45 protein-coding genes, 3 tRNA genes and 1 pseudogene (1 of these 49 running past the window's edge) are annotated in these 57,671 nt (G+C 42.5%); 8 read left to right on the top strand and 41 right to left on the bottom strand.

The annotated features are described in order from the left end of the window. A protein-coding gene (locus HMPREF3216_RS05580) for a DivIVA domain-containing protein (RefSeq protein ID WP_060787308.1) crosses the window boundary here: on the bottom strand, positions 1-551 show its start. Its footprint begins 850 nt before the window's first position; only the first 551 of its 1,401 coding nucleotides appear in the window; it begins with the start codon at positions 549-551; its stop codon lies beyond the left edge, outside the window. A gap of 164 nt (positions 552-715) precedes the next feature. Between HMPREF3216_RS05580 and HMPREF3216_RS05575 the strand changes: the two genes are divergently transcribed. After that, positions 716-789 (top strand) — tRNA-Val (locus tag HMPREF3216_RS05575). On the opposite strand, the gene HMPREF3216_RS05570 is transcribed toward HMPREF3216_RS05575, so the two are convergent. Then, positions 780-1,682, bottom strand: coding sequence for a S16 family serine protease (locus HMPREF3216_RS05570; RefSeq protein ID WP_060787378.1), 903 nt, complete (start codon positions 1,680-1,682; stop codon positions 780-782). The genes HMPREF3216_RS05575 and HMPREF3216_RS05570 overlap by 10 nt on opposite strands. A 251-nt stretch (positions 1,683-1,933) precedes the next feature. On the opposite strand from HMPREF3216_RS05570, the gene HMPREF3216_RS05565 reads away from it, so the two are divergent. Next, the gene (locus HMPREF3216_RS05565; RefSeq protein WP_060787307.1) at positions 1,934-3,544 is read left to right on the top strand and encodes a zinc-dependent metalloprotease; all 1,611 of its coding nucleotides are present in this window, start codon (positions 1,934-1,936) and stop codon (positions 3,542-3,544) included. Positions 3,545-3,623: 79 nt separating this feature from the next. On the opposite strand, the gene HMPREF3216_RS05560 is transcribed toward HMPREF3216_RS05565, so the two are convergent. Further along, positions 3,624-5,276 (bottom strand): ATP-dependent helicase, encoded by a 1,653-nt coding sequence (locus tag HMPREF3216_RS05560; protein WP_060787306.1) that lies wholly within the window; start codon positions 5,274-5,276, stop codon positions 3,624-3,626. Between the two features lie 150 nt (positions 5,277-5,426). On the opposite strand from HMPREF3216_RS05560, the gene HMPREF3216_RS05555 reads away from it, so the two are divergent. Then, positions 5,427-6,989, top strand: coding sequence for a phosphotransferase (locus HMPREF3216_RS05555; protein ID WP_060787305.1), 1,563 nt, complete (start codon positions 5,427-5,429; stop codon positions 6,987-6,989). Positions 6,990-6,998: 9 nt separating this feature from the next. Beyond that, positions 6,999-7,223 carry a DUF3107 domain-containing protein gene (locus tag HMPREF3216_RS05550; protein ID WP_060787304.1) on the top strand — a complete coding sequence of 75 codons (225 nt, stop codon included), beginning with the start codon at positions 6,999-7,001 and terminating at the stop codon, positions 7,221-7,223. 19 nt (positions 7,224-7,242) lie between these two features. On the opposite strand, the gene HMPREF3216_RS05545 is transcribed toward HMPREF3216_RS05550, so the two are convergent. After that, complete coding sequence (locus tag HMPREF3216_RS05545; protein WP_060787303.1) at positions 7,243-8,130, bottom strand: PHP domain-containing protein; 888 nt, start codon at positions 8,128-8,130, stop codon at positions 7,243-7,245. An 80-nt stretch (positions 8,131-8,210) separates the two neighbouring features. On the opposite strand from HMPREF3216_RS05545, the gene HMPREF3216_RS05540 reads away from it, so the two are divergent. Then, the gene (locus HMPREF3216_RS05540; protein ID WP_060787302.1) at positions 8,211-8,846 is read left to right on the top strand and encodes a vitamin K epoxide reductase family protein; all 636 of its coding nucleotides are present in this window, start codon (positions 8,211-8,213) and stop codon (positions 8,844-8,846) included. Between the two features lie 49 nt (positions 8,847-8,895). On the opposite strand, the gene murI is transcribed toward HMPREF3216_RS05540, so the two are convergent. The 11 genes from murI to xseA form a co-directional block, all read right to left on the bottom strand. Beyond that, a complete protein-coding gene (murI, locus tag HMPREF3216_RS05535; protein ID WP_060787301.1) occupies positions 8,896-9,672 on the bottom strand; it encodes a glutamate racemase in 777 nt (258 codons plus the stop codon). A 52-nt stretch (positions 9,673-9,724) separates the two neighbouring features. Next, positions 9,725-11,347: an ATP-binding cassette domain-containing protein gene (locus tag HMPREF3216_RS05530; protein ID WP_060787377.1), complete on the bottom strand. Its 1,623-nt coding sequence runs from the start codon at positions 11,345-11,347 to the stop codon at positions 9,725-9,727. Positions 11,348-11,363: 16 nt separating this feature from the next. Then, positions 11,364-13,112 (bottom strand): ABC transporter substrate-binding protein, encoded by a 1,749-nt coding sequence (locus tag HMPREF3216_RS05525; RefSeq protein WP_060787300.1) that lies wholly within the window; start codon positions 13,110-13,112, stop codon positions 11,364-11,366. Between the two features lie 142 nt (positions 13,113-13,254). Then, positions 13,255-14,262 carry an ABC transporter permease gene (locus HMPREF3216_RS05520; protein ID WP_060787299.1) on the bottom strand — a complete coding sequence of 336 codons (1,008 nt, stop codon included), beginning with the start codon at positions 14,260-14,262 and terminating at the stop codon, positions 13,255-13,257. Next, the gene (locus HMPREF3216_RS05515) at positions 14,259-15,146 is read right to left on the bottom strand and encodes an ABC transporter permease (RefSeq protein WP_060787298.1); all 888 of its coding nucleotides are present in this window, start codon (positions 15,144-15,146) and stop codon (positions 14,259-14,261) included. Before HMPREF3216_RS05515 ends, HMPREF3216_RS05520 begins: the two co-directional genes overlap by 4 nt. A 224-nt stretch (positions 15,147-15,370) precedes the next feature. Continuing rightward, positions 15,371-18,769: a mupirocin-resistant isoleucine--tRNA ligase gene (gene ileS / locus HMPREF3216_RS05510; RefSeq protein ID WP_060787297.1), complete on the bottom strand. Its 3,399-nt coding sequence runs from the start codon at positions 18,767-18,769 to the stop codon at positions 15,371-15,373. A gap of 263 nt (positions 18,770-19,032) precedes the next feature. Beyond that, the gene (locus HMPREF3216_RS05505) at positions 19,033-19,338 is read right to left on the bottom strand and encodes a type II toxin-antitoxin system RelE/ParE family toxin (protein ID WP_060787296.1); all 306 of its coding nucleotides are present in this window, start codon (positions 19,336-19,338) and stop codon (positions 19,033-19,035) included. Beyond that, positions 19,335-19,661, bottom strand: coding sequence for a type II toxin-antitoxin system RelB/DinJ family antitoxin (locus HMPREF3216_RS05500; protein ID WP_196485434.1), 327 nt, complete (start codon positions 19,659-19,661; stop codon positions 19,335-19,337). Before HMPREF3216_RS05500 ends, HMPREF3216_RS05505 begins: the two co-directional genes overlap by 4 nt. Before the next feature lie 65 nt (positions 19,662-19,726). Continuing rightward, positions 19,727-19,799, bottom strand: a tRNA-Arg gene (locus HMPREF3216_RS05495). Positions 19,800-19,848: 49 nt separating this feature from the next. Further along, positions 19,849-20,157 carry an exodeoxyribonuclease VII small subunit gene (locus HMPREF3216_RS05490; protein WP_060787294.1) on the bottom strand — a complete coding sequence of 103 codons (309 nt, stop codon included), beginning with the start codon at positions 20,155-20,157 and terminating at the stop codon, positions 19,849-19,851. A 62-nt stretch (positions 20,158-20,219) separates the two neighbouring features. Continuing rightward, positions 20,220-21,449 carry an exodeoxyribonuclease VII large subunit gene (gene xseA, locus HMPREF3216_RS05485; protein WP_060787293.1) on the bottom strand — a complete coding sequence of 410 codons (1,230 nt, stop codon included), beginning with the start codon at positions 21,447-21,449 and terminating at the stop codon, positions 20,220-20,222. Positions 21,450-21,593: 144 nt separating this feature from the next. Between xseA and HMPREF3216_RS05480 the strand changes: the two genes are divergently transcribed. Continuing rightward, positions 21,594-21,667: transfer RNA gene (locus HMPREF3216_RS05480), tRNA-Lys, on the top strand. Here the strand turns inward: HMPREF3216_RS05480 and HMPREF3216_RS06275 are convergent. The 17 genes from HMPREF3216_RS06275 to mraZ all read right to left on the bottom strand — a co-directional run bounded on the left by HMPREF3216_RS06275 (position 21,633) and on the right by mraZ (position 44,870). Then, positions 21,633-24,194: a leucine-rich repeat domain-containing protein gene (locus HMPREF3216_RS06275; protein WP_081091010.1), complete on the bottom strand. Its 2,562-nt coding sequence runs from the start codon at positions 24,192-24,194 to the stop codon at positions 21,633-21,635. The two genes, HMPREF3216_RS05480 and HMPREF3216_RS06275, sit on opposite strands and share 35 nt — an antisense overlap. Before the next feature lie 212 nt (positions 24,195-24,406). Continuing rightward, complete coding sequence (gene tuf / locus HMPREF3216_RS05460) at positions 24,407-25,606, bottom strand: elongation factor Tu (RefSeq protein WP_060787289.1); 1,200 nt, start codon at positions 25,604-25,606, stop codon at positions 24,407-24,409. Between the two features lie 170 nt (positions 25,607-25,776). Continuing rightward, complete coding sequence (gene fusA / locus HMPREF3216_RS05455) at positions 25,777-27,906, bottom strand: elongation factor G (protein ID WP_060787288.1); 2,130 nt, start codon at positions 27,904-27,906, stop codon at positions 25,777-25,779. 42 nt (positions 27,907-27,948) lie between these two features. Then, positions 27,949-28,419: a 30S ribosomal protein S7 gene (gene rpsG / locus HMPREF3216_RS05450; protein WP_004127577.1), complete on the bottom strand. Its 471-nt coding sequence runs from the start codon at positions 28,417-28,419 to the stop codon at positions 27,949-27,951. A gap of 3 nt (positions 28,420-28,422) precedes the next feature. Continuing rightward, a complete protein-coding gene (rpsL, locus tag HMPREF3216_RS05445; protein ID WP_003813881.1) occupies positions 28,423-28,794 on the bottom strand; it encodes a 30S ribosomal protein S12 in 372 nt (123 codons plus the stop codon). Between the two features lie 260 nt (positions 28,795-29,054). Next, on the bottom strand, positions 29,055-30,161 hold the full coding sequence (locus HMPREF3216_RS05440) for a cell division protein FtsQ/DivIB (RefSeq protein WP_060787287.1): 1,107 nt from the start codon (positions 30,159-30,161) through the stop codon (positions 29,055-29,057). A 98-nt stretch (positions 30,162-30,259) separates the two neighbouring features. Further along, the gene (gene murC, locus HMPREF3216_RS05435) at positions 30,260-31,765 is read right to left on the bottom strand and encodes a UDP-N-acetylmuramate--L-alanine ligase (protein WP_060787286.1); all 1,506 of its coding nucleotides are present in this window, start codon (positions 31,763-31,765) and stop codon (positions 30,260-30,262) included. Continuing rightward, complete coding sequence (locus HMPREF3216_RS05430; RefSeq protein WP_155639686.1) at positions 31,755-32,993, bottom strand: UDP-N-acetylglucosamine--N-acetylmuramyl-(pentapeptide) pyrophosphoryl-undecaprenol N-acetylglucosamine transferase; 1,239 nt, start codon at positions 32,991-32,993, stop codon at positions 31,755-31,757. Before HMPREF3216_RS05430 ends, murC begins: the two co-directional genes overlap by 11 nt. Before the next feature lie 146 nt (positions 32,994-33,139). Further along, entirely contained in the window at positions 33,140-34,516 is a 1,377-nt protein-coding gene (locus HMPREF3216_RS05425; protein WP_060787285.1) for an FtsW/RodA/SpoVE family cell cycle protein, read from the bottom strand. Further along, positions 34,509-36,077 (bottom strand): UDP-N-acetylmuramoyl-L-alanine--D-glutamate ligase, encoded by a 1,569-nt coding sequence (gene murD, locus HMPREF3216_RS05420; RefSeq protein ID WP_060787284.1) that lies wholly within the window; start codon positions 36,075-36,077, stop codon positions 34,509-34,511. Before murD ends, HMPREF3216_RS05425 begins: the two co-directional genes overlap by 8 nt. A gap of 70 nt (positions 36,078-36,147) precedes the next feature. Continuing rightward, complete coding sequence (gene mraY, locus HMPREF3216_RS05415) at positions 36,148-37,251, bottom strand: phospho-N-acetylmuramoyl-pentapeptide-transferase (protein ID WP_060787283.1); 1,104 nt, start codon at positions 37,249-37,251, stop codon at positions 36,148-36,150. Next, the gene (locus tag HMPREF3216_RS05410; protein ID WP_081091009.1) at positions 37,248-39,050 is read right to left on the bottom strand and encodes a UDP-N-acetylmuramoyl-tripeptide--D-alanyl-D-alanine ligase; all 1,803 of its coding nucleotides are present in this window, start codon (positions 39,048-39,050) and stop codon (positions 37,248-37,250) included. Before HMPREF3216_RS05410 ends, mraY begins: the two co-directional genes overlap by 4 nt. Positions 39,051-39,075: 25 nt before the next feature. Then, positions 39,076-40,287, bottom strand: a complete 1,212-nt coding sequence (locus tag HMPREF3216_RS05405) for a hypothetical protein (protein ID WP_060787281.1) — start codon at positions 40,285-40,287, stop codon at positions 39,076-39,078. 26 nt (positions 40,288-40,313) lie between these two features. Further along, positions 40,314-42,365 carry a peptidoglycan D,D-transpeptidase FtsI family protein gene (locus HMPREF3216_RS05400; RefSeq protein WP_081091008.1) on the bottom strand — a complete coding sequence of 684 codons (2,052 nt, stop codon included), beginning with the start codon at positions 42,363-42,365 and terminating at the stop codon, positions 40,314-40,316. Continuing rightward, positions 42,365-43,021 (bottom strand): hypothetical protein, encoded by a 657-nt coding sequence (locus HMPREF3216_RS05395; protein ID WP_060787280.1) that lies wholly within the window; start codon positions 43,019-43,021, stop codon positions 42,365-42,367. The genes HMPREF3216_RS05400 and HMPREF3216_RS05395 overlap by 1 nt, the downstream gene beginning before the upstream one ends. Further along, complete coding sequence (gene rsmH, locus HMPREF3216_RS05390; RefSeq protein ID WP_060787279.1) at positions 43,021-44,091, bottom strand: 16S rRNA (cytosine(1402)-N(4))-methyltransferase RsmH; 1,071 nt, start codon at positions 44,089-44,091, stop codon at positions 43,021-43,023. Before rsmH ends, HMPREF3216_RS05395 begins: the two co-directional genes overlap by 1 nt. Beyond that, entirely contained in the window at positions 44,088-44,870 is a 783-nt protein-coding gene (gene mraZ, locus HMPREF3216_RS05385; RefSeq protein ID WP_060787278.1) for a division/cell wall cluster transcriptional repressor MraZ, read from the bottom strand. The genes rsmH and mraZ overlap by 4 nt, the downstream gene beginning before the upstream one ends. A gap of 198 nt (positions 44,871-45,068) precedes the next feature. On the opposite strand from mraZ, the gene HMPREF3216_RS05380 reads away from it, so the two are divergent. Continuing rightward, positions 45,069-47,345 (top strand): HelD family protein, encoded by a 2,277-nt coding sequence (locus HMPREF3216_RS05380; protein WP_060787277.1) that lies wholly within the window; start codon positions 45,069-45,071, stop codon positions 47,343-47,345. A gap of 227 nt (positions 47,346-47,572) precedes the next feature. Here the strand turns inward: HMPREF3216_RS05380 and nrdR are convergent, their stop codons facing one another. Next, a complete protein-coding gene (gene nrdR / locus HMPREF3216_RS05375) occupies positions 47,573-48,019 on the bottom strand; it encodes a transcriptional regulator NrdR (protein WP_060787276.1) in 447 nt (148 codons plus the stop codon). Between the two features lie 293 nt (positions 48,020-48,312). Continuing rightward, positions 48,313-48,675 (bottom strand): LysM peptidoglycan-binding domain-containing protein, encoded by a 363-nt coding sequence (locus tag HMPREF3216_RS05370; RefSeq protein ID WP_060787275.1) that lies wholly within the window; start codon positions 48,673-48,675, stop codon positions 48,313-48,315. A gap of 159 nt (positions 48,676-48,834) precedes the next feature. Here HMPREF3216_RS05370 and lexA point away from each other — a divergent pair, with 159 nt between their 5' ends. Then, the gene (gene lexA / locus HMPREF3216_RS05365; RefSeq protein ID WP_060787274.1) at positions 48,835-49,557 is read left to right on the top strand and encodes a transcriptional repressor LexA; all 723 of its coding nucleotides are present in this window, start codon (positions 48,835-48,837) and stop codon (positions 49,555-49,557) included. A gap of 192 nt (positions 49,558-49,749) precedes the next feature. Here the strand turns inward: lexA and HMPREF3216_RS05360 are convergent, their stop codons facing one another. The 7 genes and pseudogenes from HMPREF3216_RS05360 to HMPREF3216_RS06635 form a co-directional block, all read right to left on the bottom strand. Continuing rightward, entirely contained in the window at positions 49,750-50,229 is a 480-nt protein-coding gene (locus HMPREF3216_RS05360; RefSeq protein WP_060787273.1) for a GreA/GreB family elongation factor, read from the bottom strand. Between the two features lie 49 nt (positions 50,230-50,278). After that, positions 50,279-50,686, bottom strand: coding sequence for an FKBP-type peptidyl-prolyl cis-trans isomerase (locus HMPREF3216_RS05355; protein ID WP_060787272.1), 408 nt, complete (start codon positions 50,684-50,686; stop codon positions 50,279-50,281). Between the two features lie 269 nt (positions 50,687-50,955). After that, entirely contained in the window at positions 50,956-52,455 is a 1,500-nt protein-coding gene (locus tag HMPREF3216_RS05350; protein ID WP_060787374.1) for an L-serine ammonia-lyase, read from the bottom strand. Positions 52,456-52,516: 61 nt separating this feature from the next. After that, entirely contained in the window at positions 52,517-55,336 is a 2,820-nt protein-coding gene (locus HMPREF3216_RS05345) for an HAD-IC family P-type ATPase (protein ID WP_060787271.1), read from the bottom strand. Then, positions 55,323-56,150 carry a hypothetical protein gene (locus HMPREF3216_RS05340; RefSeq protein ID WP_060787270.1) on the bottom strand — a complete coding sequence of 276 codons (828 nt, stop codon included), beginning with the start codon at positions 56,148-56,150 and terminating at the stop codon, positions 55,323-55,325. Before HMPREF3216_RS05340 ends, HMPREF3216_RS05345 begins: the two co-directional genes overlap by 14 nt. A gap of 37 nt (positions 56,151-56,187) precedes the next feature. Further along, a complete protein-coding gene (locus HMPREF3216_RS05335) occupies positions 56,188-56,994 on the bottom strand; it encodes a DeoR/GlpR family DNA-binding transcription regulator (protein WP_060787269.1) in 807 nt (268 codons plus the stop codon). A 493-nt stretch (positions 56,995-57,487) separates the two neighbouring features. Continuing rightward, a pseudogene (locus HMPREF3216_RS06635) lies at positions 57,488-57,671 on the bottom strand (hypothetical protein); the annotation flags it as partial.

The following is a 57,671-nucleotide window of genomic DNA, read 5'->3' as shown; positions in this document are numbered from 1 at the left end:
CCACGTTTTCCAGAACGCTGAGTAAACAGAACATTAGAAACAAACATTGCGTCAATTTTATCTAAGTCGCTTAAGCTGTTTCCCCAAACTGGATTATATCCAAGAAGAACAGCAATCTTATCTAGCGACTTATCAACAACATTATCTACTTGTTTTTTATCGTAAGAAGGCTTACGCGACTTAGCGCAATCAAAACGCATTTTATAATCGCGCTTAGAATGAGACAGCAAAACGCGATACTCTTCGTCTGCCTGCGCCTTCCAAACAACCTTGCCGCGATTAGAAATCTCGTATTGTGTAGTCTTATCTACAACCGCACGCTCTAATCTAGAAAGAGCAGCATCTACCTGAGGAATAGCGTATCCTTCATCTTCTAAATCGAAAGATACATCTTGAATATCTTTTTGCGTAAGACTAATGTCGTTGGATTCATACAAAGAATGAGCACGCTCAAGAAAATCATTAACTTGCTCTACGCTGTAACCCTTCTTGCGTTTACCTACACGCTCAATACCCGAAGAATTACGCGCGGTATCAGGTTTACTCGCCATAAACAATAGACCTCCTGAACAGATTCTTATTCAATACACTCTACGCGATTGTTAAGACGCATAAGCACAAAGACACGCAAGCATACTAGATAATACAGTCACAAAACACGCCTAAAGTGTAAATCAACTTTCTAGTACACACCATACTGTATCTTGTTTCAAGCGGGCGATTAGCTCAGCTGGCTAGAGCGCCACCTTTACACGGTGGATGTCGGGGGTTCGAGTCCCTCATCGCCCACTTTCCGCTTTACAAGTTTTTAAAGATTCTAAATTCTTTCCAGATTTTATTTTTTCCAACGCTTTGTACGCATCGTCCAACGTTTTTACGCTTACAACTTTTAGACCTTGCGGAATATTTCCAACAACTTCATTGCAATTGCTGTTTGGTGCTAAAAACCAGCTTGCCCCATCTCTTTTTGCAGATATCATCTTTAATCGTATTCCGCCTATTGGGCCAACTTTCCCAGAATTATCAATGGTTCCAGTACCTGCTATTGTTCTTCCGCCAGCCAAATCATTGTTTGTAATCTTGCTTAAAATGCCCAAAGCGTACATCATTCCTGCAGAAGGACCGCCAATATCGTCTATGTGCAGCTTGATTTTTACGTTTTTAACATCTACACCAAGCTTGCTGCTTGCATATTTTAAGGCAGATACTTGAGCAGACGATTGAGAAGAACGCATTTGCATTGTTATTTCTTTTTTATAATCGCTTGCATTTTGATTTACAGGAACAAGAACTTCCCTAGGTAAAACTTGTTTTTTAGAATCAAACCAAGAAGCAATTGCATATAAATTTGGTATCTCGTAGCCTGGTATTCCAGATGTGTTTACTGTGACTAAAAGAAGCTTTCCACTTTTTGAACCAGGCTTATAATGGTGATTTTTAACATCAATAACGTATTTTCCAGATGACTTTGCTAAAACATCTTGAGTTGGCCCTGGCTCTTCAACAACGTACGCACTGGGAAGAAACAGAGTAATAATCGATACAATTACAACAAATAGCCCAATAAAATATCTAAACGACTTAGCGGAGAAATATTCAATAAGACTTCCAGCAACATTTTTAAAAGTAGAGAATATATTTTTATTGATTTTATTAAACACGTACATAATCTTATTAGGCATCTTATTAGGCATAAAAATGATTCTATACGCAAATGTGCATAACTTAGCGCATAAGAAACCCATATAAAACGCGGTTTTTGAAAAAGTTTTAAAAAGTTATACACATTATTAATTTATTAGGCGAAAATTGTCATGTATCGAGTAGAATCTTTTATACATAGTTAAACTACACAATTAAAACTGTGTAAACACACCAAATATATGCAAATATATTTTTAAAACTGTAGTAACGAACTTCATAAGGATTACATATGAGCGAAGAAGAAATTCATCAATGGCTTGTTAGCTGCTTTGGGCCCGAAGAAGGAGAAAGAGCTTGGTCTAACTTTGAAGCTCTTCCTTTTGATGTTCGCGAAGATATTCTTACAAGATGCTCAAATGGAGGTCTTCCATCTCCAGAAGAGGTTCATTCATTAATGAGCGCTTTTGCCAGCGGCGGCTTGAATACGCCTTTTGAGATGAAAGAAACACTTAAAGAAGGGCCAATCAACAAAAAACTCGCTCAATCTCTTGCTCATCAAAAAGCAATTGGAGACGGAGGAACAGTAAACGCACAAGTTGCAGATGCAGCTAGAAGAGCATTAAGCGAAGCAAATTTGTGGCTAGATACAAGCTGCAATCTAAATCCAGTACCTGGAACTCCAGATGTTCTTTCTAGAGCAGACTGGGTTGATGGAACTATAGATTCGTGGGTTAAGTTTGCAAATCCTGTTGCTAAATCAGTTAGCAACGCTTTTTCTAATGTTATAGCCGAAAAATTTGGAGACGACCAAGACTTAGAAGTAGAAGGCCTATACGATGGCGTTATGCCAATACCTATGCCAGATGGCGTAAAAAAACCAGAACAGTTAATGCGGCTTCTTGCAAACACTTCTTTTGCAATGCAACTAGGCTATGCTGCTGGAGATTTATCTCACGAAGTTCACGGAAGCTTTGATCAAGGAATTTCGCTTCTTAAAAATCCTGCAGGTGGGCTCATTCCATACAATTGCATAGATTACGCAAAAAAGTGGGGATTAGATATTAGCGAAGTTATGAATTATCTGGCTTTGCGAGAGCTTGCCCACGCTAGACTGTTTGCTTATGCGCCTTGGCTTATGCCACGTTTTGAAGCGTTGATAATAAAATATGCTGCTGGAATTTCTATAGATTTAAGTGCTATGGAAGATCAGCTTAGAGACATTGAAGGAATGAGCCCAGAATCTATTTCTGGAGCTGTAGATTTATCTAAGATTGCTAGAAACGATACAGAAGGCCAGAAACAAGCATTAAAAGGTCTTGAAACACTTCTTGCTCTTAGCGAAGGCTGGGTTGACTGTGTTATTTGGCGAGCTGGAATGGCACACATTCCGCACATTGATCAACTTAGAGAAATGACTAGGCGCGAGCGCGCAGCTGGCGGTCCTTCGGAAATAACTTTCGAAGCTTTAACTGGATTAAAGCTTAGGCCTAGAGCAATGCGTGAGGCTGCTGCAATGTGGGATTCAATCACAAACGAAAAAGGCATTGAAGAACGCGATGCTATGTGGAGTCACCCTGATCTTTTGCCAGAATTACCAGATTTTAGCGAAGATGCAGAAAGCAATAAAGTTGACGATAAAGTTGACGAGGCTAAAAGTAACGAAAGCAATAAAAACAATCAGATTAGCTCTGTAACAAATAAAGTTGAATCTGAGATAACGGAAGATAATGATTTAGAGCAAAAGCTTAAAGACGTTAATTGGGATGACGAATTAAGCAAATTATTGGAATCTAACAGCAGTAGTAATCCAGACGATGAATCTGATCCAAGCCATGATTCCAATTCAGATTCTGGCTCAGACTCTAACGCAAACTCAGAATCTGATTCAAATTCTGATTGAAAGCGCTAACAATATTGCAAACATTGCAAACATTGCAAACTGCTATTGCTAGAAATAATTGCACATCTTATAAATGCGATTATTCTAAAAAGTGACTTACGGATCTTTGCATTCCACTTCCGTAGTCTTTACAAATAGAATAAGAGATGTGCAATGTTTCTTCCGCTCGAGTTATTGCAACATACATAAGTCTGCGCTCTTCTTCATCTTGATCTTGGCTTCTGTTAACTCCACCAAACGGAAGAAGACCTTCCGAACATCCTATTAAAAACACGTGTTTAAATTCCAGACCTTTAGACGCGTGGATTGTGGAAATGGTTACAGGAAGTAAAGATTTTTTGATTAAATCCACTTTTGCGCGCTCGCTGTTACTGTCTTTTTCAGCACTATCTTTTGCAGCACTGTCTTTTGCATCAACACTATCTATGTCTTTTTCTAAATCACTAAAGCCACTAGCATCAAAATCTTCAACGTTGTTTTCTAAAACATCGAGTTGAAGCCCAGCGTCTTTTCTAACAGAAAAATGTATTCCTAAATCGCCCAAAGTCTTACAAAATATATTCTGTTGAGCATTAGTGCGAGTTAGGATTGCAAAGTCGCTTGGCGAAGCTTTGCTAGTTTTAATAGCATTATGAATTCGCTGAGCAACGTCAACAGCTTCGTCGTAGTCCGTGTTGTAAACAGTTTTAGTAACACGAGCGCCACCCTTGTTTTTTGACACAAGTCTTAAATAATCACATCTAAAAGCAGACTTAGAAAGAACACGATTAGCAAGCCCTACAATACGTTCCGTAGACCTATAATCTGTATTCAAATTAATATCTGCACAAAGTGGAGCAAACTCATTAGGGAATTCAAGCAAATCGTAGCTGCTGGCTCCTGCAAAAGAATAAATCGTTTGTGCAGGGTCTCCAACAACGCAAATATTTCGATTACTCCCCAACCAGCATCTAAGAAGCTCATGCTGAAGAGGCGAAACATCCTGATATTCGTCAACAGTAACCCAACCAATTGAGCTGCGTATTTGCGCAGCAACTTTAGGGAAAGCGCGCAAAATATGGCATGCTAGAAGCAATAAATCGTTAAAATCAACAAGATTCCTGGCGTTCTTTTCTAGCTCATACGCTTTATAAGCTTCTACAAACTGATTAACGTTTAGAGCCGCAGGAAGATCGCGACTAACGCAAGCATATGCGCGCGCGTAATCATCTGGTGCAATAAGACAAACCTTTGCCCAATTGATTTCTGCAATAATGTCTCGTATTTGCACAGAAGTCATATCGGAAAAATCCGTGTAGTGGTTTAATGCTTGTTCCGTAACGGTTTTAGGGTCATCCATTATGTTTGGGAAAGGAGCTTGGCAAACATCTGCCCAAAACCTTCTTAACTGCTGCAAAGCTGCAGAATGAAAAGTTGCAACGGTAGCATTATTTACGCCTAATTTTTTAAGGCGATTTTGCATTTCTTTAGCAGCTTTTACAGAAAATGTAACAGCTAAAACGCGATTTTCATCCCATTCGCCTTTTGCGCACGCATATGCAATTCTTCGCGTAATTGTACGCGTTTTACCAGCACCAGCACATGCGGTAATGCACACTGGTCCTTGCAATGCTGTTGCTGCCTTGCGCTGAGAATCATCTAATCCCTGTAGTAAAGATTGAGCGTAATCTTTACCAGGATTTTCGCCAAATTCTAAGCTTTCGTTTGCTAAAGGCTCTTGGGTAGAAATCATAATTCTATTGTTACAACAAATAAAGAAAAATAAAAGCATAAAACGCTAATGTGGTTAAAGGCTATTTGACTATATCTCGTTGCTTTGTATTACTGTTGAACTGTGACACAAATAAGCAGATTCAAATTGGTAGCGCTGGCCTCGTCGGTCATGCCAGAAGTACAATTCGCTGGAACGCGCCAAAGCGAGCAGGCAAATGCCACCGATGCCGCTGCGGGCATATCTCACGCTGTTATTCAAGACGTTTCAGGCAGCCTTTACGACATTTATGTTAGTTCAAACGCTAAAGGCCAGAAACGCTTGCACGACCGAGCTCGCGCAGCATGGGTGCTGCAAAAAACAAAAGGTCTTGCTGCTCTTGGATTTGCTCACGAAGAAATGCTTAAGTTTGTTCCTGGATCTCTTTCAAGCCAGAACAATCAAAACAACCAGAACAACAATAACAATCTGGAAAATCAGCAAAATCAGCAAAATCAAGGTGCCTCGTATTTTGAGTCAATTGGAGAAGCTGATTTTAACAACCCAACAGTGCTAATTTGCAAGCATTTAAACGGATGTTCTAGGGAATTAAGTCTTCTTACAACAGACGATTGCGTAAATGCTGGAACGGCAATGGGCGCAATTCATAGGTTAAGCCCAAGCTTTTTAACTAAAGGCGGCTATCCTTCTTTTACAACTGGTCAGATTAGAGCGCAGTTAACATCTTGGATTAAAAGATTGCGTCAAGCAGGTCATATTCCTACAGAAATAACAGACAATTGGTCTAGAGTTTTGGAAACTGAAGGATTGTGGTCGTTCGATACTTGCCCTGTTCACGGCGGATTTAAAGATGGAGATTTTCTGTTTTCTGGATCCACTATTACAGCTATAACCAATTGGCAAAGCATGCAAATCAACGATCCTGCTCGCGATTTAGCCTGGATTTTTGCAAAGCTTAGCGAACAGCATAGAAATGCTCTGCTTAGCGCGTATGGGCGAATGCTTGGTTCTAAGTTAGACGGCATGATTATGCTGCGCGCAAATCTCTGGCTTCAAATGGAACAGGTTGGAGATTTTATTCAAGCTTTGCAGCGTGCAGATACAACCGGAATAATGCGCTTTAAGGCACAAGTGGAGCGTCTTGCTCATGAGCTTACTCGCATAAATAATTCCAGAGCGGCAAACGCAAAGCAAAACAATGCAGATGCAAACCCTGCGTCTTCTCTTACTGTGGGAGATATTGTTAAAGACGATATTGTTAAAGACGATATTGTTAAAGACAATAACATTAAAGACGATACTATAGAGTCTTCGGACGCCACTAACGAAAAAACAGTGGTAACGCTAAAGCAAGAAGAGCAGAAAGACTATAACAAAGATAATACAAACGAGCAAACTGTGGCTCTTAACGACGATACTAATGCCACTAAAACCACCACTCTTGCAGACAGCATGGAAACGCAAGTTATAAGCAGTGTTAGTAAAGCTAACGATGCAAATAACGATTCAAACAACGAATCCAACAGTAGCAATAATGCTGATGCAGAAAATAGTGATGACGCCAATAGCAAGAATAATGAAGATGATGGCAATAATGAAAATAATGGCAATAAAACTGAAGATTCAGATAAGCCAGCAACAATTATTATTCCAATGCTAAAAGATGCAGAGCTTGCTATTAAAGATGCAAAAAGCAAACTAGAAAACAATACCGAAAACAGCGAAAACAACTAAGGAATAAAAATGAAGGTAACAATAGGCATTAAACACGTAAACGACACTATTAGCTTTGAAAGCAATCAGAGCGAACAAGACGTACAGAATATTATTGAAAACGCTGTTAAAAACGATAAAGCGATTAATCTTACCGATAAAAACAATCGAAAGATTTTTATTATGGCAAACTCCTTTGCGTACGCGATTATAGGAGATACGCCAACTCACACCGTTGGATTTAACGCTCTTTAATAAGTCAATTTTAATTCAGCTAGTAATTTAAAATTTTAGAAACAACATTGCAACTGGTGGTTTCTTCGCCAATTTGATTTGGCTTTCCGCTTCCATGCCAATCGGAGCCACCAGTAACAAGTAAATCTAAGTCTGCGGCTAAAGCAAGCAATCTTTGTCTTTGCGTTAAAGAATTTCCACGATGGTAAACCTCTAGGCCATTAAGCCCAAGACTTGCATAGTGTGCTATTTGAGAATCGGAAAGAATAACAGAATTTCTGCTGTAATCCGCAGGATGCGCAATAACGCTCACTCCCCCAGCATGTTTAATAACCTTTATTACTTCTTCAACACTTGGAGAAGGTGTTGGAATGTAATATGGACCGTGAGGCGCCACAGGGCCGGCAAAAGCTTGAGATCTGGTTTCAAAAACACCAGCAGCCACAAGCGCATCTGCAATATGCGGGCGGCCAATCGTAGTTAAATCGCCCTTCCCAGCCTGAGCAATAACACTTTCCCAAGTAATTGGAAAATCGGCAGACATAAGATCCACCATTTTTTTTGTACGCTCTAATCGCCTCTTTTTTGTGGTGGCAAACATATTCATAATGCAATCGTCGTTGGAATTGTACCTATAAGCAAGCATATGAACCGATATTCCACCTTCTACAGCCGTTATTTCGGACCCAAAAATAACTGGAAAATCAGCGTTTTTAGCAGCATTTTCAAAATCGAGCCATCCAGCAGTAGTGTCGTGATCACTAATAGCAACTCCGCTAAGACCAAGGTTTTTTGCTTCAATAACCAAGTCTTCTGGCGATTTAGTGCCATCCGAATAAAAAGTATGGCAATGCAAATCCCACCCGCGATTATGCTGGCAAGAATCAACGCCAATAGATTCACTCACACTATTGCTAGTTACAGTCATACAATTATCGTAAACTGTGGCATGTAACGTTTAATACATAACAAAATATTTAACTCGTATTAGCGCTTTGAGGAGTGTTTATGACTAGCTACAATAATCGCATAAATTCTTGGCGACATTCTGCTACTTGGACTTATATGATTATGTTAATCACTTCTGCGATTGCACTTTTAACATCGCTAATACTTTCTTCCGAAACGCTAGCGCTTGCTCGCGCACCACATAAAGCTCTTGGATGCGATGTAAATGCCGTTGTTTCTTGCTCTAAAGTGGCTCAAACTTGGCAAGCGGAGTTTATACGATTTGGCGAGTTAAGCTTCCCAAACGCGTTCTTTGGGATTGCTGCAGAAAGCGTGTTTGTAACGCTTGCAGTGGTTGGATTGGCAAAAGTTAAACTTCCAAAATGGCTTGCAATCTGTAGTTGGATTGGCGGACTTTTTGCTCTGTTATATGCTTATTGGCTGTTTACGCAATCAATGTTTGTTATACGAATTCTTTGCCCTTGGTGCCTTGTTTTAATGTTCTGCACAACTTTGCAATTTATGTCACTTAGCCACGCAACTTTTAGCGCGCAAGGAATTGGATTAAAAAATAGGATTTTAAACGCTTACTATCGTTTAAACTACGATTTAATTGTGAATTTACTATGGATTTTTGCTCTTGTATTGCTAATTTTAAGCAAATATGGAAACGCGATTTTTAGAGCGCTTATGTAGCACTCATGTAGCGCTAACCGCAAATCACATGCTTAATCACATGCTCAAATCAAAGATTTAACAAAGATTTAGACAACTCACTAATGCGATTGCTTGAATCGGAATTAGTTAGCAAAACACTGCCATTATTGTTAGCGTCTGCAAGCTCTCCGCTAGACTCTAAAACACTTTTAAGATGATGAACAGTGCCAGCGTTACCGTCTACAATCTTTACACAATCAGGCAAAAACTCGCGGAAATAATCTCTATAAAACACAAAATGAGTGCATCCTAAAACAACCGAATCAATGCTGTTTAAGTCGTAGGAATCAAAGTACTTATGCAAAGCGCTCATAACAATATTTTTATTGCCTAAATCGCCATTTTCCACAATTTCTACCAAATCTGGGCACGGCTGAGGAAAAATCTTGTGATTTTGCGTAAAACGATTCATAAGATCTGCAAACTTGCGTTCTTTAAGCGTTAAAGAAGTGGCTGCAACAATAACACGCTGAGGCTTGCCACCACCCAAATCACAAGCAAGCTTTAGAGCAGGCTCCATGCCAATAATCGGCATATTGTAATGATTGCGCAAATCATCTACAGCGGCAGAAGTGGCGGTATTGCAAGCAATAACAATAGCTTTAACCGAAAGTTTGGCAAAATGCTCAACAATTTTAAAACTGAGATTACGCACTTCTTGTGGAGTTTTTACACCATAAGGCGCATTTGCAGAATCACCAAAATAGATAATGCGCTCGTTAGGCATAGCTGCATGAAGCTGGCGAACTACAGAAATACCACCAAGACCTGAGTCAAACACGCCAATCGGAGCGCACGAAGTCATAAAAACCTCCTAATAGACTCTTATTATGTTACTTTTTAGCACAAACATACCGTTACAAAACAGCATCAATAAGACTGCGCGTGTATGGATTTTTAGGGAAACGCAATACATCTTTAACACTTCCCTGCTCAACAATCCTTCCGCCTTTTATAACACTAACTTGGCTGGCAATGCGGCTTACTAAAGCCAAATCATGCGTTATAAACAAGCACGAAAAGTTGTACTGCTTTTGCAAACTACTTAAAAGATTTAGGATTTTTAGGCAATGATTTGCATCTAACGCCGAAGTTGGCTCATCTGCAATAATCAAAGAAGGACGATTTATTAACGCTCGTGCAATGCCAACTCGCTGTTTTTGGCCGCCAGAAAGCTCGTGCGGGAACCTGTTTATTAAGCTTAATGGCAAATGCACTTGATTAAGAACAAGCTCCACGCGCTTTTTGCGCTCTTCTTCGCTAAGACTTTTATTGGCAATAAGAGGCTCGGCAATGCTCCAACCTACAGTTTTTAAAGGATTTAGCGCCGAGCCAGAATCTTGGAAAATGAATCCAATATTGCTTAAAATCTTGCGATTTGCGCGCTTTTTGCAATCGGAGTATAAATTAAGACCCTCTATGCTTATGCTGCCAGATTCTGGCTTAAGCTGACCAGAAATAAGCTTTGCAATCGTTGTTTTTCCAGCACCAGATTCGCCAACCAGCGCATGCGTCTTCCCCTTTAAAATATTAAGGTTCAAATCACTTATTGCGTATTTGGAAGGGTTGAAAATTTTAGAAGACTTAGCGTATTTAGCAGAAACATTTTGAATGTTTACGCAAAAATCACCAGCCTCCGAACTAGTTGATTCGCTAGCTAAATTATTAATATCAAAATCAACAATAGAGTCTAAAAGAGAGCGCGTATAGCTGTTTTTAGGATTAGAAAACACATCTTTAACTAGCCCACTTTCAACAATACTGCCACTGTTCATAACATAAACTGTGTTTGCAACAGCCTTAACAACGCTCATATTATGCGTAATAATCAAAACCGCAATATTATGCTTTTTAGCTAAATCGCGCAAAAGCTGCAAAATCTTACGCTGAGTTGTAACATCCAAAGCTGTTGTAGGCTCGTCTGCAATAAGCAAAGAAGGTTGATTAATAATTGCCATTGCAATCATTGCGCGCTGAAGCTGCCCGCCAGAAAGTTCGTGCGGATAAGACCTATAAACGCGATTTACATCCTTTAGGCCAACCTCGCTAAGGGAATCAAGAACTCGCGATTTTTTAGCGCGAGCGCTCATCTTGCCAAACTTTTCGGGATGATATTTTAACGCCTCTTCAATTTGCTTGCCAATGCGCATAACTGGATTAAATGCGGTAGATGGCTCTTGGAATACCATTGAAATAAGCCCCGAACGAATATAAGAATACGGAGCATTATTGCTTAGTAAATCCAAACTGCCATTAGTGCTTGTATTAATAACCGCTTTGCCAGAAACACTAAAATCGCCTGGAAGAAGACCCATTAATGCCAACGAAGTTAAGGACTTTCCCGAACCAGATTCGCCAACCAGCGCGCTAATTTTGCCCGCATATAAGTTTAAATATACGTTATGCGTAATCTGATTTTTGCCAATCGCAATAGACAAGTTACTAACGCTAAGCACTGGGTTTTCGCGATTTTCCAACATTTTCTTAAATCCTTTTCTAGTTTCTAAGCGAAACTCGCGCATAGTTTGGATAAGCTGGGAAAGACCCAACGAAGAAGTTTTCCACATTGCTTCCGTGAATATAAGTGTTCTTAGAGTAAATAAGCGGAACGATTGGAGAATCGCGCATAATCTCTTTATCAACCTGCTGCCAAAGCAAATCTGCACGCGACTTATCTACAACTCCAACAGCTTGACGAATCAAGGAATCCACTTTTGGATTCGAGTAGCGAGATATGTTCCAATTGCCGCCGCCTATTTGCGAAGAATCAAAAAGCGGGCCAATATTTGCATACGCAGAAGGAAAATCAGGCTGCCATTTAGACAAAGCTAAATCGTAGTCGCCAGAATCACCGGTAATCATATCGGTAAAAATCTGCGAATCCACAGTTCGTATAGAAACATCAATTCCAACACGCTTTAAGCTTGCTTGAATAGAAGATGCCACTTGCGCCTGATCTGGGCGAGCAATAAGACTAAACTTTAGTTTAGATTTACCCGATTCCTTTAATAATTGTTTAGCCTTTTCTACGTCCCCACGCGGATTTGCAGAATAGAGATTATAGACTTTGCGCTCGCTTACGCCTGGAGTAATAAGCGTTGTTGCAAAACCGCCAGCAACCGCACCGCCCTTTGCTCGCTGATACGACTGCTTATCTACAGCGTACTGAATCGCCTTGCGAATCTTAACATCTTTAATACGGCGATTGTTCATGGCCAAATATTCCAACGCTCCGTCACCGCTTGTAACTAAAAGATTGCTCGACTTGTAGCTTGCTTTAGCTTGTGCTCGTTGAGCTGGAGGCACAAAATCTGCAAGAATAGCATTGTCTGCGCCAGAATTGCCTTGAATCATAGATTGGGCAGCAACAGAAGGATCAACACCAAGCTTCCAAATTATCTTGTCTGGGTAATTAGCTCGAATTGAATCCAAGCTTAAATCCCAATTAGTGTTTCTAACCATAACAATTTGCTTGCCAGCTTCGTTTTCAACAATTTTGTACGGTCCAGAAGCAACTGGGCTTTTGCCATAATCCTGCGCATTCCCAGAATTTAGCGGAACGGGAGCAAATGCAGCCAAAGACGCAACCCAAGACCAATTAGCAAAAGCAGCATTTAACTTAAAAATGATTGTTTGATTGTCTGGAGTTTCAATCGAATCCAAAGATTTGCCACTAAACGGACCGGCATAGTCTTTAGCGCCTTCCAAAAGCGCTTTGTGGTAACCAAATCCGCCTGTAAGCGAGTTTGCAAAAGAACGCTCAAGACCATATTTAATATCTTTAGACGTTATTGGGCTTCCATCCTGGTATTTAATGCCTTTTTTAAGAGTGTACTTCCAAGTTTTTCCGCCGTCTAAAGCAGTTCCAGTATCTGTTGCTAAATCGGCAACAACACGCGTTTTACCACTTGGTGTTACTTTCCACGTTGTTAAAGCGCGGAAAACTAGGCTATTAGAGGTTATTGGCAAACCTTGACTTCTTGCAGGATCAAAATCCATTTTTGATTCAGAGCTTAGAATCGTAAGCGTTCCGCCCTTTTTTGGATTGCTATTAAGCACAGAAGCATTTGGTAGTCTTTTTTGTAGGTTTTGACCACTTTGCGCAGCAGATCCGCAAGCAGAAAATGCATAAACCAGCGAAAACACTAGAATTACGGCAATTGCTCTTAATGTATTTAGAGCAAAACCACGATTAAATTTTTTGATGATTTGATAATAATTTTGCATATTTTGTGTATTTTGCATGATTTTTCCTTAATTTTTTATAAAGTTATAAAGTTATTAAAAATTTTTATTATTGTGATTTAAAGAAGACTTTAGTAGCGACTTTAGTTGCAACCTTAATGGCGATTTTGCTGGCGATTTTAATCGCTCACTAATCACCACTTTAAAGGGCGACTTTAGCCGCTCTAGGATCAAGCAAACAATAACAGACGTCTACAATAAGATTTGCAATTATTACAAGAGCGGCCGAAAACAGCGTAACTCCAACCAAAACTTGCAAATCAAAAGTCTTAACAGCGTCTAAAAGAAGAGAACCCAACCCGTGCATAGAGAACACGCGCTCAGTTATAACCGCTCCACCAAGAAGACCGCCAAGATCTAAACCAAACATTGTAAATATTGGTAAAATCGCATTTCGCAAAGCATGATTTACTACAACATGTGAATCGGGCATGCCCTTTGCTCTTGCAGTTCGCACATAATCTTTACCAAATTCCCTAAGCATTGTAGAACGAGTAATGCGCGCATAAAAAGCGCCATTTATCAACGCTAAAACAATCCAAGCGAGTAGCAGATGCCAAGCCCAGTCAAAAGGATTAGCAAAGAAGCTAACATATCCGCCAGTAGGAAAAACTGGAATGTAAACCGCAAAAGCAATAATCGCCAGCAAACCAATTAGGTAGGTAGGAGACGAAATACCAATCGAAGATAACGCTACGATTAAGCGATCAATCCACGAATCACGCTTAACAGCTTGCAAAACGCCTGCAAATACGCCAATTAGCATCCACAAAACAGCAGCACCAATGGCGATTGATGCGGTAACTGGAAAACGACTAAAAATCAAACCAGTAACAGGCTCATTAAGCGCAAAGGACCATCCTAAGCAAGGAGCCGCGCAAACAATTGCGCTGGCAGATGCAGAATCACCAAAAGTACGGCCAACAAAAATACCCTGCAAATAGTTAAAAAGCTGACTATACCAAGGCAAATCAGTTCCCATAAACGCAGAAACTTGTGCTAAACGCTCAGGCGTGCAAGGTTTGCCGCACATAAGCTGCGCAGGATTTGTTGGAGTCATAAAGAAAATCAAAAACATTGCCATTGCAATAACAGCAATAACAGCCAAAGCGCTTGCAACGCGCCTAATAATGTAAAGAAAAACGCTCATGCTGCTATCTCCATTTTTGAAGAAAGCCAATCGCCCAGCATATTAAACCCGAGCGCAAGCAGGGACAAAGATAAACCTGGGAATATTAAATACCACGGGTCTACCAATGCCCACTGCACTGCGTCGGATATTGAGCGTCCCCACGAAGGCGAAGGCGGATTCATGCCAACGCCAAGAAATGACAGTGCCGCTTCGAGTGCAATACGGCCTGGTATAGAAAGTGTTGTATTAACAATGATTATTGGAAGCATGTTTGGCAAAATCTGATTGCGCAAAACATGAAAAGCACTGGCGCCCATAACTCTAGAAGCCACAGCAAAATGGCGATTTTTAAGGCTAAGTGTTTCGCCGCGAACCAATCGCGCCATGCTAGGCCAACCAAAAAAGCCGATTACAAGAGTTAAAAGAAGCGGACGCGGGAAAGTTTGAGGCACAATCGCAGAAAGCGCAATCGCAAAGATTAGGAACGGGAACCCAAAGAACACGTCCATAATGCGAGAAATTGCAAAATCAACAAAACCACCAAAATAACCAGCAATAACGCCAATTACAACGCCTAAAACAACGGAGATTGCAGTAGAAGCTAAGCCAATTCCAAGAGAGATTCTTGCGCCGTGAGAGATGATTGCGAATAAGTCAATTCCGCGCAATGGCGTTACGCCAAACCAATGTTTTGAGCTTATTCCGCCTATGCCTGTAGGCAACGAAGAATCCGACAAAACATCGGGATTTTCGCTATATGGATCATTACCTGTAATAAGAGTAAATAGGTCGGCAAAAATCGCCAATAAAACAAACAGTGAGATTATTGCAATTCCAACAATTGCGGTAACACTTGATAAGTCGCGCTTACTACGCGAATAAAATACACCGCCCCTTTTCATCGCCACTCATTTCGTTACCTGCACTTTCGTATTGCAATTTTTCTATAAAACCAACAAATACAAACATGAGTAGATTTGTACTGTCGTTATAACGAATCTATATGAAGGTATGGAAGTGTAGAAAATCGGAGTGTCGCATTGCTCAAATAAAACGTGCCGAGGTATTTAATAATACAACGGCACGTTTTTTGTTTAGTTAGCTAAAGATTTACGTAATGCTTAAACTACGCACGTTTAAGACTTACGCTAAGCTCGGTTGCGCTAGAATCAGCCTCTGTAACTTCAAAGCTAGTTGCCAAAGTTTCTTCCGCAATCAAATCACGGAACTGATTTACCTTAGCAACATCGGCTGCTGGCACGCTCAAAGTCAAAGCGATTCTATCGCTAATGTCTAAGCCGCTCTCCTTGCGCGCATCCTGAACAGCGCGAATAGCGTCGCGAGCGTAACCTTCCGCAAGCAAATCCGCCGTCAAAGCAGTGTCGAGCATAACAAAGCCGCCAGTTGGCATTGCAGCAGAAGCCGTATTTGCAGCTGCTTGAGCATCCGAAGACTCAACACGATTCACAAGCTCATATTCGCCTTGCTCAAGCGCAACTTCGCCATTTGGAGTGTTAACAACAGGAGCACCAGAGGCGTCAACACGCCAATCGCCACTCTTCGAAGCCTTAATAGCAAACTGCACTTGCTTACCCAAACGAGGGCCAGCCGCGCGAGCGTTAACCTTAAGCTCGTGAACAATCTTCAAACCATGGTTGCTTGCGTCTTCCAAAGTGCAGAATGTTACATTCTTCACATTAAGCTCGCGCTCAAGAACCTGCTCATATGGCTCTACAGCAGCCGTATTTTCTGCAACAACCGTCAAGTTTGCAAGAGGCTGGCGCACGCGCAACTGCTCCGCTTTACGCAACGAAAGCGTAGAAGACACAACCTCGCGAACCTTATCCATAGCAGCAACCAAAGCATCGTCATGCGCAAGAACCGCACCAAGCTCGGTGACTTCTCCAGCCTTAGGGTTCTTCTCGCCATCTGAAAGCATTTGCGGCTCCACCAAATAAGGCCAATCAGCCAAATGCACAGATTCGCCACCAGTAAGGCCACGCCACACAGCCTCCGCTTCCATAGGAGCAAGAGGAGCAATCGTGCGCATAAAGGCTTCCAACACAGTATAAAGCGTGTTGAAAGCAGCTTCATCTTCATTCCAGAAGCGGTCGCGACTGCCGCGAATATACCAGTTAGTAAGAACGTCAATAAAGTCACTAACGGCTGCGCAAGCATCGCTAATCGCAAAGTCGTTCAAACACTTTTCTACGCGCTCAACAAGCAAACGCGTGCGAGCAAGCAAGTAGCGATCCATGTTGCAAAGACCTGCAACCTCGTCCGCGCGAAGTCTACGAGCATCGTATCCCTTACCGCCATTTGCAGCATTCGCATACAGCGTAAAGAAGTAGTACGAGCTCCAAACTGGAAGCATAACCTGACGAACCGTATCCCTAATGCCGTCTGCAGTCACAATCAAATTGCCGCCGCGCAAAATTGGCGAAGACATAAGGAACCAGCGCATAGCATCCGAGCCGTACTCGTTAAAAACGCCATTAACATCTGGGTAATTGCGCAAATGCTTACTCATCTTCTGGCCGTCGGAACCAAGCACAATGCCGTGGCAAATCACGTTCTTAAAGGCTGGTCGGTCGAATAGAGCTGTAGCCATAATGTGAAGCGTGTAGAACCATCCACGAGTCTGGCCAATGTATTCAACAATGTAATCGCATGGGAAGTGCTCTTCGAAGAAGTCCTTGTTTTCAAACGGATAATGGAATTGCGCAAAAGGCATAGAACCAGACTCAAACCAGCAGTCAAGAACATCCGTAATGCGATGCATTTGCGACTTTCCAGTAGGATCGTCTGGGTTTGGTCGAGTAAGGCGATCAATATACGGACGATGCATATTCACATTGCCGTCGTCGTCGCGAGGATAATCACCAAAATCAGCCTTAAGCTCTTCCAAAGATCCGTACACATCTACGCGAGGATACTTTGGATCGTCGCTCACCCACACTGGGATTGGCGAGCCCCAGAAGCGATTACGGCTAATCGACCAATCGCGAGCATTAGAAAGCCATTTACCAAACTGGCCGTCCTTAACGTTTCCAGGAATCCAATTAATCTCTTGATTGAGCTCTAGCAAGCGCTTCTTAATCTTTGTAACCGAAACAAACCAGCTAGAAACAGGCTTATAAATAAGCGGAGTTGCGCAACGCCAGCAATGAGGATAGCTGTGCACGTAGCTTTTCTCTTGGAATAGCAACGCGCGCTGATCTTCTGGCATCTTGGCAAGCGGGCCGTCTCCTGCACGCAAGTTGCGCAAAATTGGCAAATTGGCGTCGAAAACATACAAGCCTTCGTAGTCTGGGCAATCACTTGTAAACTTGCAGCCAGCATCGAGTACGTCAACGCTGCGAATTTCGTGAGCGTTAAGCGTGTTCATATCGTCCTCGCCGTAAGGAGCCTGGTGAACAAGGCCAGTACCTTCTGCGGTGTCAACATAATCTGCAGTGAAAATCGTAAAAGCGTTAGGACCAGGAGTTCCACCCTCTGCGAGCGCAGAATCGCTTGCAAAGTATGGGAATACTGGATAGTAGCGCCAGCCAGCCATCTCAGCACCCTTAAGTTCGCGCACAACTTCGTAGTTTTCGCCAAGTTCCTTAGTGTAGGATTCAAGCAAAGGCTTGCCAATGTAGAACTTTTTACCAGCAAACTTGCCTTCAGTTGGGCGAACTTCCACGTAGTCAATGTCTGCACCAACTACGATTGCAAAGTTTGTTGGCACGGTCCAAGGAGTAGTGGTCCAGAATACTGCGTAAGCGTCGGCCTCATCGCGAAGCTTAACGGCCACGGAAACAGTGGTATCTTGACGATTCTGGTAAACATCTGCATCCATACGAAGCTCGTGCGCACTAAGAGGCGTCTGATCCTTAGGGCAGTACGGAAGCACGCGGTAACCCTTGTAAGCCAAGCCCTTATCGTAAAGCTGCTTAAAGGCCCACATAACGGATTCCATGTATGGAATGTTAAGCGTTTTGTAGCCGCGCTCAAAATCAACCCAGCGCGCCTGACGATGTACGTAGTTTTGCCACTCGTTTGTGTACTTCAAAACGCTAGCACGGCAAGCATCGTTGAACTTTGCGATGCCCATTTTTTCGATTTGATCAACCGACTCAATGCCGAGTTCCTTCTGCGCTTCCAACTCTGCTGGAAGGCCGTGAGTATCCCAGCCAAAAACGCGGTTTACTTTGCGCCCGCGCATGGTCTGATAACGCGGAACAACGTCTTTTGCATAACCTGTGAGCAAGTGGCCGTAGTGAGGAAGACCGTTTGCAAATGGAGGGCCATCAAAGAACACAAACTCGTTTTGGCTACCCTTGCCAGACGGGCGGTATTCGATTGACTTACGGAAAGTGTTATTTGCATCCCAGTATTGAAGCACTGACTCTTCAAGCTTTGGGAAAGAAGGATTTGGTGCAACTTGCGCACTGGCAGCTTCTTGTGCAGATGCGGCAACACTTACCTTTGGGTATACATTATTTGCGCACGACTTTTCGGCTGGATTAGTGGATTCGCTCACTGTGCTCTCCTCGCTCAACAGGGTGAATATTTCCCTGCGAGGACGACAGTTACTGCCGCGGTACCACCTCGCTTGCTGCAAAATACTTACGCAACTCTTGCAGCCTCTCGTGTTTGGCTATGCGGGCCAACCCCGTCGGTTCTAATAAGCGAGAATCTTACGAACACTCGCCGTTCTTCCGAAAACTCCCCGCCGATAACGGATCATCGCTTAAGTTAGAAATAATCTAACACTATCCCCTAACATTGGGAAGTTTCAAAATCTCATCTATGCCCATTATGGAATAAATTATTATGAGATCCTATACGCACAAACCTAATAACAGGAATATTATATCGATAATTATAAATGAGAATTACATCAAATTTTCCCTCTTGCAAATGCAATTCCCAATATCCACTGTACATTCCACGAGGATGGCTCAATTGGTGAGGATTGTAAGATTCAGGAACTTCTTCAAATTCATAAATACTGTCAATTAAGTCCTCTAATTCGTGTTTAATTGATGGATTCTCTCGAAGCAACCTTCGTAAATCTGCTTGGAATTGAGTATCAAAAATAATTTTCATGACATATTATCCAAAAATGCTTTAGCTTCATTAGCATTACTAAAAACAATACCATCTTCAGCAATTTTGCCATCTATAATTTGATTAGCGTGATTCATAGCTTTAAGTGTTGCTTCGTTGGGAACAGGCGTAACGAGCGACGGACTAATAGGTAGAGCTTGTTCACGTACTGCTTGCTTAAGAAACATGTTTAATGCAGTAGACATATCAAGACCTAAAGCATTAAATAAGACTTCTGCATCTTGCTTAGTTTTCTCATCTGTTCTGAAATTAATTCTTGCAACCGTGGAAACAACCATAAAAAAAACATCCTTCATTGTCATAATTACATACATTATATGTCTATTATACACACGCATGACAATTACAGTAAACAAGTAATAAAAAGTGCCCCGAATCAGAATCGAACTGACGACACCCACTTTAGGAGAGTGGTGCTCTATCCACTGAGCTACCGAGGCAACAAATGGCAATTATACACCATGGCGTAGTTTACACACCACAGAATAATCACGATTCAAGATTCGACTGCGTTCCAGCCGTAGCAGCCGTAGCGGATTGCTCCGCTTGAGCCGCGTCAAGCTTAGCGCGAACCGCAGCAAGCAAACCCTGAGCGCGCTTTGCTAACGCCTCTCCAAGCTCCCATTGATGCATAGATTGATCTAAAGTCAAGCCGCCAGCCTCAAGTGCTTTAACAGCTTGCACAAGCTTTTCGCGAGCCTCTTCGTAAGGCATTGCGTTAATCGCAGCTCGCTCTTCGTTGCTAAGCGTGCTAATCGCGTCAACTTTTGCACTTGCGTCTTTTGTTTCGTCACTCATAATCATCCTTTTCTAATTTTTTACTTAAGATTTTTTACTTAAAACTTTAAAACTTTAAAACTTTACGACTTTTCTACAGACGTAACGCTAGCTGTGATCAAGCCACTTTTAAGAGTGACTGTTATATCGTCTCCAGCTTTTACACGACTAGAATCGTCAAGCACTTTCCCACCGCTAATCTGCACAACCGCGTAACCGCGATTAAGCGTTGACTGCGGGCTAAGAGCCATAACACTGGCATGCGCCTTTTCAACAGTCAAGCTAGCGTCGTCAAGCAACCGCACCAAACCATGCCTCATGCGTTCAACCGCCTGCTGCACAAACAACTCGTGCGGCTCCAACATAGTGGTTGGCTGGGTAATACTTGGCCTATTTGCGTAGCCTTCAATAAGCTGAATCTCATTGCTAACTCGGGCAGAAATCCTCATTCGCGCATGTTGCAAAGCGTTATCAATCAACTGCCATTGCTCGTTAACGTCTGGAACAACGCGCTTTGCTGCATCTGTAGGCGTAGAAGCGCGCATATCTGCCGCCAAATCAATAAGCGTCCAATCGTCTTCGTGGCCAATCGCAGAAACAATCGGAGTTAAGCAAGCAGCCGTTGCGCGAACCACGCCCTCGTCTGAAAATCCAATCAAATCCTCAAAACTACCGCCGCCGCGCGCAACAATAATCACATCAACCTCTGGGTCGGCATCTAGCTGCTTAATTGCCGCAATGACGTCCGCTGGGCATTGCACACCCTGAACATGCGCGTGAACCACCTTAAAACGCGTTACAGGCCAGCGCAAATTAACGTTTGTAATAACATCTCCCTCGGCGCGAGCTTGAGGCGCGCACACCAGCCCAATGCACTTTGGAAACTCAGGCAGCGGCACCTTGTTTTCTGCGTCGAACAAGCCTTCGCCTTTAAGTTTTTTGCGCAACTCGTCTATTTGCGCCTTTAAATCGCCAGCACCAACACGCCTAATTTCGTCGGCAACAAAGCTCAATCGTGTTGCTTTTACCCAAATATCTGCCTTGCCGTGAACAACTACCCTATCTCCCTGACGCAAATCTTTAGCCTGCTGAACAAAATTGCTAAAGCCCATTATGGAGATTGAAACGTCTTCGTTGCTGTCTCTAAGCGTTATGTAGCCAGATGTAGACCTTCGCATGTTGATTTCAACAATCTGACCTTCTACCCAAGCCGCAGGCCACTTCTCTACAGCTCCATGGAACTTTTGGCTTATGACGCTTACTGGCCAAGGATTTTCAGCGCTTGTTTCGCTTGCATGCAAAGGTAAAGTCATATACCAAGTTTCTTTTAAAAGATGGACAATAAGCGTTTAAAAAATTCGCAATAAGCACAGAAAACACACAAAGCACGACACGCCGTGACTTGCAAATAAATCGATTGTGAGTATAGTTATTACTCGGCTCAAGAAAACGCCAACGCCCCTTTAGCTCAGTTGGCTAGAGCAGCTGACTCTTAATCAGCGTGTCCAGGGTTCGAATCCCTGAGGGGGCACAAACAAAACCCAAGCTTTGCGGCTTGGGTTTTTTCGTATGCGAATAGCAACAACACCAAGCAACACGCTAAGAATTGCGGCAAGTGCTATTAAAGACGAGTCGGAGCCAGTTGCTGGAATAGTTCCGCGCGATTTATGCGATGCGGAGTTAATTCCAGCAGCAGTTTTGTGCCTATTAGCAGACTTAGCAAAAGCTACACCATCTTTAGATGCACCATTCCTAGAAGCATCTGGCTTTTGATTAAGATGCGTATTAGTCGTATTGATATTTGCAGAGCCCGTATTAGGCGTTGTACCTATGTTTGGATCAGGCGTTATGTCTATATTCAAATACGGCTTAGGCAATATATCTGGTTCCGTCATGTGCGATTGACCAGAAGGGGATCCAGGCTGATCTGGCGTCGGCGCAGGTGTAGGCGTGACAGGCGTGACAGACGGATCCTGCGGATCTGACGGTTGAGGCTGCGGTTGAGGTTGAGGTTGCGGATCTGGCGTCGGCTCTGGTGCTGGCGGATTAGGCGCTGGCGGATTAGGCGGATCCGTGTTCGGGTTCGATTTTGCCTTTACAGTAAAGCTAGCGCTAAACTTACACTGCGATCCATCAACATAAGTAACCGTAACAGGAACATTAACAGTTTGATCTTCACTAGTTGCGTCAGGTATTTTAAAATCATCTACCGTAACCGTAGGCGCCTTGTAATAATACTTTGGAGTGCAAGGAGTTGAACTATCTTCTTCATCATTACAACTTTTATAGTAGGAATCACCAATCTTAATTGGATAAACCTTATCATTATCGTCATTATAATAATAAGGTCTGGAATCAGAACTAAATCCATCATCTGGATTATCATCATCATTTTGACAAGCGCTTGAACAATCCTCAGTATCATGATCACATAAATCACATGCAGTAGGAGTTTTACCTTCAGGAATCAAAGGATAGTTAAGTCTACTTGTTGTTGTAAATAATCCCTCGACTTGCTTTTTAACATCCGTTTTAATAGAATCTACAGTTGGCTGTTTAGCAGGCGGATTTTCGCTAGACGAATCAATATCTTTAATTTTCACATCACTGCTTTTAGCAGGCCACGTTTGAGCCATTGTTTTCGCATTAACAATAAAAGTAAAATTATCAACGGGATAGTAGCCTTCTATATTATTCTTAATCTCACCATTTTTGTAACATACAGGAAATTCAAAAGTTTGTTTACCAGGGAAAAAGGCTGTCTGATCGTCAGGCGAATTAGAATTGACGCCAACTCCCCAGGGATCATATGAACTAAATTCCAATCCTAAATCGCTTATTTTCCCTCTGTAGCCTTTTACTTCACTATTTTTTAGCTTCTCTAGCGCATTCCTAAAATCAATTGACTGACCAAAATTAACTTCTATATTTATATTGTTAATTACATATTGACGTATAAGAAGCCTTCCACTAAATCTAAAGTCTGGACCATAATGAACCGGACTCATTCCATTGTAGCCATCCTTTCCCAGTTTTTTATTTAACTTAAAATCGATTAATTTAACTCCATCATTTTTATCAATATTAATTAACTCATTTGTAAGAGTATATTTCCTGCGATAGAGGTCAAAATTATTCATATAAGCATACCAATAAGTAAAGCTGTAATCGTCATCTTTAATTTTTGTTGAATTCACAATTTGATTAAGATTATACCCATTTTTCGCATCAGAAGGAGTTATATTTTTTTCAATATGCTGGTCAGAAAAATCATACAGACTATCATATTTTTTCTGATACAAGTTAAAAATATCTTTATGATAATCAGCATAAAAAGCTGTATTCTTTGCAAGAGCATATGGATAAATTTTATCAATATTCGTAATATTATTTTTTTCAGCTTTAATATTTATAAGCTTGCCTGCACAAAGATTAGCAAGATTGTCTACGTTACTAATTTTGTTTTCACTTATGTCCAAAGATTCAAGATTTGTTAAACCAGCCAATTTAGAAATGTCACTTATATTATTATCACTCAAATCCAATGTTTTAAGATTTGTAAGAGTAGAAAGCGGCTTTAAATCAGAAATATTATTGTGATCTAATTTCAATTCTTCAAGATTTGGAAAATACTTTAAAAAGCTAATGTCACTAATGTCTTCAATGCTTAATCCAAGCTTTTTAATCTTCTCCATATCTGCTTTTTTAGGATTCCAATTATTTACAGAATCAGGCAAGGTAACATCATCAGTGTCATACTCTTTTATACTGTTATACAAAGCTTGTTTAAGTTTTGGATTATTAGCGAATAAATCGTTCGGATTTTCTGTGTCTTTTTGCTTTTTTGTTTTTTCTGCATCTGCAGCACCATTGGCGTTTAAGCTAGTTGCCTGGTTAGTGGTACCCCCCACTTGAATATTTTGCGCAAAAGCTGCATAAGCTGGCATTATGCCAAAAAGCATGCCAACAGCAATAATCGAAGCAACAAACAGCTTAAAAACTTTAGCCGTTAGACCACTTTTAATACGATTAACCAACATGCCAATAACCCCAGGCATAAACTCAACCTTCTTATTTAACAACTCAAATAAATGTTAACTCGTAAACACGGCCATAAGCCACTAGTCACTTATTTTAGTAACCATCTGGAACAATTACATAAAAATGAATAAAATACGAAAAATATAGAATACAAAAAGACCCCGCAAGAAAACTTACGGGGTCTTTTAAAGATTAGCTAAATATTTTCAGACTAGAAAATCAGAAAATACTAGGCAAGAATCTTGGTCACACGACCAGAGCCAACGGTACGGCCACCTTCACGAACTGCGAAGGTCAAGCCCTCTTCCATTGCGATAGCCTGAATCAACTCAACAGTGAAGGTTGCGTGATCGCCTGGCTGAACCATTTCGATGCCGTCTGGCAAGGTGATAACGCCAGTAACATCGGTGGTACGGAAGTAGAACTGTGGGCGGTAGTTGGAGAAGAATGGCGAGTGACGGCCACCTTCGTCCTTGGTCAAGACGTAAACTTCGCCTTCGAACTTGGTGTGTGGTGTCACAGAACCTGGAGCAGCCACAACCTGACCACGCTCAACGTCGGTACGGTTGATACCACGGAGAAGAAGACCAGTGTTATCGCCAGCCTCGGCCTCATCCATCTGCTTGTGGAAGGTCTCGATAGAGGTGACGGTGGTGGTCTGGGTATCGCGCAAACCAACGATCTCAACTGGGGTGTTGATTGGGAGCTTACCACGCTCAACACGACCGGTGACAACGGTACCACGACCGGAGATGGTGAACACATCTTCGATTGGCATCAAGAATGGCTTGTCAAGATCGTGAGTTGGGGTTGGGATGTACTCGTCAACAGCCTTCATGAGTTCCTTGACGGTCTCTACCCACTTGTCGTGATCTGGAGCGTCATCATGCAAAGCGCCGTAAGCGGAAGTACGGATGACTGGGCAATCGCGATCGAAGCCGTTTTCATCGAGGAGGTCACGAACCTCTTCTTCAACGAGGTCGATAAGCTCTTCGTCGTCAACCATATCGCACTTGTTCAAAGCAACAAGAATTTTTGGAACGCCGACCTGCTTAGCAAGCAAGACGTGTTCACGGGTCTGAGCCATTGGGCCGTCGGTAGCAGCAACCACGAGGATTGCGCCATCCATCTGAGCGGCACCGGTGATCATGTTCTTAACGTAATCAGCGTGGCCTGGAGCGTCCACGTGAGCGTAGTGACGTGCTTCAGTCTGATACTCGATGTGGGCGATGTTAATGGTAATACCGCGCTCCTTCTCTTCTGGAGCGGCGTCGATCTGATCGAAGTCATACTGAGGGTTCAGATCTGGATATTCGCCATGAAGCACCTTAGAAATAGCCGCGGTCAAGGTAGTCTTACCGTGATCAACGTGACCAATGGTACCAATGTTAACATGCGGCTTAGTACGCTCGTACTTTTCCTTTGCCATGTGTTTGTCCTCCTGGACGTCTCGTAGTTTGCCTCACATTCTTATGTGAAGCCTCTCGCTACATATTTACTGGGTTTCTGGGTTAGGTGCCACTTCGGTGCCAGAACCCAGTCAACGTAGGAAATTCTAGCGTTGACTAGGGACACAAAACACCGAAGTAGCGTGCGCTTTTACTCGCCGCGCTGGGCTTTAATAATCTCGTCCGATACGGCCTTTGGAACTTCCGCGTAAGAGTCCATCTGCATGGTGAACATTGCGCGTCCCTGAGTCTTGGAACGAAGATCACCAATGTAGCCGAACATCTCACTCAGTGGAACCTTAGCGTCAATAACCTTAACGCCAGTAGCGTCGGTCATAGACTGAATGTTTCCACGACGGGAGTTCAAATCGCCCATAACGTCGCCCATGTACTCTTCTGGAGTACGAACTTCCACGGCCATAATTGGCTCGAGGATTACTGGGTGAGCCTTAGGAGCAGCTTCCTTGAAGCACATGGAACCTGCAATCTTGAAGGCCATTTCCGAAGAATCAACGTCGTGAGTCTGACCGTCGGTAACGGTTGCCTTAACGCCAACCACTGGGAAGCCTGCCAAAACGCCAGATTCCATAGCTTCCTGCACGCCTGCGTCGATGGAAGGAATGAATTCCTTAGTAATGTGGCCACCAGTGACCTCGTTAACAAACTGATAGACTTCGCCAGATTCTGGATCGATTGGCTCGAAGTTCATCAAAACCTTTGCGAACTGGCCAGAACCACCGGTCTGCTTCTTGTGGGTGTATTCCTGGTTCATAACAGCCTTACGAATGGTTTCACGGTAAGCAACCTGTGGCTTACCAACATTCGCTTCAACCTTGAACTCGCGGCGCATACGATCCACAATAATGTCGAGCTGAAGCTCGCCCATACCAGAAATCAAAGTCTGACCAGACTCTTCGTCGGTCTTAACCTGGAAGGTAGGATCCTCGTCGGAAAGCTTAGCCAAAGCCAAGCTCATCTTTTCCTGATCTGCCTTCGTCTTTGGCTCCACAGCAACCTCGATAACAGGATCTGGGAATGTCATGGATTCCAAAGAAATTGGGCTCTTCTCGTCGCACAAGGTGTCACCCGTGCTAACGTTCTTTAAACCAACGAAGGTGTAAATGTTTCCAGCTTCTGCAGAATCTACAGGATTTTCCTTATCTGCGTGCATCTGGAAGATCTTACCAACGCGTTCCTTCTTGCTCTTGGTGGAATCGTACACGGAATCGCCTGGCTTAACTTCGCCAGAGTACACGCGCACGAACACAAGCTTTCCGTAGAACGGATGAGTAGAGATCTTAAAGACCAATGCAGCAAATGGATCTGTATTTACTGGCTTACGATCAATCTCAACAGATTCGTCGCTTGGATCAAAGCCCTTAATAGATGGAACATCTTCTGGGCTTGGAAGGAAGTCAACAACAGCATCCAGCATTGGCTGAACGCCCTTATCTTTAAATGCAGAACCGCAAGTTACTGGGAAGGCTTCACGAGCGATAGTAAGCTTGCGAATACCAATGCGAATCTCTTCTTCGGAAAGTTCTCCAGATTCAAGATACTTCTCAAGCAACTCTTCGTCGGCTTCTGCAACCTGATCCATAAGCTCGGCACGATATTCTTCTGCACGCTCTTGCAAGTCGGCAGGAATGTCAACGGTGTCGTAGTGGGCACCCATATCGTCCTTAACGTCATTCCAAACGTAAGCCTTCATACGAATCAAGTCAACAACACCAAGGAAGTCGTTTTCAGCGCCGATTGGAAGCTGAATAACGAGTGGCTTAGCGCCAAGCTTTTCCTTAATGGTCTTAACAGAATAGTAGAAGTCTGCGCCCAACTTATCCATCTTGTTGATGAAGCAAATACGTGGAACGCTATACTTATCTGCCTGACGCCAAACGGTTTCGGACTGAGGCTCCACGCCTTCCTTACCGTCGAACACTGCAACAGCACCGTCGAGAACACGCAAAGAACGCTCCACCTCAGCGGTAAAGTCAACGTGTCCTGGAGTATCGATGATGTTGATTTGATAGCGGTCATCAACGTCATGGGTTTGACGCTTCCAGAAGCAAGTGGTTGCAGCAGACTGAATAGTAATACCGCGTTCCTGCTCCTGCGCCATAAAGTCCATGGTGGAAGCGCCATCGTGAGTTTCACCGATCTTGTAATTCTTACCAGTGTAGTAAAGAATACGCTCGGTGGTAGTAGTCTTACCAGCATCGATGTGCGCCATGATGCCGATGTTACGAACCATATTCAGGTCGTTAAGCACATCTTGTGCCATATTAATATCCTTAGCTCTTTAAGATACCGATTATCTTGTGGATTACCAGCGATAGTGAGCAAAAGCCTTGTTTGCTTCTGCCATCTTGTGGGTATCCTCGCGGCGCTTTACAGAAGCACCCAAGCCATTGGAGGCATCGAGAATTTCGTTAGCCAAACGCTCAGCCATGGTCTTCTCGCGACGAACGCGGGAGAAGTCCGTAAGCCAGCGCAAGGACAAAGTGTTTGCACGAGCAGGCTTAACTTCGACTGGCACCTGGTAGGTTGCACCACCAACGCGGCGGGAACGAACCTCGAGGCTTGGACGAATGTTATCGAGAGCGCGCTTCAAAACAGAAACTGGCTCCTGCTCGGTCTTGGCCTTCACCTGCTCAAGAGCGGTGTAGACGATGTTTTCTGCGATGGACTTCTTGCCATCGAGAAGAATTTTGTTAATCAACTGAGCCACGACGGTCGAGCCGTAGATTGGATCAGGAAGCAGCTGATGCTTTTTTGCAGGTCCTTTACGTGACATGTTTTACTTCGCCTTCTTTGCTCCATACAGGGAACGACCCTGCTTGCGGTCCTTAACACCCTGGGTATCGAGAGCGCCACGCACGATGTGGTAACGCACACCTGGGAGATCCTTCACACGGCCACCGCGCACAAGCACAATGGAGTGCTCCTGCAAGTTATGACCTTCGCCTGGAATGTAGGCGGTTACTTCAATACCCGAGCTGAGGCGCACACGAGCAACCTTACGAAGCGCAGAGTTTGGCTTCTTAGGAGTGGTGGTGTACACACGAGTGCACACGCCACGACGCAACGGGCTACCTTTCAAGGCCAAAGTCTTTGACTTCTTAGGCTTGGCCTGACGTCCCTTACGGACGAGTTGTTCAATCGTAGGCAACTTAAGTTCTCCGATTCATTAATGTCTTCTATTTGGTGAAACCGCAGCACTGCAGCACACCTTAAACCTGAATCGGTTAAAGAGAAAAGCCACAGTCCACCGGCCCGATGGCCCTTGCGCCTCCAGCCACGCATTGCTGCGCGCTATCTTTGGCACTTGGGATATCCCAACGCGAGCACCTATAACATAAGGCGCACCGTTGGCACACACAAAGTACTATTATACACCTTTACGTGACAATTAAAAACCACTTAAGCAGACTATTTAAGAATTGGCCTTGCAGGCGCAGAAACATCTAAAAGCTGGCGATTGCCGATTTTACTTGGATCATTAATAATCGTTTCTACAATCGCCTTTTTAAGCTCTAAATCCGAAGAATCCCCCCAAACAACAAGCCTATGAATATCTCCGCTTGAGCTAGGGTAAGAAACTTCTGTTTCAACGGAATCCTGTGTTTTTGCGCTAACTCGCGTAACATGAGACCTAAAATCTTGCGAAAGCGAGCTTACAATTTTCAACGCTTCTTTAACAGCTTTACTGTTTAAACTTCTACGAACGTCGCTAACTTCTATAACAGGAATTCCACTTGTAGAAACATTTTGAACAGCATTTAAAATCCTGCCTCTAACGTCTACAGCTGTAAGTGTTTCGCCAACTTTGGCTTTAAGCATGGCAGCAGGTTTTTGCGCGCGGACCGTTATTTGCAAGCCTTGTGGGAACTGCTTTACAACCTTTGTTTCGGTTACGCCAGGTATGTTGTTTAACTGCTCAATTATTTGCTGAGAAGAAACTAAAAACAGCGACTTATCTACTTGGTTGGACGCAATAGACGCGATTTTTTGCTCACTAACCCACTCATTAGAGCCTATAATGCGTATATTCTTAGCATTCAAGCGGAAGAATGGCGATAAAAATAGCAGCCAGCAAAGCAATACAACTATTGCAACCGCAAGAAAAGTGTAGGCAAATCGCAGCAAGATAGTGCGCAATTTAGCGGAGTTCTTTTCTTTCTCTCTTGCACTAAAATCTATTACTTTAGGTCTAGATGCAATGCCAAGTGGACCAGCACTAGATTTTAAAGTTTGCTTTACAAAGTCAACTACAGAAAGTCTTCTTGCATCTACAAAAGCGTTTTTAGAGCGCGCATTTTTAACGGCATTATGCGCACTGTTAACTACATTAAGCGGGATATCTTGCACGCCATTTTGCACGCTATTTTGCACAACATTAGCCGACTCGATTTTTCTAGCAGACTTACCAGATTTTGCAACGCGCAACCTCTTAATAGATTCAGTAGATTCAGTAGATTCACTAGACACGTTAGATTTATTAGCACTCGCAGATTTACCAAAAATCACTCGTCCCATAACTACCACTCACCTACTTTCCTCTTGCATCTTTTCGCGATTTACTTGCGATTTACTTGCGATTTACTTATTTGGCGACTTACTTGCGACTTTACACACTATTTTGAGCGCAACTCTTCTAGCATAACAGACGTCATAGCAGTAATACTTCCAGCACCAACAGTAAACAGCACATCCCCACTATTCGCTCTGCGTGCAAGCAACAAAGCACCATCATTCATATCTTCTACAGCTTCAATATTGCAATTAAGTCCGCATTCTTTGGCTGCGTTAACAATAGTCGAAGCGTGAATATTTGGAAAATCTTCTTGCTTTTCTCGCGCTGGAAAAATACCAGTAACAATAACATCGTCTGCAAGAGATAGAGCAGAAGCAAATTCGTGCGCAAAAGAGCGCGTTCTAGAAAACAGATGCGGCTGGAAAAGCACGCGAATCGTAGAATCTGGATATCTTCTTCTTGCAGCGCGCAAAAGGGCGTCAATCTCTGTAGGGTGATGCGCGTAATCATCCACAACCGTTACTCCGCCAACGCATCCGCGAATGTCAAATCTTCTAGAAGCACCAAGGAAGCTAGAAGCTCCATTTGCAGCATCTTTTGAATCCATTCCCAAAAGCGTTGCAGCAATAATCGCAGCACACGCATTTCTGGCATTGTGCAGGCCTGGAATCATAAGACTAACGTTTGTAGAATCGCCATTAAAATCAATAACAAACGACTCGCTACCACTACCCGTCTTTTCGCTTTCGTGATTAATAAACGCAAATTTTACAAAGCTTTTTACCCTGTTGCTTAGGCAAGAAACACTGTTCTTGCTACTTGCGTAGGCGATTGTTTTTTTAAGAGAATCATCGCTTAAATCCTCTAAAACAGCGCGAGCGCCATCATCGTCTGCGCAAATCACAATGTATCCAAGAGCGTGGCTTAAATGTTCAACAAACGCTGCGCGATAATTTTGCGCGTTCTTGTAGTGGTCTAGGTGATCCGCTTCTACGTTTGTAACAATCGCAATATATGGGTTGTATTTTTCAAAGCTACCATCGGATTCGTCTGCCTCTGCAACCATAACGCTTCCGCGCCCAGCGTGGCCTCCGTCAACCTCGCCGCCGCCTTGCGCTTGAATCGAACCGCCAATCGCATAGCTTGGGTCTGCTAAATCGCCTTTGCCACAAACTTTTAAAATATGAGCCAAAAGAGAGCTTGTTGTAGTTTTACCATGCGCTCCAGCAACAGTCACGCCTTTTTTAGCGCTTAAAAGTAAAGATAAGATGTCACTTCTATGAACAAGTTTTACGCCATTTTCGGCGGCCGCCACTACTTCGGGGTTGCTTGGCTTAATAGCGCTAGAATACACAAGAACATCTGCATTTTTTACGTGACTTGCACTTTGACCAATCTGCACATTTACACCAAGTTCTTCTAGGCGTGTTGTGTGGTCACTTTCTTTGCTATCGCAGCCACTTACGCTAACGCCCTGCTCGTGTAGCATCTCGGCTAAAACGCTCATTCCAGCGCCGCCAATGCCAATAAAATGCACAGAACCTAAAGAAGATATAGTCTGATTTGCTCCAAACGCTGAGCGCATAGGGTTCATATTAATTTCCATGATTATTTTTGCTTTCTTTTGCAATTTTAAGAATATGCTCCGCCATTACGCTTGCAGCATTGCGAATGCCATATTTCCAAGCCTTTTCGCGCATTTGGCAAAGCTCGTCTGGGTTATTAAGCAATTCCAACGCGTTTACGCGAATCCAGTCATCGTTAAAATCGCAGTCGTTTACAATAATCGCTCCACCTGCGTCTGCAACAGGCTGAGCGTTAAAGCGCTGCTCTCCGTTTCCAATTGGAAGCGGCACGTAGATTGCTGGAACACCAATCGCCGAAACTTCTGCAACAGTTCCAGCTCCCGATCGGCAAATCACCAAGTCGGCGCAAGCAAAAGCCCAATCGATTCGCTCTAAATATTCACAAATATGGTAATCACCAAGTCCTGCATGTTCTGGCTTAATGTCGTTTATTTGATTAAGACCAGCCGAGCGCGAAACATTATCTTTAACCTCTTTAGATTTTCCGTTACCCGTAAGATGAATGATTTGCGCACATTTGAGTAAATCGCCAGCGGCCATAGATACAGCTTCGTTAATGCTTTTAGCACCCAAAGACCCGCCAGTTACAAGAACAATCGGCCTACTTGGGTCTAATCCAAGATGCTTAGCGCCTTCAAGTCTAGCTAAATCAATGTCTTGAGTAATCTTTGCACATAAATCCGATATGGATTTTCTAAGAGGAAGACCAACCCTTAAAGCCTTGCCATTAGACGCACTGCCATTAGGCGCCATTTTTGCGCGCAAACCAGTGTTATTGTAAACGCAACCAATCATGCTTGCCCAACGCGCACCAAGCTTATTCGCCATTCCTGCGCGAGCATTTTGCTCATGAATCACAATAGGCAAATGCATTTTGTGTGCTTGTGCATAAACTGGCGCAGACGCGTAGCCGCCAAATCCAACAACAATATCTGCATGCCTTTGCTCAAGAATCTTAGCAACCTTGCGCGTTTCTACAATCCACTTAAAAGGAAACTTAAGCATGTAAAGATTAGGTTTTCTAGGGAATGGAACTTTTTCAATAACATCTAGCGGCAGCCCTGCTTTAGGAACCAGAGTTTTTTCTAAGCCAGCATTAGTGCCAACAACGCTAATTTCTATCGACTTATCTAAATCTTTTAGTGCGTCTGCTACGGAAAGAAGAGGATTAACGTGACCAGCAGTGCCCCCGCCTGCTAGAACAACATGCAAAGAATTGCTGTCTTTATCTTGCACCAATTTAGTCACCTACAATCTGCTTACTTAAAAATCCCAATCAGAAATCCCAATCAGAACAAGTCTAATTTAAAACTTTAATATACTACCTAACAATTGATTCAGTTTTAACTAAAATTTTTGCAAAAAGCGGATTTTACACCAAGCTTTCCTACAAATTAACGTCCGCTTGCTTTCGATTTGGCGCGCTTGAATGTCCATTTATTACCAAGTTTTATATTTGGATTACTCTTAATAAAACTATCCGCAACGCCCATTGCAAGAAGACACATAACAAGCGAAGATCCGCCTGCGGAAACAAACGGCATAGGAACGCCCATAACTGGCAAAAGCTGAACAACAACCAAAATATTTATTAAGCCTTGACCAACAATCCAAGTGGCAATACTAATAAGAGATATTGAAACAAGCTTATTTGTTGACTGCAAAGCGGAAGTTAACAGGCACCAGCCAATCACAATATAAAGAAGAATCACACAAGAAGCAACAACAAATCCCATTTCTTCGCCAATGATTGCAAAAATAAAATCGTTGTGAGCATACGGCAAATAATTCCACTTTTCCCTAGAATTGCCTATGCCAACGCCCATGATTCCGCCAGAAGCCATTGCATATTGTGCGTGAATCGCCTGGAAGCAAACGCCTCTAATTGACTTTGCATCGCAACCCTGAATAGTGGCAAGAATACGACGCATACGATTTTGGCTAGTAACAACAAGCAGCAAAACCGCAGCACACGCCGTTATAAGAGCCACAACAAGCCATTTTGTAGGGAATCCGCCTACATAAAACGCAACAATAGCAATTAGCAAAATAATAAGAGCGGTACCAAGATCCTTGCCTGCAACAACTAAAAGAACCGAAACACCTAGAGCTGCAACAGTTGGAATATAGGCTCGCATAGCAACACGCTTATATGCCTTTTTTGCAAGAATAAGTGCCATTGGAAGCCAAATGCATATAGCAAGCTTTGTGATTTCTGCTGGCTGCATTGTAAACGGACCTATTTTAATCCAGCTAGCATTGCCATTAACCTCGTGCCTAATGCCTGGTACAAAAGTCAAAAATTGCATAAAAACCGATATTGCGTAAATTACAATAATCTTACTTTTATAGAAATCGACTGGTAAATGCGAAAAAACCAAATATCCAATAAGGCCAATAATGCAATAAATCAGCTGGCTTATTCCAGAACCCCAAGGGCCAGCTCCATAAGTAATCATTGTTACCGAAGAGCTTGAAAACACCATAAATAAGCCAAAAACGGTTAATATTACAACGGATATTCTTAGTCCAAAAAGGCACCACAATGGGTTGAAAATACTGCGAATACCAACATATTGCTTAAAAGCCTTGGCATTCTCGCTAAGAGAATCTTGAACACTAGAAAAACTGTCGGAATTATTGGTCTTAGCTGCGGATTGCTTTGTGGCAGAAGACTTTGTACCAAAAGACTTTGTGCCAAAAATACGTCTTCTAAGCTTTTTTGCAGGTTTATTGTTAGATGAGCTATCTTTTCTATTGTTCTCATTCATGGCACTTAACCCACTGCTCAGATTCTTTAGCAAAACGATTTCCTCGATCTGCATAAGAAACAAACTGATCCATAGAGGCGCATGCTGGCGCTAAAAGAACAACATCTCCAGGCTGCGCGTACCTTCCAGCAGCTTGAACAGCTGTAGAAATGACTTTTTGCCCAAGCGAGGAATCAGCGTTAGAAATTGGCGAATTCTGAGCTTTTTTAACAAGCGAATCATTTGCATAATCAAAAGACTCATAGCTTTCACCGTTTGCGGAAACAATTGTTACAGGAATATCTTGCCCCTGAGCGTTAAGAGCCTGAACAATTGGATTTTGATCTAAACCAATAACAACAGCAGCCTTAATAATATTGCGATTTTGCTTAACTAAATCTTCAAAATGACCGCCCTTTGCAAGGCCTCCAGCAATCCAAATAACGGATTTTTTACCAAAACTAGAAATAGAGGCGGCAGCAGCATGAGCGTTAGTTGCTTTTGAATCGTCCACAAAACGAATCGCGTGGTCTGGAAGATTATCTTCAGCGTTTAAAGTAGCTACTGTTTGAATCCTATGCCCTCCTGGAGCAAAGTTACGCAATGCCTTAACTGCATTTTCAACGTCTTGTTTTAAGCCAAGAGTTAGCGCTAACGCAGTTAATGCATCTGCAAGAAGATGCGGATACACGCTTCCATCTGGCTCACATAAATGCTTTAGTTTATTTAAAGCCACTATTTTGTTTGCTTCGCCAACTTTTGCACCAGCAACGCCACTTTTGTCTACAATCCAACCATCTTCAACGCCTATTTCTCCAGATTTTGGAGCGCAAAGCGTAAAACCAATTTTTTTGCAACCATCTTTAACTTGTGCAATCTTTGCTAATTCGCTAACGCGTGAATCTTGAGCATTGTACACAAGCGCTTTTTTAACGCCATTAAAAACTTTAGACTTATCTTTTGCATAGGCTTCGATTCCGCCATGCCAGTCTAAATGATCGGCCGCAATGTTAGTAATCGCAGCGCAATCTAACTCTAAGGAATCCGTAAAATGTAGCTGGAAAGAGCTTAATTCAACGCATAATGCATCGTGCTCTTTTTCTAGCGCAGCATGAGAAACCGACTTGCCAATATTGCCAACAGCAGGAGCATCTAGGCCGCAAGCAGTAAGCATCTGAGATGTCATTTCGGTTGTAGAAGTTTTGCCATTTGTTCCAGTAATTCCAATCCATGCGGCTGGAAGACTTGTTTTAAGCGACTTTACGCGCACAAGCCATGCAAGTTCTACCTCACTAATAACTGGAATATTGCGCTTTTGAGCCTCTAAAATAAAAGGTGTTCTAGGGTTAAAAACTGGCGATGTTACAACAGCATCAATCTTGGTCCAGTCGATTTTGGAAAAATCGTGGATTTGAGCTTCCGCCTTGCGTTCGTCTGCGCTAATCGCGTTAGCTCCAACAGTTTTAAGCACTTCCATGGCACCTATACCAGAAACACCTAATCCTGCTACAAGAACATTATGGAACGGGAATTCAGTGTGTAAAGAGAACTCCTTGCATAAATCATTTGCAACGCTGCTCATATAATCACCCTTACTAATCGCAATTGTATAGGTATAGCAATTGTATAGCCATTATTAATCGGTGAACCTGCTAAATCAAGAGTCCAGAACGACCTGCCCAATCCGCATAGAATGTCATCAACGCGGATAGAACAAACATAAGCTCAATCATCCAAAAACGAACAACAACCTTGCCTTCTGCCCATCCAACAAGCTCAAAATGGTGATGGATTGGAGCCATTTTAAACACTCGTTTATGTGTCATTTTAAAGCATCCAACTTGGATTACGTCACTGCAGGTTTCCATAACAAATAATCCGCCTAAAATAACAGCCAAAAACTCCGTGTGAGTGGCGATTGAAAGCGCGGCAAAAAGACCACCTAAAGCCAAAGACCCAGTGTCTCCCATAAACACCTGAGCAGGATTTGAGTTGTACCACAAGAACCCAAAGCAGGCAACGGCTGCGCAAACGGAGATAATGGTTAAATCAAGCGGATCCGAAACGGCATAAGAGAATCCAAAATGGCCACCGCCTTTAACGTGATAACTCTCCCAAAAAGCAATCAAAGCATATCCCGCAAAAGCAATCATAGAGGATCCAGCAGCAAGGCCATCTAATCCGTCTGTAAGATTTACTGCATTAGACCACGCAGCCATTAAAAAGTTTACCCAAACAATAAAAATTACGATTCCAGCTACTCTGCCAAACATTGAAAAATCAAAGAATGGTTTTTCTATAAAACTCATGCCAGGCTGAGCGCTTGCAATACCAGACTGAGTTGGAAGCATAAGAGCTAAAACAGCGTAAATGCTTGCAAAAATAACCTGACCAAACAGCTTTGCGCGCACAGAAAGACCAAGATTCTGCTTTTTCCTTACCTTTGCAAAATCATCAATAAAGCCAAGAAAACCCATTGAAAGCATGGCAAAAAGAACAAGAACAGCAGACCAAGACGGCGTTCTACCAACGGAAAAATACCTGTAAAGTGCGGAAGCAGCCCATCCAACTACAACAGCGAGGTTTATAACAACACCACCCATAGTAGGTGTTCCGCGCTTAACTAAGTGAGATTGTGGACCGTCTTGACGAATGTATTGTCCGTAATTTAAGCGGTGTACTAGGCGGATTAAAAGCGGTGTGCCAACAATCGTCACTATTAGCGACACCACTATTCCCACAATAAGCGCAATCACAGGTTAACCTCCGTATGTTTGTTAAGACCATTGCTAGAGCCATTGCTAAGTTTAGCCCAACTTTCAGCCAAAGCACTTAGTCCCGAAGCGTGAGACCCCTTTAGTAACACAACAGTACTAGGATGCTCGGCCACAAGACTCCAAACAATGTTATTTGCCTCAGAGCAATCATGCACAAAATACACACTGTTTTTAGAATCACAATTAGAATCACAATTAGAATCATCAGTTTTATTTTGATGATTATCTCTATTTTGCCAATTATCTTTAGCACCTTTAGCTATACAAGAAGCTAACTCATCTAACTTTTCACTTAAAGTTGACCCAACCGTAATTATTGCATCAATATTGCGTTTTGCAACGTATTCGCCAATAGATTCATGCATTTTATTTTCATTAGACCCAAGTTCTAACATTGAGCCTAAAACTGCGATTCTAAAAAGCTTAGTGCATGCGGAATCAGCAGAATGTGCGGATTGAGCGGACTGAGCGGACTGAGCGGACTGAGCGGATTCGTAAGAGCATAATCCGTCAATTCCAGCTTTCATAGAATCTGGATTTGCGTTAAAGGAATCGTCAATAAGTGTAAATTTTTTATCATCTTTGCAAATAACAGAAATCTGCATGCGATGCGGGCTAATATGCGAAACTTTATTCAAAACTAAAGCAATGTTTTTAAGACTCATACCAAAATATCTTGCAACATTCGCAGCAGCTAATGCATTCATAACGTTGTGCGCTCCAGGAAGCGCAAGATGCACACTGGCACTGTTTTCGCGAATCTGATTGTTTGCGCAAGTCTGACTGTTTTTGTTTTCGATAATCGAAAATTGCGCACAACCACTTTCATCTAAAGAAATATCTTGTGCATGTAACTGATAATTCTCATTATTCGCTGCATCAAAATTGACATTATTATTAACATTCAATCCAAACCAGCGGATTTTATCTTTATCGGCAAGCTCACTCATTGCCGCAACGCGAAAATCATCAGCATTTAAAATTGCCACTCCGTGCGGCAAAAGCCCCCTAACAATCTCACTCTTAGCCTGAGCAATTTTTTCTACGGAGCCAAACTCGCCCAAATGAGCAACACCAACTTTTAACACAACCGATAAATCTGGAGGCGCAATAGTTGTGAGCATTGAAATCTCACCAACATGATTTGCACCCATCTCTGCAATAAGGAATCGCGTATTCTCGTTTACATGCAAAGAAGTTAACGGCAATCCAATTTCGTTATTAAATGACCCAACTGGCGCAACCGTGTTTCCAAGCGTTGAAAGAAGAGCATTAAGCATGTCTTTTGTTGTTGTTTTTCCAACGGAACCTGTTATACCAATAACGCTAAAAGGCGTGTTTAACGCGCGGCGGCGCACCAGATTGTGCTTTGCTAAAAGTCCAAGTGCTTCAACCGAATTTTTAACAACAATTTGAGCAATTTTGTTCTGCACACTTTTATCGAGCAAAACAGCGTGTTCTACAATCGCCGCTTTAGCTCCAAGCTGCGCTGCTTTTTGCACAAAATCATGACCGTCAACGCGTTCACCTTTTATAGCAACAAATACCGCACCGCAAGAAACGTTGCGAGAATCGCTTGTAGCACAAATAACAGTGTCATTGCTGTTTACCGAATCAGAATGTGCAGAATCACAACTTGCAGAATCACATAGAAGCTCGGTTGCATTAACCGCATCTGCCACTTCTTTAATGCTCATAGGCATCATACGCAAACTTGCTTGCGCTGAAACATTTTCCGTAATTTTGTTTTGCATACTATTTTGCTTTGTTGAAAACATTATTTGCTCTTAAACATTTTGGTTTCTATTTTAATTCGCGAGACACTCGCAACGCACTTTTAATGGTTCCTCTTCTAACTCCAGCAGCAAGAACCATTGCAATTGAGAGCGAAAGATGCCTACTAACATCTCTGCCGCCTATTTGGTCTGCTAATGCAGCTAATTCATCCGATTCTTTAGACCGCATAACACAATAGGATCTTTCGTGGCTTAAGAAGCCGTATCTTTGCTGCAAAGTATAAAAACTCATTACAGGGCGCGCAGAATTTATGCTTAATTCGTCAATTTGAGAGTCATCGCTTTGGCTACTATAGCTAAGCGATTCTGTTGATTCTATTGATCCTGTTGATTCTTTGGATTCCTTTTGCAATTGGTTTTGCTTAGCAGACTCTTCGGATTGCTTATTTAATGCGCCGCCTGCTTGCGACTCGTCTTTTGCATTAGAAGAATCGCCAGCCGCCAAAGAATTAGCAGCCGCCAAAGAATCGAAAGCAGCATCACCAGCAGCATCCGATTTTTTGTCAATCTCAATCACATCTGTTTTTAATGAATCGGACTTATATAAATCAAGACTTCCAGACATGGCAAGAGCATTGTTACTTTCAACACCAAGAACATCAATGTTTGTAGACTGCAAGGCATCTTTTTTAAGCGTTGCAGAATTTAATGCTATAACAACGGCGGCAGCTCCGTCTTCTACACACACCGATAAATTGTGTTGAATATCTACTATTCCAAGCGGATATTCCAAATCTAAATCACGCTGAAGAGAGTTAGATCCAGCAGCGCTTATAACACCAACTGGATTGCCAAGCATGTGAAGAAAATCCGCTAACCTTATAACGTTTGCGTAAACTTCATCATCGTCATCTCCAGCAACCGCGAAAGTGGCTATAAAAGAAGATGGATCATTGTTAACATCGCAAGCAAGCTTGCCCAAAGTCACTGGATTGTTGGAAGAAACGAGTAACGGAATACCAACGCTCATAGCTTCGCTTCGAAACTCTGGAGGAACCATTGCTGCGTACGCACCAGCGTCTCTAGCAGCTTCCAACTGTCTTTTATCTACACGATTTGCAGGAACAAAAAGACACCCAGGCCTAACGTTTCTAACATCGCATACAAGCGATGTAATTGTTATTCCAGAAGCAAAAGATGGTATTACCTCAAAACCATATTGTTCTGCAGCAAAACCAAGGGTCACTCTTGTTCTAGAAAATTCATCAACAGCATTCATACTTGCACCCGCCCATTCACTATGTATCACCATTGTAAAGGAATAGGGTTGCTGCGAGGAGTCGATACTGGAACGTTGTACTTTTGCATTAAGAACTCGCCTATTGTCTTTATAAGAGGAGCTGCTGCGAAAACGCCGAATGTGCCTTCTGGATTGCTTAATGCAACTGTTATTGCAAAACGAGGGTTATCGACAGGCAATATTGCCGCGCAGTCTGCAACAATAGAGCTAAGCGCTCCACCAAATCCAGCAACTTCTGCAGTACCACTCTTTGCAGCAATACGATATCCGTTAACAGATATGTAGTTACTGTAATATTCTGCCGTGGATTCCATGGCATTTAACATTTGATCAGCAACGTGTTCATCTAAAACGCGAGTTCCTTGTGGCCTCTTGCGCTCAGTAATTCTGCCATGTGGGTCGATTACAGACTTGATAATCGATTGCTTAAGCCTTACGCCCTTATTGGCGATTGTTGAAATAGCATTGGTGATTTGCAAAGCGTTTGTTGCATATCCCTGACCAAACAAAACAGTATTTTGCTTACGACCATCCCACGCTTGAACACTCGGGAACAAACCTTGGGATTCTCCTTGCAAATCAAGGCCAGTTAATTGCCCAATTCCAAACTTAGACAAGAATTCATAACGCTTGTTATTTGGATACTTTTCGCCAGCCATAATCATGCCAACGTTAGAAGATTCCTTTAAAATGCCTGCTAAAGTAAGCTTCATAACACCGTGGCTGTGAGCATCGTGGAAAAGTTGACCTTGCTTTTCAATGCTTCCAGGAACAGCAAACTTATCCGTTAGCTGGCGCGCTCCAGTTTGAAGCATGCCTGCAACTGAGAATACTTTGCCAATAGAGCCTGGCTCAAATACCTGGCTAACAGCCTTAGAAACAGATGCTCTAGCTTCGGCAGAACCAGCTTTAATATTATCGCTATCTTCTAGAGCAACAATTTCTCCAGTGCGAATATCTTGAACAACAGCAACGCCCCATCCAGCTTTGTACTTATTCATACCATCTAGAAGAACCTTCTTAACGTACCAATCTACATCGCTATCAATAGTTAGCTTTATGTCGTTACCGTTTACAGCCTCTTTATATTCACTTACCGTTCCAGGAATTTTCTCATTTCCAACGTTATTTCCCTGATATTTTTGGTAACCATCTTTACCAGTTAAAACTTTGTCTTGAGAAAGCTCCAAGCCAGATTCACCAACTTCGCCTCTTCTGCCCTTAGCTTCTTTTCGGCTGCTTTCTTCTGCGTCTTTAACAGAGCCAATCAAAGCGCCTAAAATAGGACCACTTGAATATACGCGCTCACTGCTATTTTCTGCATAAACACACCCAGAAAGATTAAGCTTATCTATTGCACGCTTAACAGAAGGCTTAACGTTTCTTTTTATAACAGCATAACGCCCTACACCTGCAATTTTTCCGCCAATTTCAACAGAACTCATATGCAAAATAGGAGCCAAAAGACGTGCTACAGCAACAGCGCCTGTTCCTTCAACGTCTTTACCATTAATTGCATGGCAATTCCCAGCAGTTTGCTTTGTGCAAGGAGTTGGTTTAAAGGACTGAGCATTCATTGGATCTGCAATTATGTTATATCTTTCAACACTCTGAGCCAAAACAGCACCATTTGCGTCCAAAATACGCCCTCTACGAGCGAGTATTGGACGAGTCCTACTACGTTCTGCCTGCGCCGCCTGAGCAGTAGAACGTGCATTAATCAACTGTATAAAACTAAGCTTTACTATTGCTAAAGATGCAATAATCGCAAATATGATTGCAACACCAATGCACTTTTTTGCAAAAACAGTGTTGCGGATTACGCTGGTTTGTGTGCCAGAACGCATGCCAGAACGTGCAGTAGAGCGCGCAACAGAGCGAACAGCATTATTAGTATACGAATTATACAATCCGCTTATGTTGAGCCTACTCTTTCTGACTTTTCTTACGCTATTTTTGATGCAGCGCAACTTTTTGCCAGCTAATTTGGCATAATACAATACTGTTTTCATTTTGCCTGAGTATTTGGCGAAACGTTGCTTGATTAGGCGGTTCATCAATGTTTCTCCTTATTTTTTTGTTCTGGCTGGTGGTTGGTTTTTTTAGGATCTTGCTTAGCTTGATTTGGCTTAGGCTTTTCTTGCTTAGCCTTTTCTTGCTTAGCCTTTTCTTGCTTAGCTTGATCACGATTTTTAGCTTTTTGAGCTTCAATAGCGGCTTTTTCTGCCTTCTTTTTATTGGCATAATCGCTTAAGTCAACGGTTATTGCACCTTGCTGCGGAACCATTCCCATGTCTTGTGCTTTTGTTGGAAGATCTGCTTCTAAGGCATCCAACTTTGTTTGAGCAGTCTCTACGTCTTGACGAAGCCTGGAAATATTGGCTTGAGTTGCAGCTTGTTCAAAAGAAATCTCTGCCATTTTTGTGCGAAGCAACAGAGATGTAGTAGGCGTAACAACAAGGAACATAACAACAATGATTAGGTTAAAAAGAGGAGCTTTACGCGTGTTGCTCCACGCTATAACCTTGTGCAAATGATTCATTACAGCATAAGACCTGCGATCCGAGGCGCTAAACACTAGCGGAATCGACTTAGAAACGCGATTTTGTCTTGAATCACCAGAAATTTTCTCGTTCACTCGGCCTGCAGGTGCAGAAGACGCTGCAAAAGATGCTGCAATTCTAGAAGCACGGTTTTTAAGTGGCTTATCCATTAGAACCTGCCTCCTTTGCTACGATTTACGCCATTTGACTTAGTAGAAGAATGTTGCAAAGACGTATCTTCTCCTTGAGCAATAGCTGTAAAATCTTTGATCCACCTATCTGGAATATCTCTAATAAGCTCCACTGCCCTCAAGCGAACAGAAGAAGACCTTGTATTATTTGCAATTTCTTCTTTAGATGCCTTAATAGCTCCACGAGTTAAAGACTTAAAGAAAGGCTGGGCACTTTGCGGAACAATAGGCATATTTGCTGGAACGTCTACTTCTAATCCCTTATTCATAAAGCGCTTAACTGTAATATCTTCCAAAGAATGATAGGATTCAACAACAATCCTGCCGCCGTTATTTAAGCGCAAAGCAAGCTTTGGTAAAGTTCTAGAAAGTTTATCCAACTCCCCATTAACTTCGATTCTAAGAGCCTGGAAAACTCGTTTAGCAGGATTTCCTGGCGCACGATGAGCGCGCGGAATAACCTGATCAACTAAATCAACCAACTGACCAGATGTTACTATTGGGTTCTCTTGCCTAACTTGCACTATTTTTCTTGCAATAGGACCAGAAAAACGTTCTTGACCGTACTCACGAAATATTTCAGCCAGACTAGATGCACTATAGGTAGCAAGAATGGTTGCAGCAGTAACACTCTGAGTTGTATCCATTCGCATATCTAAGGCTGTGTTATGGGAATAGGAGAATCCCCTATCCGCTTCGTCTATTTGCAAACTGGAAAGACCTAAATCCATAAACGCTGCATCGATTTTATCAATTTCTAAATCTTCCAAAACTTTGTCAACTTCGTCGAATGCAGCATGAACTGGAATAAAACGATTATTCAATCCTTCATCTTGCATCCTTTTTGTTGCTAAGCCAAGAGCCTCACTATCTCTATCTATTCCAACAAGAGTTGCCAGTGGAGCTGCTTTAAGAAAAGCTGTTGCATGGCCAGCAAGACCAAGAGTGCAGTCAACAACAATAGAATCTTTATGTTCTAGCGCTGGAGAAACAAGATTTACACAATCTTCCAATAAAACTGGCGCATGAATTGTAGATAGATCTTTCATTGTGCCACCGCCGGAAGAACGTCATTCGCAATATCCGCATAGTCTTGCTCTTTATCTGCAAGGTAATTATTCCAAGCGGATTTATTCCATATTTCTGCACGAGTTCCAACGCCTATTACAACAATCTCATCTCCAAGATTGGCATAATCTCTTAGCATTGGAGGCACTACTATACGACCCTGCTTGTCTGGCTCTTGATCTACAGCACCAGAAAGAAAAACTCGTAGGTAATCTCGTGCCGACTTATTGCTCATAGATGTGCGCTGGATTTGAGTTGTAATACGCTCAAACTCTTGCATTGGAAGAACATAAACGCAGCGTTCTTGGCCGCGAGCCATAACAAAACCATCACCTAATTGGGATCTAAATTTTGCTGGCAAAGCCACACGACCTTTGGCATCTATTTTTGGCGAATAGGTGCCAAGAAGAACTGGATTCTTTACCTGATTATTAGCCTGAGTTTGCAAACCATTAGCATCAAAAACTGCGTTTTGCGGCAAAGGAGTGGATGTAAAAGCCGAAGACGTAGCTTGAGGCTGCATAACAGGCTGCATAACAGGCTGTATAACAGGCATCTGCTGCGATTGATACATAGGAGGAACCTGCTGCATCACGTAATAAGGCTGAGCATATGCTTGAGAATTTTGCATTGGCATATGCGCTTCTTGGGCATTAGCTTGAGCCATATTTTGAGAATCGGAAGCAGATGTATTTTGAGCATGCTTAAAGGAGGAATTGGCTTTATCTTGCGCATTTGCGCCAGCATTATTACGAGCCATAAATCCACATCCTTTTCAACATGCAATATGCCACTTGCACATCGTTCACCATTTTACCCCATTTCTCACCAAAAATCCCCACTTTTTGTAAAAAAATAATATTTTTTTAGCAAAAATTGGAAACATGCAACGTGTATTAGCCTCGAGGTATACTTAAACGCCTGGTTTTAGCACAACTTTTAAGAAGAACGGACACAAATGTCTACGTACTCCTCACAACTCAGCGAAGAACAACAAGCGGTTGATTGCGCTTATGAGCGCTTAGATAACTTGCGTTCAACAATCCGTGCAAGACTTGATTCTGTACGCGCTGCAGGCTCACACGGATCGCCAACTCAGCGAACAGAACGAGATTCTTTTGCAACAATGTACGAAGATCGTTTAACGCAACTTAGAGCTGTAGAAGATAGACTTGTGTTTGGTCGCCTAGACGATTGTGAAGGAGTAAGACGCTATATTGGCAGAATCGGTTTGCTAAGTGAAAATCACGACCCAATCTTAACCGACTGGAGAGCAGAGGCTGCTCGACCATTCTACGAGGCAACTCCTTCTAATCACGGAAACATTGTTATGCGCAGACACATAACTCTTAAATTCCGAGAAGTTGTGGGCGTTGAAGACGAGATTCTAGACATTCATTCCGACGAAGTAAACAAAGCGTCTAAACAAGGGACACTTACTGGCGAAGGTGCATTACTTGCTTCTCTAGGCTCTCGTAGAACTGGAAAAATGACGGATATTGTTGCAACCATTCAGGCTGAGCAAGACCGCATTATTCGCGCTCCTCTAGACCGTACAATTGTTGTTCAAGGCGGCCCTGGCACAGGCAAAACTGCTGTTGCATTGCATAGAGCAGCATACTTGTTATATACACACCGCAGAAAGCTTGAAAGATCAGGAGTTTTGATTGTAGGACCAAGCTCTGCATTCTTAAGGTACATAGACCAAGTTTTGCCATCTTTGGGAGAAACTGGTGTTGTTAGCAGAACTATAGCGGATTTAATTCCAAACGTTCGTGCAGATGCAGAAGATACTGCACATGCAGCAAAACTTAAGGGAATGTACCGTATGAAAAACGTTATTCAAAACGCTATATGCGCAAGAATACGTGTTCCTAAAGATTTGCCAACATTACGCATAAACGGTTTTGCTGTACAGCTCAAAAAAGAAGATATTGAGCTTGCACAATTAGACGCTCAGCGCACACACCAGCCTCACAACCAGGCTCGTAAAACATTTGTAAAGTCAGTAATAAGTTCGCTTAGAAACAGGTATCTGGAACAACTTGATTACGTTCCTTCCCAAGCCGAAATATCCGACATTACATCGCAACTTAGGATGGAAAACAAGCTCAAAATAACTTTGAACCTTGCTTGGCTTCCTATGAATGCTAATTGGCTTATAGACCAACTTTTTTCTAAACCCGAACAGCTTCGCATATATGCTCCTTGGTTAAGCGAAAATGATATTCATGCATTAATTAGACCAAAAGGAAGTCCTCTAACTAAATCCGATATTCCACTGCTTGACGAAGCTATGGAACTTTTAGGACCAGACCCAAAGATTGAAGCACAAAACGCTGCTAATGCTCGCAAAAAGCTTGAAGAGCAACAATATGCTTCTGATACTCTTGCACAAAACGGAATAGGCAATGGCATTATTACCGCCGATATGCTTATTGAAAACATTCAAGGCAACGATGCAAACATGGTTGCTAATCTTGCTGCATCAGATAGAGAGTGGACTTATGGTCATGTTGTGGTAGATGAAGCACAAGAGCTTACTGCAATGGACTGGCGAATGCTAATCCGCAGATGCCCTTCACGATCATTTACTATTGTTGGCGATGTTGCACAAACCTCCTCTTTAGGCGGTACACACCGTTGGCAAAAAAATATGAGCTCATTATTTGGAAACGAGAACTGGGATCTTTATGAGCTAACAATCAACTACCGCAATCCTAAAGAAGTTTCCGAAGCTGCAGGAAAAGTGGCAGATAATTCTGGCTTATACATTTCAACAGTTAACGCCGTTAGATCTGTTCCAGATTCGCTTATTAAGCAAACAGTTCAAAATCAAAATGAACTTGATAATGCTCTTTCTAAATATTGCATTGATTTATTTAACGAATTTGTTTCCGAAGACGGTAGTGGACGAGTAGCAATTATTGTTCCTCAAGAATTAATAGCCCACGCAAACAATATAGTTAAAAATACTCTTAGCAAAAATCTTTCAACTAAGGAATATACCCGCATAATTCAGCAAAGCTTTGACGATAGCCAAATTAGTGTTTGCACTGCAGAAGACGTTAAGGGATTGGAATACGATGCGGTAATACTAATGCAACCTTCTGCTATAGAGCAAGAAGCTGCATCTAGGCTTAGCGCAGCCGCTAACTTATACGTTGCTATGACAAGACCAACACAGCGTCTTGTTATCTTGCGCACACAAGACGACGCTGATTTTTCGGAGTAAAAATTGTAAAGTGCAGTACTGAGTAAACCTAACCATTAACAACCTTGTTATTTGTTTGACCCTTTAAACGGGTCAAACAAATCAGGTTATTGCTCACATATATAACTACATTTAATCAAGACTCAATAATTCACCAGCATAACGGTGAACAAATATTCACATAAACTCAAATACTCAATAACATGTACTTGTTTTATAATATTCACGCAATGCACAAATATTACTAATCACTTACTTTTCTTAAGATCTTCTATAGCACGTTTAAAATCTTCTAAGCCAGTAAAATTCTGATACACGCTAGCAAAACGAAGATATGCTACTTCGTCCAACTCGCGCAACGGCTTTAATATTGCTTTTCCAACTTCTTCGGACGTAACCTGAGCTAATCCACGAGCACGTAAATCAGCTTCAACTTCCATTCCAAGTGTTTTTAATGCTTCAGAATCTATTGGCCTACCCTGACAAGCTTTTCCAACACCAGCAACAACCTTTGCTCTATCAAACGGTTCAATAGAACCTGAACGTTTCATAACAAGCAATTGTGTAGTTTCTACTGTTGTAAATCTACGTCCACACTTCTGGCATTCACGTCTACGGCGTATTGAATACCCATCTTCACTAATTCGCGTATCGATAACTTTAGTATCGGAATTCTTACAAAAAGGACAATGCATATATACAGCATACTAAAAATTAATTTAATATGTTATATATATTTCAATATTTTATATAAATAAATCAATTTTTTCATATTTTTCCTCGTATATTTTATAAAATTTATTGGAAAATACCCGAATAGACGGATATATAAATACATTCATAACAACAACCGAATCTGTACTTAAATCATCGCAATAAGAACACACAGATTCATCGTCATAGCATAATGTAAATAAATCTGACGAATCATATTGATAATCTGAACTCATGTAATCCTCCATATTTTAATGATATTTTTAATAACAAGTTAATCGTCGATAAAAGGTACGCGTATAGACTGCCCTACTTCTAAATCTGGCGAATCTAGATTATTTAATTGCATAAGATAATCAACAGAATCAGAAATATTGCCATTTTTATCTGTTATAGATTTTGCATAACTCCACAATGTATCTCCAGGACGAACTGTGTATGTTACAAAAGACTTTGACACGGCTGAAACAGCTGGCCTTGGCATAAACACAAACCACGCAAAGCACGTTAATACAGCAAAAACAATAAAACGCATAAATAATTTATTTTTACGCCTTCTGCAAGCCTTATTTGCCAAAACGGCACGATTTGCATTTGAATAGTTAATGCTATTAGAAGCGTTTAAGTTCTTATACATAACTGCCCTTTCTTACATTTATATTGATATGAACATTTGTTCTATCGAACAGGTGTATCAATCTTGACACATTTGTTCTAAATATGCAACGGCGTGTCGAACATATGTTTGATTTTTTTGAAAAAGTGTATTAGACTGTAAACAACGAAAGGAGACACCATGAATACCAACCCAAACGAGCTTAGCGATTCTGCGGCGCACAACAATGAATCACTAACAGATCGCCAGAGGAAAATCATGGATGCCATACAACAATGTCTTGAAGAACACGGTTTTCCACCGTCTTTTAGAGAAATAGGCGAAGCTGTAGGTTTAAGAAGTCCTTCTTCCGTAAAACACCAATTACGAGCACTTGAGATGAAAGGATTAATACGAATAAGTGCAAATAAAGGTAGAGCAATTGAAGTTATTGGAGATTTTCTACAAAAGAACAAAGAAAAAGCTCAAGAATTGCTTGCAAAACAATCAGCCATTGATGTAAGCATGTACAACAGCGAGTCTTTGATAAACTCTCACGACGTTCCTCTTGTTGGGAGAATTGCAGCAGGAGCGCCTATAACAGCCGAACAGCATGTTGAAGATGTTATGCGTTTACCAGAAAGACTTACTGGAAGCGGTAATCTATTCATGCTAGAAGTACATGGCGATTCAATGATTGACGCAGCAATTTGCGACGGCGATTATGTTGTTGTGCGAGAACAAAATGAAGCAACAAATGGAGATATTGTTGCTGCACTACTAGATAACGAAGCAACTGTAAAGACGTTTAGAAAAGAAAATGGTCACGTTTGGCTTATGCCTCACAACCCTGCGTATTCCCCTATTGACGGATCGCACGCAAAGATAATGGGCAAAGTTGTTACCATTTTAAGAAAAATTTAAAGATTTAGAGATTTAGAGATTTAAAGATTTAAGCAATCAAAACAACTAAAGAGCGATACTGTTAAACGGACACAAATAAACGCATAAATAAAATCGCTGTGATTTGTAAATCATAAAGATTTTAAATCACAGCGATTAGAGAAAATAGATAGATAACAGCAAAGACGCTTGCCTATTAAGACATTTTATTGCCTAGGCGAGTGGATGAGAGTCCTTAATGGTTACAGAAATCTGACGACCATTTGGAGCAGAGTAGCTAACAGTATCACCCGCTTTAGCACCAATGATTGCAGCGCCAATCGGAGATTCTGGGCTAATAACATCGTAATCAGTAGCAACAGCAATATCACGTGAACCAAGAACATATGTCATCTCTCGGCCAGCAAGATCTAGAGTCACAACAGAACCATTACCAACAAGACCATCTTTTGGAGCCTCAAGGATTTTGGCATTGCGCAGCTTAACAATAAGCTCATTAATACGACCCTCGTTCTTGCCCTGCTCTTCACGAGCAGCCTGATAGCCACCGTTTTCAGACAAATCGCCTTCGGCGCGAGCAGCAGCAATACGCTCGGTGATTTCGTCACGATATTCACCTTCGCGATGAGCTAATTCTTCCTTGAGCTTATCGTAGGCTTCCTTAGTCAACAAAATTGTTTTTTCTTCAGCCATTTTGCAATCTCCTTAACAAAGAACAAAGAATAAAATCAACCACACGCATTTAGCGAGTAGAAATAATATCAATCACAAAAACGAGGGTGTCCGAACCACCAATTCCAGCCTGAGGGACCCCGCGCGAACCATAACCATACTCAGGTGGAATAGAAACAAGTAAGCGAGAACCAACATTATGACCTGGAACAGTACGATCCCATCCCTGAATAACCTGACCAACACCAATACCAAAGCTGGCAGGAGTATGACGAGCAAAACTAGAATCAAAAGGCTCGCTAGCTCCCCAAACAACACCGTGATAATTAACAGTAACAGTGTCTCCAGCACGAACCAAAGGTCCGTTGCCCTCTACCAACTCAACAACCTTAAGCCCTGCTGGCGGCTCAAGCGATGGGAACGTCACCGTTGGCGTAGTACCAAACTCTGCAACCACTTCTGGCATATCCTTTACCATTTTGCCTCCTTTATAACCTCTTATAATCCCTTACAAACATATATAAATGCTTGCAAACAACCATTAACCTCTACAAACTATTTACTAAAAACTTTGAATATTATAACAGTTATGCAATCTTATAGCGTGTTTTAGATTAGCACTCAACCGCTACCTATTCCAATACGTATATAAATTGCACAACGCCTACATAAACATAATGCAAGCAAGTATACAAGCATTTAAAGGAAAAATATTATGAGATAACTATAAACATAAAAAGCTATAAACTAGCATTCAACAACGTTTACAGCCAGACCACCTTTAGATGTTTCGCGATACTTAGACATCATGTCATGCCCAGTTTCCTTCATGGTTTTAATAGCGCTATCTAAGCTAACAATATGAGAGCCATCACCCAAAAGCGCCATTCTAACAGCGTTAATGGCCGTGTTTGCAGCCATAGCATTGCGCTCTATGCAAGGAATCTGAACCAAACCACCAACTGGATCACAAGTGAGACCAAGATGATGCTCAATACCGATTTCTGCAGCGTTTTCAACCTGCTCAGGGCTTCCACCAAGAACTTCACACAAGCCTGCGGCAGCCATAGAACACGCCGAACCAACTTCTCCCTGGCAACCAACTTCTGCGCCAGAAATAGAAGCATTGCGCTTAAACAAGTAACCAATAGCACCAGCAGCAAGAAGGAACTTTACAATGCCTTCTTCGCTAGCACTGTCTACAAAACGCCAATAGTATTGCAAAACTGCTGGAATAATGCCAGCGGATCCATTGGTTGGAGCCGTAACAATACGACCACCTCCAGCATTTTCTTCACTTACCGCAAGAGCAAAAAGATTTACCCACGCAGAATCAGAAGCTTCCAAAGCGCAGTTTGCTCGTCTGCGATCTTGCTTAAGAATGTCGGAATTTGCGGACAAACGCTCATACATGCGTGGAGCGCGTCTGTGAACATCAAGTCCGCCTGGAAGAATCTGCTGCTTAGAGTTACAGCCGTGTTCAACACACTCTCCCATCACATTCCAAACACGCAGCAAATAGGAGCGAACATATTCAGAATCGCCATTATGCAAAGCAAGCTCGTTTTGCCAAACAATGCTACTTATGCTCTTATGTTCTTTTTTGCAAATAGAAATAAGTTCTTTGCACGTTGTAAAAGGATATGGAACAGAAGAATCAGTGGAAGACTCAGTAGACGAATCAGTAGATTGCATAGTGGAAGACTCAACATTTTTAGAAGAGTCTTTAGAAGAATCTTCACTTTCTGTTTCAGATTCACCAACGCGGTCATGCAAACCAATCATCTTATCGTCTGCATTACCTTTGCGAATAAATCCACCGCCAATCGAATACCAAACTTGCTCGTCAACAGTATTACCAAAGGAGTCCAAAGCAACAAACCGCATGCCATTAGGATGCGCAGCCATGCGCCTCCACTTTTCAAAAACAACATCGGAATCGTAGTCAAACGCAATAGTATGACTATGCGCAAGCGTTAAAGTTCCACTTTTCTTGCAATCTTCGCGAATAGTCATCATGTGTTCTGTATCAACATCGTCTGGAAGATTACCTTCAAGACCTGCAACGGATGCTCGATCTGTACCATGCCCCAATCCAGTAAGAGACAAAGAACCATACAATGTAACGCACACACGAGAAACATTGTTAAGCTTCCCACTCTTTTGCAGAGAGGTTACAAAGGCATTCGCCGCGCGCATAGGCCCAACCGTATGCGAAGAACTAGGACCTACACCAACCGAAAACATTTCTAAAATACTGAACACATATCTATTGTAAACACAATTGTTAAGGTTACGACACGCTGCACTAATCGTTACTGGAATCAGAGCGCAAAAGAACATCATCATTTGCGCTATCAATCCAATTTTCAACTAGATGACTAATCAGATGCAAAATCAACCATATAACGAAAGCGAATAATATGGCACAAATCATAACAAACATTGCATTTCCGCTTATAGGAACATGCAAATCAAAGAAACGCGCAACAAATGGTATAAACGCGCCAATAACGCCAGCAGCAGCAAAACATAGAACCATAATTCCACGCCAAGAAGCAAGTGGCCTAGAAACAGTAGCCAAAACTGCAACACCCAGCACAAAAACTGTAACAGCGCAAATACTGCGAGTTAGACCAATGGTGTAAACAGATTCAACAATTATGCTAGAAGCACTAACGCTAGAGGAATCAAGTCCACGCGAAAGCATTAAAGGAGCAAAAATGGAAACAGCCAAAACAGATACGGCAACAGCAATGCCATTTGGAAGCGCAAATCGAACAACACGATGCAAGAATCCAGGAATATAACGTCTTGTATTAGGAGCCAAAGCAAGCAAAAACGCTGGAATACCAATGGTTAACGAACCAATATAGGTTATGTGACGAGGTAAATATGGGAAATGCAGACCGAGTAAAACAACACCTGCTGAAATAAGTGCAGAATATACGGTTTTAACAAGAAACAGGCCTGCAACACGCTCCATATTTGCCATAACTTGGCGACCCTTAGCAACAACGTCTGGAAGATGAGAAAAACGAGAATCAACAAGCACAACTTGCGCAACTGCCTTAGCGGCTGGAGCAGCATTACCCATTGCTACGCCTAAGTCTGCTTCCTTAAGCGCAAGAGTGTCGTTCACACCATCACCAGTCATAGCAACAACGTGACCCTTGGAATGTAGAGCTTGAACGATTAACTTCTTTTGATCAGGCAAAACGCGCCCAAGAACATCAACGTTTTCAAGAACCTCGGCAAGCTGATTTATATCTTTAGGCAGCTGCCTTGCGTCCATTGAAACGGGCTTTGAATCACCAGTTAGACCAACTTTTTCGGCAACAGCTGCAACAGTTGTTGGATTATCGCCAGAAATCACGCGACATCTAACACCTTGCTGCCTAAACCATTCAAGAGTTTGGCGAGCATCGGTGCGGATTTTCTCCGAGCAACGAACTAGTGCAACAGGGCGAGCACTTGTGGACACTTTTGGCGAGCTAGAAAAAGTTGCATCACAAGAATCGCCAGAAACCACAGAGCTAGAAACCACAGAGCTAGAAACCACAGAGTCAGAAACCACAGAGTCAGAAACCACAGACTTGCCTGTAGCAACCGCTAGAAGAAGAACACGATTGCCCTGCTGTGCATATTCGTTTACTCGATGCAAAATACGCTTGAAAGGCTCCGTTAAATGGCAATTATTGCAAGTAGAATCGCCATCTTCTAAAGAACAGTCAGCGCAAATCGCAGTTGCCAAAACCTCTGGAGCACCCATATACCACGTTTCAAAACTGCCGTCTTTTAGCTCATAGCGAATTGCACTCCACTTTCTTGCGGAAGAAAATGGCAAGCGAGCGTTAACATTCGATGCAACGCAAGCACCTTGATCTTTAAGGCCTTCCATAATGGCAAGACCCGTAGCATTTGGATTTTCTTCGTTAGACAAATCAAACAAAGCCTGATTTACAGCATGACTATAGTCGCTAGCAGCCGCCACGCTGGAAGAATCGCCGCTTTTACTTTTTACAAAAGCTTCGTCAATTGAATCGTCAATCGAATTGTCAATCACATCAACACCAACAAACGCGATTCCGCCATCTGTAATAGTGCCTGTTTTATCTAAATTAAGGCAATCCACTCGAGCTAAAGTCTCAACAGACTCAAGCTCCTGAACAAGTGTTTTTTTACGAGCAAGACGCATTGCAGCAACAGCGAAATTAAGCGAAGTTAAAAGAACAAGACCTTCTGGAATCATGCCAACAACGCCAGCAACAGCAGAAACAACAGCACTCCTCCACTGCCCAGTCTGCCAAGACTCAGCAAAACCGCCAACCTTGTTAATCTGTGACCAAACAAGCAAAACACAAAGAGGAACAACAACAATAGTCATCCACTTTAAAATCGTGTTGATTCCACGACTCAAATCGGAAATTGTTTTAGTATAAACCTTTGCTTGCGCCGCAAGTTTAGCTGCATAACTATTAGCACCTACAGCCGTAACGCGCATTAAAGCAACACCAGAAACCGCTGTAGACCCAGAATAAACAAAGTCGTCCGCAGCTTTACGAACAGTTACAGACTCGCCAGTAAGCATGGACTCGTCCATCTCCAAGCCCCAAGACTCAACAACCTTAGCGTCCGCAGGAACCTGGTCGCCAGCACGAACCCACAACAAATCACCAAGAACAATACAGCTATGATCAACATAAACGTTTTGGCCGCCTCGCCGAACAATAGAACGAGAAGCAACAAGAATCGAAAGGCGATCAAGCGTGCGCTTTGCGCGTAGCTCCGTAACAACGCCAATACCTGTGTTAATAAGAATTACAAAGCCAAAAACCGCGTCTTTCCAAGAGCCAGTGGCAAGAACAACAACCATTGCCGCAAAGATAATCGCATTAAAAAGCGTAAAAACGTTTGCGCGCACAATTGAAAGCACTGACCTAGAAGTACGATTTTCTGTAACGTTTACAAATCCTTGTTCTACGGCAGCGGAAACTTCACTTTGAGTTAAACCCGATTCGCTAACTTCTGGCAAATCTGGAGAGTCTTTTGCGCCTTGCACAACCTGATCCTCTTGCAAAACCTGCTCCTCTGGCACAACCTGCGCGCCTGCACTAACCTTTGTCATTTATAACCACATCCCTACCATGAGGCGTATTGTCAATTACCGATTGAACGATTTTTAGAAGACTAGAATGCTGAATCTTCCCACAATTTTTTATATGACTTTTCTGGCAACTCTTTTCAACACAGCTTAAATGATTTCTAAAATCGCCATTAAAAGCGGCCTTAGAATCACCCCTCAAATCACCCTTGATTAAACCAGCATCAAACAAATCCTGACCGTCTAAATCCTTAAGAATATAGAGTTTTGCCGCAAACAAAGAACAATCTTTAGGTGGATTTTTTGGATTAACAAGCGCAACAGGAATCCCCGCAGAACGCGCATATTTAAGCGCATCAACCCAAGCTTTGCGCGCCTTTAAATCAACATGCGCTCCACCAGCATTGCTCTTAGCGCTAGAATCAACGCGGTCTACGCCATCAACATTAATGTTGTTAATCAAAATCATAGAAACAGGCTGATTTGACGCATCTTTAACAGCCTCTTGCGAGGCAAAATTGGCATTCTTAACGTCTGCGATTGATGCGTACGATGCTTTTAAACCAAATTTCTCACACAGATGCAAGAGCTTAGAATCAAGCGCCGCCTGCCTTGAACCGACTATAAACAACTTTATGTCTTCTACGTCGATTCCGTCGTGAACAATATCGTCCGAACGACCAGTGTCTCCAACAGCTTGATTTTTAGGCGTGCAAGCACTTAGCGATGCAAGCAAGAAAATAACCAACATGGATGCGAGCGCAAAAACAATACAATTGCTACGATTGATACGATTACTGCGATTGCTTTTGCACAAAACACCACTAAATGCACGCATACCTACGCACGCCACGATTACACACGCTCACGCAAAATCACGCGGACGCGGAAGAATCGCCAGCAACCGTTGGAGCAAGAACCAGATTCTTAACCAACTCACGGGTGCGAAGCTGCGAATCTGCATCTAAGCAATCATCCGTAATAACCGTATCAACCTGGTCAAATCGCGCAAAAAGCGAAAGCGACGTGCACGTCCACTTAGTGTGATCCGTTAATATAATCGTGCGATCTGCAATATCCATCAAAGCCATATCTGTAGCGGCTTCCAGCGAATTTGGCATAAGGAATCCGCGCGGCAAGCTAACGGAATGCGTGCCCAAAAATACGGTGTTTACACGCAAAGACGAAACAACCTTATCTGCAATAGGGCCAACCAGGGAGTTGGAACGCGTAATAACGCCACCTGTAACAATAACCTCAATATCTTTGGACTCAAGCGCTTGAACAAGCTCCGCAACTGGAATTGAATTTGTTAGAATCGTGATTCCAGACGCCCTACGCGACTCAAGCAGATGCTGCGCAAATACGTACGCAGTTGTGCCACCACCGATAGCAATAACATCTCCAGGCTGAACATAATCTACCGCCTTACTGGCGATTGCATCCTTAAGCCCCATATCCATCTGCGACTTTACGGAAAACAGCGGCTCCGAAAGAAGAGTGTTAGTTGTAACAGCACCACCGTGTACGCGCTTTAAAAGCCCGCGATCCGAAAGCTCTGCGATATCTCTGCGAATTGTCATTGCAGAAACGGCGAGTTCTTTGGAAAGAGCGGTAATACGCACGGCCCCCCTGGTGCGAAGGCGGCTCAAAATCAATTGTTGACGCTGTGAAGAAATCATGTGAACATTATCGCACAAGTAAACGCAAAAAACAAACGCAAATGAGCGTTTCTAAGCTCTAAACGTTAAGTATTTAACAAAAATCACGTAAAATCTGGCAAAATTCCCCAAAACGAACAAATGCTTGTAAAAATGCGCAATACCAAGTTAGGTAGAGATTCGAGATTTTTCGCACTGAATGAGATGAACCTCAGCACCGAAGGTGGTGATTCATCGAATGAAGAAGAAAAATCGAGAATCTCAGGCGACTAGCGATACGCAATTGTTCAAGCATGCAAGAGGGCTGGGTGATTCTTGGTCGAACAGTATAAGAGCGGCAGCCGATACCAAATAATCCAATGGCACACGCCTACAAACAAACTTCAGCTAAAAACAAAATCAAAGCCAAATCGGAACAACCGCAACAACAGACAACACGTAAGAGGCGAAGCGTTGTGAGACAAGAAACACCCAGCCCTCCTACACACCAAACAAGGAAATGCGCTCGCGCGGATTAGCCGCGCTCACGTCTTCGCCGCATGTAAAGTCCACTGTACTTTACGTTTGAGCGGCTCAGCGAATCGAAGTGCATTCGCACGCTACGCTCTAAGTGCTCATGCAAGTCGATTCGCAGCCCTCCTACAACACCAAACAGAGAATGTCGCACCCGCGTTTGTTCCCTTTTGCCCGCGTTTGTT

It is taken from the genome of Gardnerella vaginalis (genome assembly GCF_001546455.1).
GTDB classification, from domain to species: Bacteria; Actinomycetota; Actinomycetes; order Actinomycetales; family Bifidobacteriaceae; genus Bifidobacterium; species Bifidobacterium vaginale_B.
The sequence above is the reverse complement of the archived record's forward strand: the minus strand, read 5'-3'. Positions and strand labels throughout refer to the sequence as shown.

What these genes read in the sequence shown, in the direction of transcription:
- HMPREF3216_RS05570 (WP_060787378.1), bottom strand. Translation starts at nt 1,682, where the DNA reads ATGCCTAATAAGATTATGTACGTGTTTAATAAAATCAATAAAAATATA.
- HMPREF3216_RS05565 (WP_060787307.1), top strand. Translation starts at nt 1,934, where the DNA reads ATGAGCGAAGAAGAAATTCATCAATGGCTTGTTAGCTGCTTTGGGCCC.
- HMPREF3216_RS05560 (WP_060787306.1), bottom strand. Translation starts at nt 5,276, where the DNA reads ATGATTTCTACCCAAGAGCCTTTAGCAAACGAAAGCTTAGAATTTGGC.
- HMPREF3216_RS05555 (WP_060787305.1), top strand. Translation starts at nt 5,427, where the DNA reads ATGCCAGAAGTACAATTCGCTGGAACGCGCCAAAGCGAGCAGGCAAAT.
- HMPREF3216_RS05550 (WP_060787304.1), top strand. Translation starts at nt 6,999, where the DNA reads ATGAAGGTAACAATAGGCATTAAACACGTAAACGACACTATTAGCTTT.
- HMPREF3216_RS05545 (WP_060787303.1), bottom strand. Translation starts at nt 8,130, where the DNA reads ATGACTGTAACTAGCAATAGTGTGAGTGAATCTATTGGCGTTGATTCT.
- HMPREF3216_RS05540 (WP_060787302.1), top strand. Translation starts at nt 8,211, where the DNA reads ATGACTAGCTACAATAATCGCATAAATTCTTGGCGACATTCTGCTACT.
- murI (WP_060787301.1), bottom strand. Translation starts at nt 9,672, where the DNA reads ATGACTTCGTGCGCTCCGATTGGCGTGTTTGACTCAGGTCTTGGTGGT.
- HMPREF3216_RS05530 (WP_060787377.1), bottom strand. Translation starts at nt 11,347, where the DNA reads ATGTTGGAAAATCGCGAAAACCCAGTGCTTAGCGTTAGTAACTTGTCT.
- HMPREF3216_RS05525 (WP_060787300.1), bottom strand. Translation starts at nt 13,112, where the DNA reads ATGCAAAATACACAAAATATGCAAAATTATTATCAAATCATCAAAAAA.
- HMPREF3216_RS05520 (WP_060787299.1), bottom strand. Translation starts at nt 14,262, where the DNA reads ATGAGCGTTTTTCTTTACATTATTAGGCGCGTTGCAAGCGCTTTGGCT.
- HMPREF3216_RS05515 (WP_060787298.1), bottom strand. Translation starts at nt 15,146, where the DNA reads ATGAAAAGGGGCGGTGTATTTTATTCGCGTAGTAAGCGCGACTTATCA.
- HMPREF3216_RS05505 (WP_060787296.1), bottom strand. Translation starts at nt 19,338, where the DNA reads ATGAAAATTATTTTTGATACTCAATTCCAAGCAGATTTACGAAGGTTG.
- HMPREF3216_RS05500 (WP_196485434.1), bottom strand. Translation starts at nt 19,661, where the DNA reads ATGACAATGAAGGATGTTTTTTTTATGGTTGTTTCCACGGTTGCAAGA.
- HMPREF3216_RS05490 (WP_060787294.1), bottom strand. Translation starts at nt 20,157, where the DNA reads ATGAGTGACGAAACAAAAGACGCAAGTGCAAAAGTTGACGCGATTAGC.
- xseA (WP_060787293.1), bottom strand. Translation starts at nt 21,449, where the DNA reads ATGACTTTACCTTTGCATGCAAGCGAAACAAGCGCTGAAAATCCTTGG.
- HMPREF3216_RS06275 (WP_081091010.1), bottom strand. Translation starts at nt 24,194, where the DNA reads ATGCCTGGGGTTATTGGCATGTTGGTTAATCGTATTAAAAGTGGTCTA.
- tuf (WP_060787289.1), bottom strand. Translation starts at nt 25,606, where the DNA reads ATGGCAAAGGAAAAGTACGAGCGTACTAAGCCGCATGTTAACATTGGT.
- fusA (WP_060787288.1), bottom strand. Translation starts at nt 27,906, where the DNA reads ATGGCACAAGATGTGCTTAACGACCTGAATATGGTTCGTAACATCGGC.
- rpsG (WP_004127577.1), bottom strand. Translation starts at nt 28,419, where the DNA reads ATGTCACGTAAAGGACCTGCAAAAAAGCATCAGCTGCTTCCTGATCCA.
- HMPREF3216_RS05440 (WP_060787287.1), bottom strand. Translation starts at nt 30,161, where the DNA reads ATGGGACGAGTGATTTTTGGTAAATCTGCGAGTGCTAATAAATCTAAC.
- murC (WP_060787286.1), bottom strand. Translation starts at nt 31,765, where the DNA reads ATGGAAATTAATATGAACCCTATGCGCTCAGCGTTTGGAGCAAATCAG.
- HMPREF3216_RS05425 (WP_060787285.1), bottom strand. Translation starts at nt 34,516, where the DNA reads ATGAATGAGAACAATAGAAAAGATAGCTCATCTAACAATAAACCTGCA.
- murD (WP_060787284.1), bottom strand. Translation starts at nt 36,077, where the DNA reads ATGAGCAGCGTTGCAAATGATTTATGCAAGGAGTTCTCTTTACACACT.
- HMPREF3216_RS05410 (WP_081091009.1), bottom strand. Translation starts at nt 39,050, where the DNA reads ATGTTTTCAACAAAGCAAAATAGTATGCAAAACAAAATTACGGAAAAT.
- HMPREF3216_RS05405 (WP_060787281.1), bottom strand. Translation starts at nt 40,287, where the DNA reads ATGAATGCTGTTGATGAATTTTCTAGAACAAGAGTGACCCTTGGTTTT.
- HMPREF3216_RS05400 (WP_081091008.1), bottom strand. Translation starts at nt 42,365, where the DNA reads ATGAACCGCCTAATCAAGCAACGTTTCGCCAAATACTCAGGCAAAATG.
- HMPREF3216_RS05395 (WP_060787280.1), bottom strand. Translation starts at nt 43,021, where the DNA reads ATGGATAAGCCACTTAAAAACCGTGCTTCTAGAATTGCAGCATCTTTT.
- rsmH (WP_060787279.1), bottom strand. Translation starts at nt 44,091, where the DNA reads ATGAAAGATCTATCTACAATTCATGCGCCAGTTTTATTGGAAGATTGT.
- mraZ (WP_060787278.1), bottom strand. Translation starts at nt 44,870, where the DNA reads ATGGCTCGTAATAATGCTGGCGCAAATGCGCAAGATAAAGCCAATTCC.
- HMPREF3216_RS05380 (WP_060787277.1), top strand. Translation starts at nt 45,069, where the DNA reads ATGTCTACGTACTCCTCACAACTCAGCGAAGAACAACAAGCGGTTGAT.
- nrdR (WP_060787276.1), bottom strand. Translation starts at nt 48,019, where the DNA reads ATGCATTGTCCTTTTTGTAAGAATTCCGATACTAAAGTTATCGATACG.
- HMPREF3216_RS05370 (WP_060787275.1), bottom strand. Translation starts at nt 48,675, where the DNA reads ATGTATAAGAACTTAAACGCTTCTAATAGCATTAACTATTCAAATGCA.
- lexA (WP_060787274.1), top strand. Translation starts at nt 48,835, where the DNA reads ATGAATACCAACCCAAACGAGCTTAGCGATTCTGCGGCGCACAACAAT.
- HMPREF3216_RS05360 (WP_060787273.1), bottom strand. Translation starts at nt 50,229, where the DNA reads ATGGCTGAAGAAAAAACAATTTTGTTGACTAAGGAAGCCTACGATAAG.
- HMPREF3216_RS05355 (WP_060787272.1), bottom strand. Translation starts at nt 50,686, where the DNA reads ATGGTAAAGGATATGCCAGAAGTGGTTGCAGAGTTTGGTACTACGCCA.
- HMPREF3216_RS05350 (WP_060787374.1), bottom strand. Translation starts at nt 52,455, where the DNA reads ATGTTTTCGGTTGGTGTAGGTCCTAGTTCTTCGCATACGGTTGGGCCT.
- HMPREF3216_RS05345 (WP_060787271.1), bottom strand. Translation starts at nt 55,336, where the DNA reads ATGACAAAGGTTAGTGCAGGCGCGCAGGTTGTGCCAGAGGAGCAGGTT.
- HMPREF3216_RS05340 (WP_060787270.1), bottom strand. Translation starts at nt 56,150, where the DNA reads ATGCGTGCATTTAGTGGTGTTTTGTGCAAAAGCAATCGCAGTAATCGT.
- HMPREF3216_RS05335 (WP_060787269.1), bottom strand. Translation starts at nt 56,994, where the DNA reads ATGATTTCTTCACAGCGTCAACAATTGATTTTGAGCCGCCTTCGCACC.